51 protein-coding genes (2 of these 51 cut by a window edge) are annotated in these 57671 nt (G+C 54.9%); 33 read left to right on the top strand and 18 right to left on the bottom strand.

All coding sequences use genetic code 11. From position 1 onward, the window contains the following. The 3 genes from IFJ82_RS11225 to IFJ82_RS11215 form a co-directional block, all read left to right on the top strand. A protein-coding gene (locus IFJ82_RS11225) for an MFS transporter (RefSeq protein ID WP_192264622.1) crosses the window boundary here: on the top strand, positions 1–903 show its 3' portion. Its footprint begins 42 nt before the window's first position; the window shows 903 of its 945 coding nt (coding positions 43–945); its start codon lies off the left edge, out of view; its stop codon occupies positions 901–903. 69 nt (positions 904–972) lie between these two features. Beyond that, entirely contained in the window at positions 973–1128 is a 156-nt protein-coding gene (locus IFJ82_RS11220) for a hypothetical protein (protein WP_155116143.1), read from the top strand. Positions 1129–1187: 59 nt separating this feature from the next. After that, complete coding sequence (locus IFJ82_RS11215; protein WP_192264620.1) at positions 1188–1535, top strand: zinc-binding alcohol dehydrogenase family protein; 348 nt, start codon at positions 1188–1190, stop codon at positions 1533–1535. A 35-nt stretch (positions 1536–1570) separates the two neighbouring features. Here IFJ82_RS11215 and IFJ82_RS11210 read toward each other — a convergent pair whose 3' ends face one another. Both IFJ82_RS11210 and IFJ82_RS11205 read right to left on the bottom strand, forming a co-directional pair. Next, complete coding sequence (locus IFJ82_RS11210) at positions 1571–2560, bottom strand: aldo/keto reductase (RefSeq protein ID WP_192264618.1); 990 nt, start codon at positions 2558–2560, stop codon at positions 1571–1573. Between the two features lie 43 nt (positions 2561–2603). Continuing rightward, complete coding sequence (locus IFJ82_RS11205) at positions 2604–3587, bottom strand: aldo/keto reductase (RefSeq protein WP_192264616.1); 984 nt, start codon at positions 3585–3587, stop codon at positions 2604–2606. Positions 3588–4065: 478 nt separating this feature from the next. On the opposite strand from IFJ82_RS11205, the gene IFJ82_RS11200 reads away from it, so the two are divergent. After that, entirely contained in the window at positions 4066–5115 is a 1050-nt protein-coding gene (locus IFJ82_RS11200) for an NAD(P)-dependent alcohol dehydrogenase (protein ID WP_192264614.1), read from the top strand. Positions 5116–5231: 116 nt separating this feature from the next. Next, the gene (locus IFJ82_RS11195) at positions 5232–6473 is read left to right on the top strand and encodes a multidrug effflux MFS transporter (RefSeq protein WP_192264612.1); all 1242 of its coding nucleotides are present in this window, start codon (positions 5232–5234) and stop codon (positions 6471–6473) included. Between the two features lie 78 nt (positions 6474–6551). On the opposite strand, the gene IFJ82_RS11190 is transcribed toward IFJ82_RS11195, so the two are convergent. Next, on the bottom strand, positions 6552–6836 hold the full coding sequence (locus IFJ82_RS11190; RefSeq protein WP_081254434.1) for an EthD family reductase: 285 nt from the start codon (positions 6834–6836) through the stop codon (positions 6552–6554). A gap of 181 nt (positions 6837–7017) precedes the next feature. After that, entirely contained in the window at positions 7018–7407 is a 390-nt protein-coding gene (locus IFJ82_RS11185; protein WP_192264610.1) for a (R)-mandelonitrile lyase, read from the bottom strand. A gap of 129 nt (positions 7408–7536) precedes the next feature. Here IFJ82_RS11185 and IFJ82_RS11180 point away from each other — a divergent pair, with 129 nt between their 5' ends. Continuing rightward, positions 7537–8430, top strand: coding sequence for a LysR family transcriptional regulator (locus tag IFJ82_RS11180; RefSeq protein ID WP_062809342.1), 894 nt, complete (start codon positions 7537–7539; stop codon positions 8428–8430). A 9-nt stretch (positions 8431–8439) separates the two neighbouring features. On the opposite strand, the gene IFJ82_RS11175 is transcribed toward IFJ82_RS11180, so the two are convergent. The 4 genes from IFJ82_RS11175 to IFJ82_RS11160 form a co-directional block, all read right to left on the bottom strand. Then, positions 8440–8625 (bottom strand): hypothetical protein, encoded by a 186-nt coding sequence (locus IFJ82_RS11175; protein WP_192264609.1) that lies wholly within the window; start codon positions 8623–8625, stop codon positions 8440–8442. A gap of 235 nt (positions 8626–8860) precedes the next feature. Beyond that, positions 8861–10075, bottom strand: a complete 1215-nt coding sequence (locus tag IFJ82_RS11170) for an aspartate aminotransferase family protein (RefSeq protein ID WP_192264607.1) — start codon at positions 10073–10075, stop codon at positions 8861–8863. Positions 10076–10204: 129 nt separating this feature from the next. Then, positions 10205–11659, bottom strand: coding sequence for a sodium:solute symporter family protein (locus IFJ82_RS11165; protein ID WP_192264605.1), 1455 nt, complete (start codon positions 11657–11659; stop codon positions 10205–10207). A 34-nt stretch (positions 11660–11693) separates the two neighbouring features. Next, on the bottom strand, positions 11694–12791 hold the full coding sequence (locus IFJ82_RS11160) for a LysR family transcriptional regulator (protein WP_196760700.1): 1098 nt from the start codon (positions 12789–12791) through the stop codon (positions 11694–11696). 499 nt (positions 12792–13290) lie between these two features. Between IFJ82_RS11160 and IFJ82_RS11155 the strand changes: the two genes are divergently transcribed. From IFJ82_RS11155 to IFJ82_RS11110, 10 genes are all read left to right on the top strand, one after another. Continuing rightward, complete coding sequence (locus IFJ82_RS11155; RefSeq protein ID WP_247067176.1) at positions 13291–14049, top strand: class II aldolase/adducin family protein; 759 nt, start codon at positions 13291–13293, stop codon at positions 14047–14049. Positions 14050–14088: 39 nt separating this feature from the next. Next, positions 14089–15474, top strand: a complete 1386-nt coding sequence (locus IFJ82_RS11150) for an aspartate aminotransferase family protein (protein WP_040511780.1) — start codon at positions 14089–14091, stop codon at positions 15472–15474. 89 nt (positions 15475–15563) lie between these two features. Beyond that, positions 15564–16511, top strand: coding sequence for a 2-hydroxyacid dehydrogenase (locus IFJ82_RS11145; protein WP_003619081.1), 948 nt, complete (start codon positions 15564–15566; stop codon positions 16509–16511). Between the two features lie 292 nt (positions 16512–16803). Further along, on the top strand, positions 16804–19269 hold the full coding sequence (locus IFJ82_RS11140) for a TonB-dependent receptor (RefSeq protein WP_003619083.1): 2466 nt from the start codon (positions 16804–16806) through the stop codon (positions 19267–19269). Between the two features lie 118 nt (positions 19270–19387). Further along, positions 19388–19591 carry a DUF3311 domain-containing protein gene (locus tag IFJ82_RS11135; protein WP_003619084.1) on the top strand — a complete coding sequence of 68 codons (204 nt, stop codon included), beginning with the start codon at positions 19388–19390 and terminating at the stop codon, positions 19589–19591. Positions 19592–19651: 60 nt separating this feature from the next. Further along, positions 19652–21064, top strand: coding sequence for an amidase family protein (locus IFJ82_RS11130; RefSeq protein WP_192264603.1), 1413 nt, complete (start codon positions 19652–19654; stop codon positions 21062–21064). 249 nt (positions 21065–21313) lie between these two features. Then, positions 21314–22735, top strand: coding sequence for an amidase family protein (locus IFJ82_RS11125; RefSeq protein WP_192264601.1), 1422 nt, complete (start codon positions 21314–21316; stop codon positions 22733–22735). A gap of 98 nt (positions 22736–22833) precedes the next feature. Continuing rightward, positions 22834–24276, top strand: coding sequence for an NAD-dependent succinate-semialdehyde dehydrogenase (locus IFJ82_RS11120; protein WP_192266506.1), 1443 nt, complete (start codon positions 22834–22836; stop codon positions 24274–24276). After that, positions 24273–25361, top strand: a complete 1089-nt coding sequence (locus IFJ82_RS11115; protein ID WP_225578648.1) for a phosphotransferase — start codon at positions 24273–24275, stop codon at positions 25359–25361. The genes IFJ82_RS11120 and IFJ82_RS11115 overlap by 4 nt, the downstream gene beginning before the upstream one ends. A gap of 82 nt (positions 25362–25443) precedes the next feature. Beyond that, positions 25444–26697, top strand: a complete 1254-nt coding sequence (locus tag IFJ82_RS11110) for a M20 family metallo-hydrolase (protein WP_192264599.1) — start codon at positions 25444–25446, stop codon at positions 26695–26697. Between the two features lie 210 nt (positions 26698–26907). On the opposite strand, the gene IFJ82_RS11105 is transcribed toward IFJ82_RS11110, so the two are convergent. After that, positions 26908–29259, bottom strand: a complete 2352-nt coding sequence (locus IFJ82_RS11105) for a TonB-dependent receptor (RefSeq protein WP_192264597.1) — start codon at positions 29257–29259, stop codon at positions 26908–26910. A 602-nt stretch (positions 29260–29861) separates the two neighbouring features. Between IFJ82_RS11105 and IFJ82_RS11100 the strand changes: the two genes are divergently transcribed. From IFJ82_RS11100 to IFJ82_RS11065, 8 genes are all read left to right on the top strand, one after another. Further along, positions 29862–30989, top strand: coding sequence for an FAD-dependent oxidoreductase (locus IFJ82_RS11100; protein ID WP_075623902.1), 1128 nt, complete (start codon positions 29862–29864; stop codon positions 30987–30989). A 96-nt stretch (positions 30990–31085) separates the two neighbouring features. Continuing rightward, positions 31086–32117, top strand: a complete 1032-nt coding sequence (locus tag IFJ82_RS11095) for a M29 family metallopeptidase (RefSeq protein WP_192264595.1) — start codon at positions 31086–31088, stop codon at positions 32115–32117. Positions 32118–32168: 51 nt separating this feature from the next. Continuing rightward, positions 32169–32831: an isochorismatase family protein gene (locus tag IFJ82_RS11090; RefSeq protein ID WP_003619102.1), complete on the top strand. Its 663-nt coding sequence runs from the start codon at positions 32169–32171 to the stop codon at positions 32829–32831. Then, positions 32825–33586: a maleate cis-trans isomerase family protein gene (locus tag IFJ82_RS11085; RefSeq protein ID WP_062809332.1), complete on the top strand. Its 762-nt coding sequence runs from the start codon at positions 32825–32827 to the stop codon at positions 33584–33586. Before IFJ82_RS11090 ends, IFJ82_RS11085 begins: the two co-directional genes overlap by 7 nt. A gap of 23 nt (positions 33587–33609) precedes the next feature. Further along, entirely contained in the window at positions 33610–34410 is an 801-nt protein-coding gene (locus IFJ82_RS11080; protein ID WP_192264593.1) for an alpha/beta fold hydrolase, read from the top strand. 183 nt (positions 34411–34593) lie between these two features. Then, positions 34594–35853: an MFS transporter gene (locus IFJ82_RS11075; RefSeq protein ID WP_075595834.1), complete on the top strand. Its 1260-nt coding sequence runs from the start codon at positions 34594–34596 to the stop codon at positions 35851–35853. Positions 35854–35905: 52 nt separating this feature from the next. After that, positions 35906–36349 carry a MarR family winged helix-turn-helix transcriptional regulator gene (locus tag IFJ82_RS11070; protein WP_040510643.1) on the top strand — a complete coding sequence of 148 codons (444 nt, stop codon included), beginning with the start codon at positions 35906–35908 and terminating at the stop codon, positions 36347–36349. Positions 36350–36415: 66 nt separating this feature from the next. After that, on the top strand, positions 36416–37834 hold the full coding sequence (locus IFJ82_RS11065) for an NCS1 family nucleobase:cation symporter-1 (RefSeq protein ID WP_075595833.1): 1419 nt from the start codon (positions 36416–36418) through the stop codon (positions 37832–37834). A gap of 363 nt (positions 37835–38197) precedes the next feature. Here the strand turns inward: IFJ82_RS11065 and IFJ82_RS11060 are convergent, their stop codons facing one another. From IFJ82_RS11060 to IFJ82_RS11050, 3 genes are all read right to left on the bottom strand, one after another. Further along, entirely contained in the window at positions 38198–38782 is a 585-nt protein-coding gene (locus IFJ82_RS11060; RefSeq protein ID WP_192264591.1) for a c-type cytochrome, read from the bottom strand. After that, positions 38769–39992, bottom strand: coding sequence for a sulfite dehydrogenase (gene soxC / locus IFJ82_RS11055; protein WP_075595831.1), 1224 nt, complete (start codon positions 39990–39992; stop codon positions 38769–38771). Before soxC ends, IFJ82_RS11060 begins: the two co-directional genes overlap by 14 nt. Before the next feature lie 85 nt (positions 39993–40077). Further along, positions 40078–42729 (bottom strand): TonB-dependent receptor, encoded by a 2652-nt coding sequence (locus IFJ82_RS11050; protein ID WP_225578646.1) that lies wholly within the window; start codon positions 42727–42729, stop codon positions 40078–40080. Positions 42730–43082: 353 nt separating this feature from the next. Here IFJ82_RS11050 and IFJ82_RS11045 point away from each other — a divergent pair, with 353 nt between their 5' ends. Then, complete coding sequence (locus tag IFJ82_RS11045) at positions 43083–43955, top strand: NADPH-dependent oxidoreductase (RefSeq protein WP_192264589.1); 873 nt, start codon at positions 43083–43085, stop codon at positions 43953–43955. 82 nt (positions 43956–44037) lie between these two features. Here IFJ82_RS11045 and IFJ82_RS11040 read toward each other — a convergent pair whose 3' ends face one another. Beyond that, positions 44038–45111: an LLM class flavin-dependent oxidoreductase gene (locus IFJ82_RS11040; protein ID WP_192264587.1), complete on the bottom strand. Its 1074-nt coding sequence runs from the start codon at positions 45109–45111 to the stop codon at positions 44038–44040. Positions 45112–45441: 330 nt separating this feature from the next. Here IFJ82_RS11040 and IFJ82_RS11035 point away from each other — a divergent pair, with 330 nt between their 5' ends. The 7 genes from IFJ82_RS11035 to IFJ82_RS11005 all read left to right on the top strand — a co-directional run bounded on the left by IFJ82_RS11035 (position 45442) and on the right by IFJ82_RS11005 (position 51845). Continuing rightward, the gene (locus IFJ82_RS11035; RefSeq protein ID WP_225578645.1) at positions 45442–46566 is read left to right on the top strand and encodes an ABC transporter substrate-binding protein; all 1125 of its coding nucleotides are present in this window, start codon (positions 45442–45444) and stop codon (positions 46564–46566) included. Positions 46567–46667: 101 nt separating this feature from the next. Further along, on the top strand, positions 46668–47456 hold the full coding sequence (locus IFJ82_RS11030; RefSeq protein WP_225578644.1) for an ABC transporter permease: 789 nt from the start codon (positions 46668–46670) through the stop codon (positions 47454–47456). Continuing rightward, positions 47453–48154 (top strand): ABC transporter ATP-binding protein, encoded by a 702-nt coding sequence (locus IFJ82_RS11025; RefSeq protein WP_192264585.1) that lies wholly within the window; start codon positions 47453–47455, stop codon positions 48152–48154. The genes IFJ82_RS11030 and IFJ82_RS11025 overlap by 4 nt, the downstream gene beginning before the upstream one ends. Before the next feature lie 84 nt (positions 48155–48238). Continuing rightward, a complete protein-coding gene (locus tag IFJ82_RS11020; RefSeq protein ID WP_003619131.1) occupies positions 48239–48625 on the top strand; it encodes a rhodanese-like domain-containing protein in 387 nt (128 codons plus the stop codon). Positions 48626–48994: 369 nt separating this feature from the next. Further along, positions 48995–49999: a TauD/TfdA dioxygenase family protein gene (locus IFJ82_RS11015; protein WP_192264583.1), complete on the top strand. Its 1005-nt coding sequence runs from the start codon at positions 48995–48997 to the stop codon at positions 49997–49999. A gap of 113 nt (positions 50000–50112) precedes the next feature. Continuing rightward, entirely contained in the window at positions 50113–50562 is a 450-nt protein-coding gene (locus IFJ82_RS11010) for an RrF2 family transcriptional regulator (RefSeq protein WP_192264580.1), read from the top strand. A gap of 272 nt (positions 50563–50834) precedes the next feature. Next, entirely contained in the window at positions 50835–51845 is a 1011-nt protein-coding gene (locus IFJ82_RS11005) for an aldo/keto reductase (protein WP_192264579.1), read from the top strand. Between the two features lie 220 nt (positions 51846–52065). Here IFJ82_RS11005 and IFJ82_RS11000 read toward each other — a convergent pair whose 3' ends face one another. Both IFJ82_RS11000 and IFJ82_RS10995 read right to left on the bottom strand, forming a co-directional pair. Next, positions 52066–53463 carry a DHA2 family efflux MFS transporter permease subunit gene (locus IFJ82_RS11000; protein WP_192264578.1) on the bottom strand — a complete coding sequence of 466 codons (1398 nt, stop codon included), beginning with the start codon at positions 53461–53463 and terminating at the stop codon, positions 52066–52068. A gap of 44 nt (positions 53464–53507) precedes the next feature. Further along, the gene (locus IFJ82_RS10995) at positions 53508–54077 is read right to left on the bottom strand and encodes a hydrolase (RefSeq protein WP_192264576.1); all 570 of its coding nucleotides are present in this window, start codon (positions 54075–54077) and stop codon (positions 53508–53510) included. Between the two features lie 105 nt (positions 54078–54182). Here IFJ82_RS10995 and IFJ82_RS10990 point away from each other — a divergent pair, with 105 nt between their 5' ends. Continuing rightward, the gene (locus tag IFJ82_RS10990) at positions 54183–54806 is read left to right on the top strand and encodes a TetR/AcrR family transcriptional regulator (protein WP_192264574.1); all 624 of its coding nucleotides are present in this window, start codon (positions 54183–54185) and stop codon (positions 54804–54806) included. Positions 54807–55121: 315 nt separating this feature from the next. Here IFJ82_RS10990 and IFJ82_RS10985 read toward each other — a convergent pair whose 3' ends face one another. The 3 genes from IFJ82_RS10985 to IFJ82_RS10975 form a co-directional block, all read right to left on the bottom strand. Further along, positions 55122–55625 (bottom strand): heme-degrading domain-containing protein, encoded by a 504-nt coding sequence (locus tag IFJ82_RS10985; protein WP_192264572.1) that lies wholly within the window; start codon positions 55623–55625, stop codon positions 55122–55124. Further along, positions 55616–56686 carry an oxidoreductase gene (locus IFJ82_RS10980; protein WP_192264571.1) on the bottom strand — a complete coding sequence of 357 codons (1071 nt, stop codon included), beginning with the start codon at positions 56684–56686 and terminating at the stop codon, positions 55616–55618. The genes IFJ82_RS10985 and IFJ82_RS10980 overlap by 10 nt, the downstream gene beginning before the upstream one ends. Before the next feature lie 417 nt (positions 56687–57103). Continuing rightward, on the bottom strand, positions 57104–57671 hold the 3' end of the coding sequence (locus IFJ82_RS10975; RefSeq protein WP_192266500.1) for an aminotransferase-like domain-containing protein. It continues 794 nt past the right edge of the window; 568 of the gene's 1362 nt are visible here — the last part of the coding sequence; the start codon falls outside the window, past its right edge; its stop codon occupies positions 57104–57106.

Genomic DNA, 57671 nt, shown 5'->3' with positions numbered 1-57671 from the left:
AGACTGGCCGTCCTGTCTCTGGCGTTGGGATCATTTGCGTCCGTCACCACCGAATTTCTTCCCGTAGGTATCCTGCCTGATATTTCGAGAACATTTTCTGTAACTCCTGGAACGGCAGGGCTTACCATGACCGTTCCGGGCATGATGGCAGCGCTTTCTGCTCCTGGGGTTATGCTTTTTTCAGGGCGTACGGATCGTCGCAGGATTATTTTATGGCTCTCCCTTATTCTGCTGGCAGGTTGCCTTATTGCCACCCTGGCACCGACATTTGCAGTGATGCTGCTCAGTCGGGCACTGGTCGGTATCAGTCTTGGCGCATTCTGGGCGATGGGCCTTTCTGTTGCAGTAGAACTCGTTGCCAAGCAAAAAGCGCATAAGGCAGCCGCGGCTGTTTTCGCAGGGGTCACAGCAGCCATGATCCTGGGGGTTCCAATGGGATCTCTTGTGGCAGAATACTCTTCCTGGCGCGGTGCATTCGTGGCTGCCGCAATCATTGCCATTGCCGCTTTACTTATGCAGTGGAGAATGCTTCCAACTATTCCAGCGGAAAGCCATGTGCGGTTTACTGACTTCAAAGCATTCGTCAGGCTACCCGAAGCACGGAAAAGTATCGTTATGATTGCCGCTGTTTTTGCGGCACATTTCGCATCTTATACTTACCTGACCCCTCTCATCCACGAAGCAGGCATTCCTTCGGCGGCTGTGACGGTCTTGTTATTGGCTTATGGTGCTATCGGGTTTGCTTCTAACCTCGTGGCCAGCCGCTTTCTGGAAAATAATCTCAAAGCAACGCTTTTTGTCTCGAAAATATCGCTGGCAATACCTTTTCTGCTCCTGCCGGTGCTGCTGATCTTTCCGAAGTTTGAAACGGTGCTCATTCTTCTCTGGGCAATCGCCTGGTGAGCTCTGCCACTGTGCCTGAATACCTGGCACCGCAGTATCGAGACCGAGCATTCGGAAGCTGCAGCCGCCATGTTTACCTTTACCGCACAGGTTGCCATTGCGGTTGGTTCAAGTCTTGGAGGTACGATAGTCGATCATTTCGGGCTGAAAGCCAATTTCTGGATGAGCGCTCTGATTGTCATTCTGAGCGCTTTCTATCTGGTTACCCACAGAAAAGCAGAGTGATTTTGTGAGTGCCTTTCGCTGAGACAAAATACGAGACTAAGAGAAAAAACTCAAAAATTATGAAAATGATCGTCGCAGATCACCTGTTATTATCAAACGTTTTTCTGCATGAGCGAAACATCATGAAGTCTTTGGTTTGCGCGTATTTTGGGGCAATTCCTTCAATGATTATTGAGGAACGTCCTAAGTCTTTGCCTCGGTCAGGTTATACTTTGATCAAAATGCATGCCGCGACGGTCAATCAACTTTCCGGGCAAATTCGTCGAGGTCTTTTCAACAAGGCCAAGGCGTCTTTCGTTCTGAGCACTGACGGCGCAGGTACGACATGTCGTCCTGCGCTTCCCGTCGCACCGACGGCGAGAACATTCAGCTTGGTTGCTGTCATGAACTCGCTCGTTATTGTGTGAAACGTCGGCGCTCAAAACGCCGCCAGCAATATTTGTCAGCGACCGACCATGGCCTGAAGCTGTGCCGGGTAACGATCGCCTTCGATCTGGATTGCTGCGGCTGCATTCTCGATCCGTGTTACGTCGTCCGCCGTCAGGGCAATATTGGCAGCACCGAGATTTTCCTTAAGGCGGTTCAGCCTTGTGGTACCCGGGATCGGCACGATCCAGGGCTTTTTCGCCAACAGCCATGCCAACGCGATCTGGGCCGGCGTCGCGTCTTTCTCGATGCCGATCTGCTTCAACAGATCGACAAGTGCCTGATTGTGCGCCATCGCTTCTGGCGTGAAGCGCGGGAGCATGGCGCGAAAATCGCCCTGACCGAGCTTCGTATCCTTGCTCATCGCGCCAGTGAGAAAGCCCTTACCGAGCGGACTATAGGGAACAAGGCCAATGCCAAGCTCCTCGCACAACTCCAAAATACCGTTTGTTTCGACGCCTCGCGTCCACAGCGAATATTCATTTTGTAGGGCGGCAATCGGCTGAACCGCATGGGCACGCCGAGCAGTTGCGGCACTTGGTTCAGACATGCCGAAATGTTTGACTTTCCCGGCGGCAATCAATTCCTTGACTGCTCCCGCCACATCCTCGATCGGCACATCAGGATCGACACGGTGCTGATAGAACAGGTCAATCTGCTCAATTCCGAGCCGCTTCAATGACGCGTCGGCGACCTGTTTAATATGCTCGGGACGGCTGTTCAAACCTGCCATTTTGCCGTCAACGATGTTAAAGCCGAACTTGGTCGCGATCACGACCCGTTCACGGACCGGACGCAAGGCATCGCCGACCATTTTTTCATTCGTGAAGGGGCCATAAACCTCGGCTGTATCAAAAAAAGTTACTCCAAGGTCGACCGCTTGACGAATTAGGATGATGCCATCGTCCTTGCTCAGCTTATGGCCATAACTGAAATCCAGTCCCATGCAGCCATACCCAAGAGCGGAGACTTCAAGACCTGTTTGTCCGAGAATACGTTTTTGCATGGTGAGACTCCCTGTTGTTCGTCTTTATGTAGTTGTCGAGTATTTAGAGAAAGTAGGTCGGTAGTCTGGGCGTGTAGGGTGCTTCCAGTTCTGCGACCTCTTCATTGGTCAGCTTGAGCCCAAGTGCTGCGACCGCATCTTCAAGGTGTTTTGGCTTTGTCGCGCCGATGATCGGTGACGTGACGCGTGGGTTGTGGAACACCCAGGCCATCGCAACGGTTGCCATCGACACTCCATGAACGCCAGCGATCTTCTGGAGGATATCAATGATGGCCTTGTCACTTTCAAGAAAAAGCGGGCGTCCGGCAAAATCCGTGACCGGATTGTCCTTGGCCCGCGTCGTGCTTTTCTCGCCCCAGGGTCTGGTGAGCAGACCGGCTGCAAGCGGGCTCCAGGGCATTGAGCCCACGCCCTGATCCGCAATAAGAGGGAACATCTCGCGTTCTTCCTCTCTCTGGACCAGATTATACTGGTGCTGCATCGAGATGAAGCGCGTCCAGCCATTGAGGCTGGCAGTATATTGCATTTTTGAAAACTGCCATGCCCACATGGATGAAGCACCGATGTAGCGAACTTTTCCCGCCTTCACGATGTCATGAAGCGCTTCCATCGTCTCTTCGACCGGAGTGTTCGGGTCAAAGCGATGAATCTGATAGAGATCGATGTAGTCGGTGCCGAGGCGCTTTAATGAGGCGTCGATCTGTTCCATCACTGCCTTGCGCGACAGACCTGCGCCGCCAGGGCCATCGCCCATCGGGCCGAAGAGCTTGGTCGCCAGCACAATGTCGTCGCGCCGTGCCAGTCTGGCGAGCATCCGGCCGGTAATTTCTTCGGACGTTCCCTTGCCATAGACGTTTGCCGTGTCCCAGAAGGTGATTCCGAGATCCAGCGCCAGCCGGAAGATTGGTTCCGCGTCTGTCTCACTGAGTGACCATCCGCCAGAAAAACCACCACTCCCGAAGCTCATGCATCCCAGAGTAAGGGGACTGACTTTCAGGCCGGATTTACCAAGACGCACATAATCCATCTTCATTCCCCATTTCTGATGCCACGGGCCATCGAGTAACGCGTTGCCAGTTCAAGCAATGTCAGGTTGATGGAAATGATACATGTTCAGGCGTGATGCGATTAGTCACCGGATTCTGCATGATATCATATCAGGATTTCATGAATAATGTTTTTCTAGAGCAGATCCTGTCTGAATGCGTGCATTCAAACAGGTGACGATGCTCGTAAAAACAATAAACCGGGGCATCTTCATCGAACCGGTTTTCGGTGGAAATGCTCTGGGAGCGCAGGCACCGCAATTCATGAATTGGCGATATAACGGCAATCTGATTATGCCGTCTTGTTTGGACGGCCCGTCTCTGACTAATCAATGGTGATACGACCGGTATCATGTGAGGCAATATCCCGACGTGAAATAAAGCCGGTTATTCAGGTTTCTGGCCGATCTGACAGTGCGTCTGGTTGGATGGTCACATAAATAACGCGCGAGGATTCCGATGAGCACTTCCGTCAAGGCCGTTGGCACACAAGCTGCTGATCAACCGCTTGCAATCATGCCGATCACGCGCCGGGATCTGCTTCCGGACGATGTCAGGATAGAGATACTCTATTGTGGGATCTGTCATTCTGATCTCCACCAGATCAGGAACGATTTCGGGATGGCACACTATCCCCTGGTGCCAGGACATGAAATCGTCGGACGCGTTACGGCCACAGGCAGTGCGGTCACACGCTTCAAGGTCGGTGACATGGCAGCGGTTGGCTGCATCGTGGATTCATGTGGTACCTGCTCTCCCTGCCGACACGATCTGGAACAATGCTGTGAAGCGGGCGTGACATTCTCTTTCAACTCCCCCGACGAACACCTTGGCGGGATGACATATGGGGGGTTTTCGCAAAGCTATGTGTCTAAGGAGCACTATACTTTGCGTATGCCCGATACGCTGGACCCCGCTGCCGCAGCCCCGCTGCTCTGTGCGGGGATTACAGTATATTCCCCGCTGAAACACTGGAACGCGGGAGCCGGCAAGGTCGTTGGCATCATAGGGATTGGCGGCTTGGGCCATGTTGCCATCAGGATCGCCAGGGCAATGGGGGCGCATGTCGTGGTGTTCACGACATCACCAGAAAAGATGGAGGACGCGAGAAGGCTGGGGGCTCATGATGCAGTTCTATCGACCGATCCCGAGCAGATGAAACGTTTCGCGTCCAGGGTTGATATGCTGCTCGACACGGTCTCCGCGAAGCACGACGTTAACATGTATCTGCAGCTACTCGCGATCGATGGGAGCCTGGTGCTTGTAGGCCTTCCTCCCGAACCGCTGGAAGTTGGTGCGTTCAATGTCGTTGTGGGACGCCGCAGTTTTTCCGGCTCCAATATCGGTGGCATTGCGGAGACGCAGGAAATGCTGGAATTCTGCGCGGAACATCAGATTACGGCCGATATTGAACTCATCCGCGCAGATGAGATCAATGCAGCGCTTGAACGGCTGGAACGTAATGATGTGCGCTATCGCTTCGTCGTTGACATGTCGACCCTGAATTGATCGATAAAAACACCTTTACTTTCAGTAAAAATAGAACTGGTGGAGAGAGGAGGCTTCACCAGTTCTCCCGCGTCATTCATGAATAAACGGAACGTATCCTGATCTTGAACAAAATTATGCCCTTAAAGACCAGCGCCGCTGCACCAGAATGCAGGTCCAGTCGTGAGGCTCGCTGGTGGACGCTGGGGGTGCTGAGCCTCTTGATGGGCTTTGCATCGATCTCGACGGATATTTACCTGCCGGCCATGCCGGCCATGGGTCAGGCTCTGCTGGCCTCTCCCGGAGCAGTTGAGTGGACCGTGTCCGGCTATCTGGTCGGGTTCAGCCTTGGACAGCTTTTCTGGGGGCCTGTGAGTGACCGTTACGGGCGGCGCATGCCGGTTGCAACCGGGATCATGATCTTCATCATCGGTTCTGTCCTGTGTGCTTGTGCCGGAAGTATCGGCAGCCTGATCGTATGGCGGGTTGTTCAGGCTCTCGGGGCCTCTGCAGGGGTGGTGCTGTCTCGTGCGATGGTACGGGACCTGTATGAAGGTCATCACGCAGTCCGCATGTTATCAACGCTGATTACCGTTATGGCCATTGCTCCGCTACTTGGACCGATCGTGGGGGCGCAGATCCTGTCGATCGGTGGCTGGCGGGCGGTCTTTGGCGTGCTGGCTGTTGTCGGGATTGCAACGCTTGCAGCGATTTTCACTCTGCCCGAGACACTGCTGTCCACCAGACGCCACCACGAACCACTCTCGCGCGCATTCCTGCGCTATGGCGAACTTCTGACGACCCCACGTCTTCTGGCTTATACGGGCGCGGGAGCATTTTTTTATGGCGGCATGTTCGCCTATGTCGCGGGAACGCCGTTCGCCTATATTTCTTTCTATCATGTGCTGCCGCGTTATTATGGTCTGCTGTTCGGTGCCGGTATCCTTGGAATCATGGCGACGAACATGCTCAATGCCCGACTGGCGCACAGGATCGGCAGCGACCGCATGCTCCGGTTTGGCACGTTTCAGGCTGCGGCAGCCGGCATACTGGTGGCGCTCGCCGCGTGGGGCGGCTACGGAGGGTTATGGGGACTGGTTGTTCCGCTTTTCATCTTTGCCTCGGCGACCGGTTTTATTGTTGCCAATTCGATTTCTGGCGCTCTTAACGTTTCTCCTGAGCGATCGGGATCGGTATCAGCGTTTGTGGGAGCAGCGCAGTATGGGAGCGGCATCCTCGGCTCCGGTCTGATCGGTGTATTCGCTGATGGCACACCATGGCCTATGGGCTGGGTGGTTGCATTAACAGGAGTTGGTAGTTTTCTGTGCGCGCTTGCATTGTTACTTCATTATGGTGGAAGCCGCGGACAAAAGGACTGACTGTAAATGTTCAGGACGGATAGAATGGAAAAATTTACCTGAAATTCTTTCTGCATATCCGTCCTGATGTCATAAAGATCAGAACGCGGTACCACGTAGAATGACCGGCACGATTGTCGTGAAATTCTTTACGTCGTCCATGACCGCTGGTGTATGCGGAGAGGCAAGAGCGGCCTGGAGCGCGCTTTCTCCTTCAAAGACACATTCGCAGATCGCATGATTGCCATTTGGCGTCGGACTTGGAAAAAATGCCGTCGCCGAGATCAGGCCCAATGGCTTCCATACGCTGTTTACCAGCGGAATATGATGGGTCGTGTAATAGTCACGATCAAACGAGGCATCAGCGCTCGCAGGGTAGGTCACGAAGAGTGTTATCATGTCCACTTCTCTCTTTTTCACTCACGGGATTAGGTATGTTGGTCCCGTTAACGCATCAATGTGACATAAAACTCTACGCTCACAAGAGGCCCGCTGCGCAACTGTCCTCTTCCTCATTATAATTTTTTAGATTGCATTACAGGTCGAGTTTTATGCCTTCAGGACTTCAGCGACGATACTGTTCGTTGCTGACATGCTCCATCCAGTCCGAAGATTTACCGTCTTTCGATTCAGTGATGGCGATATGGGTCATCGCGCATTCCGGCGATGCACCATGCCAATGCTTCTCTTCTGGTTCAAACCAGACGATATCACCGGGGCGTACATCTTCGATCGGTCCGCCCTCACGCTGAACCCAGCCGAAACCTTCAGTGATGAGGAGAGTCTGGCCGAGCGGATGTGCGTGCCAGGCCGTGCGTGCGACCGGCTCAAAAGTGACGGTTGCGCAGGAAAGTGCACCACTGCCGGTAAAGGGCGCATCGACCCGGACTGTGCCAGTAAACCATTCGGCTGATCCTTTAACGGAGGGTTTGAAACCAGGACGACGGATATCCATAAATATCCTCCTTCAAAGAGGGCCTGACGGGCAAAACACACCCCAACAGGTTTGTCAGACATCAAAGCATGAGGCCATTTCCATGATTAGATGCTAGGGTCAGCTTGATCTTATGCTTGGAGTTCATAAATGCGTCGCGAGGAACTGGTCGATCTCAATGCGTTCATGACGGTTGCGGAAGAACAGAGCTTTACACGGGCGGCTGCGAAACTTGGTACGTCCCAATCCACGCTGAGCCATACGATCCGCCGACTGGAAACTCGTCTGAATGTCAGGCTTCTCACCCGCACGACGCGTCGGGTCTCTCCTACGGAAGCCGGCGAGCGCCTGCTCACAGCGCTGGTCCCCGCTCTCGATACGATCAGCAGTGAAATCGCCTCCCTCAGCGAACTTTCTGAAAAACCGTCGGGGACAGTCCGGATCACGACCTCGGAACATGCGGCCAATACGTTGCTGTGGCCAGCACTCAGCAAGCTTCTGCCCAAGTATCCCGATCTGCATGTTGAACTGGCGGTCGATTCCAGTCTGACCGATATTGTTGCCGAGCGCTTCGATGCCGGCGTGCGTCTTGAGGAAACAATCGCCCGCGACATGATTGCCGTTCCCATCGGACCGCCGTTGCGTATGGCCGTCGTCGGGGCACCGTCCTATTTCGAACGGCATCCTGTCCCAAGAAAGCCACAGGACTTATCCCATCATACCTGTATCAATCTGCGTCTTCCGACCTCTGGCGGTGTTTATGCGTGGGAGCTGGAAAAGGGGAAACGTGCGCTGCGCGTGCGTGTGGATGGGCAACTGACGTTCAATAATGTGCCAATGATCCGACAGGCCGCGCTGGGTGGATTTGGACTGGCCTGCATCATGGAGGACCAGAGCGCGCCTTATCTGGCAGACGGGCGTCTGGTCCGTGTGCTGGAGGACTGGTGCCCCCCATTCCCCGGCTATCATCTGTATTACCCCAGCAGACGACAGTCTTCCGCCGCCTTCCGGCTGGTTGTTGAGGCCTTACGCTATCGCGGATAAAGCCGACATTTACTCAGGACAGCCCTTTTCCACATCATACTGTAACCACAAAACACCGTTCTCACGGTTTTCAACGTGTTTCAGGCGCAAGGCCTGTCCGTTCGCAGGTTCTTCATATTTGGCGCCAATCCAGTCAAAGCTGCTGGTGACACCGCAGAGTCCGTCAATGCCCGGATAAATCATGAGACTGGTCATCGTTGATGACGCCTGCCTTCAGGAAAGCCCCATTGATTTGATCGCCTCCTTCAAGCAGGAGCTTATTACGTCCAAATATCTTCCCCAGAACCTCGACAGCTTTCCGGGTGTCATGTCCGTCTGTACCGGCGAAGTAGGAAGATCCCCCACGTTTCTGAAGCATGCGCAGATAGTTGTCTGTCACTGCCTCGCCAGGCACGGCGACAATGGCATCCCCATCGATGAGAGATTGGTATCAGCCATCCGCCAGAGCCACTTCCAGGGCCGCTGCTGCCGTGTCGTTCAGGATATCCGCCTGTTCACGGGAGAATATGAGGGGCGGGCGGATTTTCAGGACATTCCCGGCCGGGCCGGAAGAGCTGATGAGCACGCCGCGGGCGCGCATTTCATTGACCACCCGCGAGGCGATGGCCTCATTCGCCAGTTCGGCGCCAATGAAAAGTCCTGCTCCGCGAACATCATGAATGCCTGGGTGCCGGGCCAGTTGTGTCCGCAGGTAGGCACCCACGGTGCTGGCGTTTTCCATGAGGTTCTCGTCCTGGATCACGCCCAGTGTTGCCATGGCGGCGGCCATGGCGACCGGGTTGCCGCCAAACGTATTGAAATAACGGATGCTGGAGCCAAAATTCTGGATCACGTCCGGCTGGCATACAAGCCCTGCAACCGGATATCCGTTGCCCATGGGCTTGCCCATCGAGACCATGTCCGGCGTGATGCTATGGCGTTCAAAACCCCACATATGGCTGCCAGTGCGCCCGAAACCGGGTTGCACTTCATCGGCCAGGAACAGCCCGCCCGCTTCATGGATTGCCTCAACCGCCGGAGCGAGGAACCCGGCGGGATCAGAAAATATTCCATCCGAGGAGAAGATCGTATCCACCACCAGCAGGGCAGGCCGGATACCATGGCGTTGCAGGTCCGCGATGGCGGATCTGACACCTGCGGCAAAATCTGTGCCTGCCACAGGGGCGGGCACCGTGCGTACATGCGTCCCGAGATTGACGCTTTTGCCCAGAGAGGGAGAAATCTCGGCTGTTGTGGAGGTCACGCCATGGTAGGCATTTTCGGTTATGATCAGCCCGTCGCCGCCGGTGACATGGCGGGCAATCCGGATGGCCAGGTCGTTGGCCTCGCTGCCCGAGCACGTAAATGTTGCCTGCGCGGGGAAGGGAAAGGTCGCGAGCAGGGCATCCGCATAATCCACGATGGTATCATGCAGGTAACGTGTATGCGTGTTCAGCCGTTCCGTCTGGGCCACGATGGCGGCCACAATGCGCGGGTGGCAGTGCCCGGCGGGGACAACATTGTTATAGGCATCCAGAAAGCGGCGGCCATGCACGTCAGTCAGCCATGCCCCCCGGCCTGATGCAAGGTGCAGCGGTTCATCATAGAACAGCCGGTAAGACGGACTGAGCAACTGATGGCGGCGTTCAAGAAGGGGCTGCGTCATGGGGTATCCAGTCTGGGATGGAAAATTGAAACAGGCAGGCGGGGGCATGTGGGTAGCAGCGGCCTGTGGATGGCGGAAAGGGCCGGAAGGCACGAACCGTGAGGCAGGCCATGTCCCCACGGAACGGGATCATGAACCCGAAGATGTGGATAAGGGGCGGTCTGTCCAGTTTTCCTTGATCACAATGTATTCCTGCTCCGCATGATGCTGCACCTTCTGCGGCCGCTGGCAGTTGCCGGCCAGAAACACGATGGCCGTGTTGGCAACAAGGCCGATCAGGCCGGGATTGATGCCGAGCGTATCTATCCCGCTCAGGTACAGCCCGCACCCCACGGCATCCCCCAGTATGATCCCGGCGCACAACGCCCGGGGTCTGGCGCGGATTGACAGGATTGCCAGAAGGAAGCAGGGCAGCAACTGTGTTACACCAAAATACGTCATGTTATACAGGTGGGAAACCAGTGTTGGCACCATGGTCGCCAGAATCATGGAGATAATAATATAAAGCATGATGACCATCTGCGATGTGGTTTTCTGGTGTTTTTCCGGCAGGCCCGGCACAAGGTTGCGCGCCACCAGCGACCCGATGACAAGGCACGTGCCAGAAAGCACCACCAGCGCGGACAGGGCAGCCCCGCCGGCCACAATCCCGATCATGGCGGGCGGCAGGAGGGTTTTTACCGTCTCGATAAAGGCATCATTGGGGGACGTGAGTGCCAGGTGATGATATTTTGCATAAAAGGCGATCAGCATCATGAACGGAAAGATCACCATGTAAAGCGGCATGAAGATCTGTGCCCGCATGACGGTCCGTGCGCTGCGTGCCGTCATGAGGTAAGCGCAGCTCAGTGGAAAGATGGGCAGGCCAATGGCCTGGAAAAACATCGTGGACATGGCAAAGCTTTCCTGCCGACCGCTGATCCCCGTATTGTGCAGCTCATCCGTGCCGATCTGGAACAGGGTGGCCGGATTGTCTGTCTTGAGCAGCGCCATGACGATCGTGCCGATAATGAACAGCACGAGCAGATCCTTCATGACCGAGACATAAGCGGAGGCCCGGATGCCGGAAATGGCGATATACAGGAAAACGATCCCGCCCGCGGTCAGCATGAGCAGCCAGCGCGAGGAGACGATGTTCAGCCCTGACAGCACAAGGGTCAGGCCGGAAAACTGGATGGTCGCCCACGGGATCATGAACAATATGATGTTGAAGGCAACGGTAATTTCAAGCGCGCGGCTGTTGAACACCTTGCGGAAAATGTCTGGCACCGTCGCGGCGTTGGTATTGCGCGCGAGCTGCCAGATGCGTGGGGTCAGGAAATAGCCGACAGGATAGGCCAGGAGCACATAGGACAGGAACCATGACGCGAACGGGTAGCCGGAATGATAGATGCCCCCGGGGAAGGCGGTCATCATGCCGATACTGTAGGTCTCGCCAATGCCGAGGAAGAAGATGAATATCGAACCAAAGGACCGTGAGGCCGTCAGGTAGTCCTTGATGTTCTGCGCACCGGCACGCCGCTTTGAAATGATCGCCACGATGATCGACGCGGTGAGGATAAGAATGAAGAAGATGATTGCCATTAATATGCTCCCGGCGTGCCAGACAGAAGGTCTTTTATTTCAACATATTCTGTAAAGGGTAGCTTTTGGTCTGCCCTGTTTTGGTCTGCCCTGTATTGGCGGCAGTGGTAATTTCAGGTCTGCCTTCAGGTGCTGATGGGGATGCCTGTAGATGGTTCTGGAACTGCTCGAGAAAGATACGTTCACTATTGCTGTAACGACCGTCACGGTTCCACAGCAGGAATATCCCCGATGTAGTGATGCCCGAGGCCGGTGGCAGGCGCCACAGCCTGCCTGCATCTACCCATGGCTGTGCGATATGTTCAGGCAGGCACCCGATTCCGTAATTCGCAACAATCATGCGAGTGATTTCCTGGATGGAGTACGATGTGCCCGAGATCCACCCGCTGAAATCCATCTCGTTGCGAAAGATGGTGATGTTGGAGAGAAGCCCGTCAATCCTGTCCGCTTCAGAGCGGACAAAATTCTCCTGCGCCAGTTCCCGCAGGGAAATGTCACTCTTGCCAAAAAAGCGGTGGGGCCGACCGCAGTACAGGCCATAGGACTGCTCCATGATCAGTGAGCGCCCGATGCGGGGCAGGGGGCGCGGGCAGAGCCCTATGCCAATATTGGCCGTTTTCTTCTGGAGGGAGCTTAGGATGTCCTCGCTGCGTATGCAGATGATTTCAAGCGATATGCGCGGAAAGCGTTCATGAAAGTTGGCCAGGAACGTGTCATACGTGACGGATTCAATACTGCTGAGCGTAAGCAGGCGGATATGGCCGCCTACTTCTTCCGTCCCGGATTCGATCTCGTTGCTGATCGCCTTGATCGAGCCATAGATATCGGATGCCAGACGCAGCACTTTCTCGCCATGGCTGGAAAGTGTAAAGCGGCTTCCGTTACGGACAATAAGGGCATAACCGATCTGCTTTTCCAGCCGCCGCAGGGCCTGGCTGACGGCTGACTGCGTCAGGCGCAGGCTGCTGGCCGCGCGTGTTATGTTACCTTCATGCGCGATGGCGATGAACGTGCGCAGCAGGTTCCAGTCCAGCCGGTCGATCAGTTGTTCACTTTTCCTGGGGATGTCATGGCCCGTTTCGGCCTTTCGGTTCACAGGGTCGGGCATGGACGGAAAAGAGAGCATGGTCATGGGGATACAGCCTGATTTCAGTTTTCAGGGTACGGGGTTTCATAAACCTAACCTGCCGCATTGCATGAGGCTCGTTTGCGATTTCATGGCGCTGGGCGCCGGATATTGCACCAGACCTGCAGCGGTATTGCTGACAGGGCACAGAGCATCAAAACGTTACATATACATAATGATTTACCCGAAAGCATGATGTCAATTAATCATTTGGCCTGCCCATCATTATTTCTGTTTCTGGCCATCACATGCGGATGAGAATGCGATGCGGCAGAGTCTGGACAGATGAAGGATGATTTGCAAGGGTATTAAAGTATATATTCTCTATAAATAACGAATATATTTCACAAGGCATGCAGTTAATGGGCATTATTATCAATTTTAATGTCTATTTATCGTTTTCATATCGAAAGGTTCGTGTAATCATCTATGCCATAGTAGGAAAAATGATACGGCTGCGTCCGTTCGCCCTGTGTGCATCTTTATGTTTTCCGGAGGCTTGCCTGTGACCCTTCCATCCGAATCCTTCTCCGCAAATGAGTGGAAAGCACGTTGTGAACTTGCTGCGCTTTACAGGCTGATTGCCTATTTCCGCATGACGGACCTGATCGACACCCATATATCCATGGCCATTCCGGGTGATCCGGGGCATTTCCTCATCAACCGCTACGGCAAGGTTTTCGAGCAGATGTGCGCCAGCGATCTGGTGCGGATTGATAAATTCGGCCATGTGAAGGACCTGCAGCTTGAGCAGTCCAATGTGAATGCGGCGGGCTTTGTCATCCATTCTGCCATTCATCAGGCCCGGCCTGACCTGAAATGCATCATCCATACCCATACGCCCCACGGGGCAGGGGTCTCGGCGCAGGAGGAAGGGTTGCTGCCCATCAGCCAGCATGCCCTGAAATTTTATGGCTGCCTGTCCTATCACGGGTATGAGGGGATTGCGCTGCGGGCCGAGGAAAAGGAGCGCCTGATTGCCGACCTTGGCACCAATAATGCCATGATCCTGCGCAACCACGGCTTGCTGGTGGGGGGGCGGCATGTGGCGCATGCCTTCCACGAAATCTATTTCCTTGAACGTGCATGCCAGATACAGATCCATGCCCTTGCCGGAGGCAGGCAGCTCTCCTACCCGCCGGAGGAAGTCCGGCTGCGCACGGCGGAGCAGTTCCAGCGTGATGAAGCTGAAGAAATCATCCAGCGTGCCTGGACAGCGGCCCTTAGCCTGATTGCGGATGAAAAAGATTCATACTGTTCATAATGCGACAAGTGGTCAGAAGGTTTGGGAATGATGGAAAAAATGTCTGACGAAGCCGATACCCTGGAAATGACCGATGCCCGTTACCTGATGCATCCCTTTACGGATGCACGGGCCAACCTGCAGGGGGGCGGGATGGTGATTGATCGGGGCGAAGGCGTCTTTGTTTATGATAATGCGGGCAAAAAATATCTTGAGGCGGTCGCCGGGCTGTGGAGTGTCGGCCTTGGGTTCAGTGAACGCAGGCTGATCGATGCGGCTGTCCGCCAGATGGAGAAGCTGCCTTACTATCATACCTTCACCGGAAAATCGCATGCGCCGCAGATAGAACTGGCCGCCCGCCTCGTACAGATGGCGCCTGTGCCGATGAGCAAGGCGTTCTTTACCAATTCCGGGTCGGAAGCCAATGATACGGCGATCAAGATGATCTGGTACCGCTCCAATGCGCTCGGAGAGACAAAGCGCAAGAAGATCATCAGCCGCAGGCGGGGCTACCATGGCATCACGATTGCCTCTGCCAGCCTCACCGGCATTCCTGTCGATCACCAGTCCTTTGACCTGCCGCTGCCCGGCTTCCTGCATGTGACCGCGCCGCATTATTACCGCGAAGGCCAGGAGGGCGAGAGCGAGGAGGCCTTCTCGACACGGCTAGTGAACGAAATCGAGGCGCTTATCCTGGCCGAAGGGCCACAGACCATTGCCGCCTTCTTCGCCGAACCCGTGATGGGGGCAGGCGGGGTGATCGTTCCCCCGCAGGGCTACTGGGAAAAACTGCAGCCCGTGCTGAAAAAATACGGCATCATCCTTGTCGCGGATGAGGTCATCTGCGGGTTCGGCCGGACCGGACGTATGTTTGGTAGCCAGACCTTTGATATCAGGCCCGACATGATGATCCTGTCCAAGCAGCTTTCATCATCCTATCTGCCTATTTCCGCCATTCTCATGAATGACATGGTGTTTGAACCGATCTCTGATGAGTCGCACGCCATTGGCGCCTTTGCCCATGGCTTTACCAATGGCGGCAACCCGACGGCCGCTGCCGTGGCGATCGAGGTGCTGAACATCATGGAAGAGCGCGACCTTATGACGCATGTCAGTGATGTCAGCGTGCATTTTCAGGCGCGGCTGCGCGCGCTGGGCGCATCCTCGGCACTGGTGGGGGAGGCGCGTGGCGTCGGGCTGATCGGGGCGCTGGAACTGGTGACGGACAAGGCCACGCGTTCCTCGTCGCTACAGGCTGGGCAACTGGCAAAATATGCGTTCAGGCTGCTCCAGAATAAGGGGGTCATTGCCCGTGCCATGGGCGATACGCTGGCATTTTCGCCGCCATTGATCATTACGCGCGATCAGGTCGACATGATCTTTGATGGCGTGACGGAGGTTCTTGCGCAGATGGAACATGAGATCGGCTCCGGCCAGTTCCACTGAGTGATAATTGGAGAAGGCTTATATTATTCAGGTAAAACTGAATAATATAAGCCATTAATAAAGAAATATGTTTGTAATGGAGTCAGGGAATGGTTTCCATCGCCGTTTATGTTGAAGACGATGCTGACTATCCCAGGCAGGTAAAGGAAGCATTTGCCGAACGGGCGCCAGATATCCATGTAGTGGACTGGGCGACCGCCATGGGGGCGCCCGACAGTATCGACTATGCGCTGGTATGGATGCCTCCCATAGGCGATCTTGCGCGCCTGCCTGCGCTCAGGGCAGTTTTCAGCCTGTCTGCGGGGGTTGATCATATCGTGGCGCGCGACCCCGACTGGCCCGCCTGTCTGCCCCTTATCCGCATGGCGGGGGAGGAAACCGGTCGCCTGATGGCGGATTACCTGCTGTGGGCCTGTATCAGCACGATCCGTGGCGCGCGGGGGTGGGCGTTGCAGCAGAACGAGCGGGTGTGGAAACGCATGGTCGTCACGCGTTCGACTGCGGACTGTGTGGTGGGCATCATGGGGCTTGGGCAGCTTGGCCGTTATGCGGCGCGGCATCTCAACCGGTGTGGCTTTGCCGTGCAGGGATGGTCACGTTCGCCCAAGGTGATCGAAGGGGTCAGGACTTTTGACGGGGCGGCCGGGCTGGAGCCTTTTCTGGCCGGGACCGATATCCTCATCTGCCTGCTGCCCAATACCCCCCAGACCCGCAACATCATCAATGCCCGGGTGCTGCGTGCGCTCCGGCCCGGAGGGGCGTTCATCAATGTCGGTCGCGGGGAGCATGTTGTTGAGAGCGATCTTTTATCTGCACTGGATGACGGCGTGCTGTCAGCCGCTGTTCTGGATGTTTTCCAGCACGAACCGTTACCGGTGACCTCGCCCTTGTGGGCGCACCCATCCGTAATCGTCACCCCGCATATCGCATCCCAGGCATCGGTCGTTGCCCGGGTCGATTACCTGATTGGTTGCATAAGGAGCATGCAGCGCGGGGAACGCCCGGAGCAGATTTTTGATATCAGCCGGGGTTACTGAAAGCGCAGGCTTTCCACCATCTGGCATAAATAAATTTATGCCCTGCATTATCATAAATTATACCAATACTTAAATTAATGCATACATCACGCATATTGATGCAAAAACAACAATATAATTTGGAATATTAAAATAATTGGCATTTATCTCTTGAAAAATGTTACGAGATGATAATTAAATGTCGTTACGGTATTCCTATTGAAAATGCAGGTGCCCACTGGTTCCTGCTCGGTCTTCATCTTTTCATTTATGCCATCAGTTTTTCCCGAACGGGACGACAGGGAGAATATGAATGCGATTTTGTTCCTTCGGTGCTCTTGTGTTGTCTACAACCGTCCTGTCGGGCCTGATTGTGACAGAGCACAGCAATGCAAAAGCGGCCACCCCTGCGGCCACGGTCCGCAATCGGCCCGCCAGAGTGCATGCCGGCCCGCGACCGCAGCAGGATGCCCAGCCTGCGGGTATTGCCGCCCGGGGTGATGGGGAAACCATTCACGTCAGAACCGGCATCCGCACGCCAAATGGCGTGACCGGTACAACCCCCGGTGGTGGCCTCATGCCGGTACAGACCGTGCCAAAGGCGCGCAGTGAGGTGACCCGCGATTTTATCGCCAAGCAGAGCTCCAATACAACGCCACAGGCTCTCGTGGCCATGATGCCGGGTGTGGCTTACGCCCGTACCGACCCCTACGGCCTGACATCCCGCGCCCTTGTGGTGCGTGGCATGAACCAGAGTGAAATCGGTTATCTGGTTGACGGCGTGCCATTGGTGGATGGCGTGTATTACCAGCCGGATTCAATCGGCAGTTCACCAGATGCCGAAAACATGTCTTCGGTTTCCCTTACGCAGGGGTCGCCTGATATCACGAGCCCGTCCTATAACGCGGTTGGCTCGTCTATTGATGTCACCGTGCGCGATCCTTCCCGCCGTCGCGGCGGCATGATTGAAAGTAGCTATGGCAGCTATCACATGAAAAAGGAATTCGTCCGTTTTGATACCGGCGAAATCGGGCATACAGGCATCCGTGCTTTCATGTCCTATTCCTACATGTTCAGCAATTTCTGGCAGACCCCGGGTTCCATCAACCGTCACCATGTCGATGCAAAGCTGGTAAAGGAATGGGGGCAGGGGAACCGGGTTGCCATGGAGATGATTTTTGGACAGTATTCGTCCAGCGGGATCAACTCCAACGGTGCGGCAACGCCAACCAAGGCAGTCTTTGAGGCTGAAGGCACGTCCTCCCTTTACCTTAACCCCACTTATACCCCAGGCAGTCCAAATTATTATCGCATGAACCGCCTGATGAACAAAACCATCGCGGTCATGGCGCCGATGAAGTTTAACCTTGGCCATAACCTCAACCTGCATTTGACGCCCTATTTCATCAACTGGGACAAGGACAGCGGGTTTGGTGAAAACATCAATGATTCACAGGCCTATCTCGGTACGCAGAATGTAGGCGCGCTCAACCTGCCAACGGCCGTGACCCTGGCCAATGGCACAAGGGTCGATACGACACAGGTCGTGGATGAACAGCACCAGCACACTCTGGCCCTGATGGGGCATCTGGACTGGAAGTACAAGAACAACCTGTTCCGCATCGGGTCCATGTATTCCTATCTTGATATGGTTGAACCGGCCAATTATGCCGCCGTAGGACCCAAGGGCCTGCCCGCCAATGCCTGGGGGCGATACAGTATCAAGGATGCAGCGGGTCAGTCGCTCAGCCCGTGGAACCTTGTTTTCCGCCAGCAGCAGGTCTCCATCTATTTTGACGATACGCTATCTCTGCTCAATGACCGCCTTAAACTTACGGCTGGTTTCAAGGAGGTTATGATCAATCGATGGGCCACGAACGACCTGCCCGGCATTTCCGATCGCAAGAATGGCGGCAACTATGCGGAGCCGCTGCCTCAGGTCGCCATCAGCTACAATATCACGAAGCATGACCAGATATTCGTTAACGGCACTACCAGCTTCCGCGCCCCGGACCGGACCGAAGCCTATCTGGACATGTATGATGCCAAGTCTCCCACGCCCATTGATGTGCATCCGACAAACCTGAAGCCGGAATATGCAATTGGTGAGGAAATCGGCTTCCGCCATAACGGTCTGGTGCATATTGCGGCATCACTGTTCAACTATAACCTGACCAATCATGATGTGAACTCAACCGCCTATTCAGCAGGTGGTTCGCTCGTGACCACGCCGATCAACATGGGGGGTGAAACCGTGCGCGGCGCCCAGCTGGAGGTCGGGTTGCGCCCGTGGCATCATTTCAGCCCCTATATTTCGGGGTCCTATGTTCATGCCACAACGGACAACAATTTTCAGATCCAGGGTACCTATATTGACACCCGTGGCAAACGTTCGGTCAATACACCGGAATTTACAGGGGCGATTGGTCTTTCCTATGATGACGGAACGTTTTTCGGTAATTTTGGCCTGAACTATATTGGCAAGCGTTACACTACGTTCATGAATGACCAGAGCATTCCTGGTTACCTGACATCCGACATTACGCTTGGCTACCGGCTACACAATATCCGTATCGACAAATTCATGGTCTACAAGCCGCAGCTCCAGCTCAATTTCATGAATATCGGCAACAACCTGTATTATGCCCAGGCCGCCAGCTTCACGCCCACGGCCAAGGGTGTCCGCGCGGCAAACGGGCAGTGGATCGCCGCTGGCCAGCCCGGCTACAATATTGGTGGTGGTTTTGCAATGTCCGGTGCGCTGACGGTCGGGTTCTGATACCGCGCGCATCTGGTCACAGGGCGGGATGGGGCAGGGATGGTGAGGCTACTGCCACAGCCAGTCATTTCCTGTTCCGACCGGTTCCGGCATCCCTTTACATGAAAGCGAGCTTCCGATGCCTTCAAAAAGCAGCTTTGTTATTGGACTTGTCATTCCCATGGTCATGATCGACCTGCTTTTTCCCATGATTGACAAGGTCAGGATTGAAGTGGCGGGACTACCTTTCTTCATGGTCTGGATATTCGCATGGTTCCTGCTCACATCGGGTTGCCTTGGCCTGTGCTGGGTCATGTTCGACCGCAGGCACTACCCGGAATGACGGAACATGACCCCATGTGGCGGACAATGTCCCTGCTGCACAAGGTGGGAAAAATAAGCAATGTCTGACGAGGAAATCGGCTTCATGTCCGCCGCGGAGCTGATGGTGCATTATGAGCGTGGCCGTCTTTCTCCCGTTGAGGTGGTGGCGGCAGTCCTGCGCCATATTGAAGCCACGGAACCGAAGATCAACGCCATGGTCGAGGTGACCGCCAGGCACGCCATGGACAGCGCCTGCCGGGCGGAGGCGGCCTACCGGGCGGGCGTGAACCGCAGGCTTGAAGGCGTGCCGGTGACGATCAAGGACCTTCAGGAAACCGCGAACATCCCGACCCGCTATGGTTCATGGTCGCGCAAGGATAATGTGCCCACCGTCGATGCCCCGTGCGTCACGCGCCTGCATGAGGCTGGGGCCGTCATGCTGGGAAAGACCACTGTGCCGGAATTCGGCTGGAAAGGGGTCAGCCAGAGCCCGCTTACCGGCGTGACCAGCAACCCGTGGAAGGCGGGCTATAACGCCGGTGCCTCATCAGCCGGGGCGGGGGCTGCGGCCGCAGCCGGGTATGGCCCCCTGCATCAGGGTGGTGACGGGGCCGGTTCCATCCGCATGCCCGCGCATTTCTGCGGGGTGTTTGGCATGAAACCGACCCATGGCCGGATACCGAACTGGCCCATCAGCAACAATGACCTTGCAACGCATATGGGGCCGCTCACGCGTACGGTAAAGGATGCGGCCCTGATGCTCGAGGCCATGAGTGGCCCGCATCCGTGGGATTATACCTCCCTTGAGGCCGCGCCGCTGCCCTATTCGACGATGCTGTCCGCCCCGCTCAAAGGACGCCGGATTGCCTACAGTCCCGATCTTGGCCATGCCCGTGTCGATCCTGATGTGGCTGCGGCCGTTGCGGCGGCGGTCAGTGTGTTTGAGGGCATGGGCGCCACGGTGGAGGAAGTTACTCCGGCCTGGGGGCCGAAAGGGCCGGAACTGGCGCGTTTTTTCTGGCCTGCCACCTATAGCGCAAAATGCACGCTCCTGTCGGAGTGGGAACCGCTGATGGACCCCGGCCTGGTGGCGATGATCAGGGAGACGCAGGGCCGCACGATGCAGGAATTCACACTCGCGCGTGAGAAGCGTTTTGCCTATGCGGTCGAGATCCATGAATTCTTTACCCAATGGGACTTCCTGCTCACGCCCGCGGCCAGTGTGGCGGCATTCCCCGCCACGCAGCTCCAGCCCGATACATGGCCGCGACACGACTGGGACTGGCTGGGCTGGGCGGAGTTTTCCTATCCCTTCAACTGGGCGGGCAATCCGGCGGCCAGCATTCCGTGTGGCTTTGGCGCGGACAATTTGCCCGTGGGCCTACAGGTTGTCGGCCGCCGTTTTGATGATCTGGGCGTGCTGCAGGCCTGCGCCGCATGGGAAGAGGCCAGACCATGGAGCGCGGTGCGGCCCGACCTGAAACTGTCGTGAATACATAGGGAGAAAACATGATGATATGCCCATGCCATTTCACAAATCCGCATGATCTGGCGCATCGGGATGAAACGATGTCGCAATGACCTCGCTGCGTGGTCTCGTGTGTCAGATGTTCCGTTCCCGGGGTGAAGTAATTTTTTCCATATCCGTGTTTGTCTGGCCGGTCCGTGGCGGTGCGCATGGTGATCGCCCCCGGTGTACGTGCTCCGCTTTGGGGCACATCAAAAAGCAGAGATGATTTCCATGACTGAATTATGTGAACTATCGGCTGTTGAGCTTCTGTCTCTGTATGCAGCGCGGAAACTCTCACCCGTAGAGGTGATCCGCGACGTCATTGCCCGGTCCGAGGCGGTGCAGCCGGTGCTGAATGCGTTTTGCAGCCTTGACCCCGAGCGCGCCCTCGCCACCGCCGTCGCGGCCGAGCGGAGCTGGATGGCTGGCCTGCCCACACGCGCGCTGGAAGGCGTGCCGGTTTCCGTCAAGGATACAGCCATGGTGAAAGGCTGGCGCTTTGCCCGTGGGTCGCGCCTTGCCGAACATAATCCGCCCGCAACACAGGATTCCCCCTCTGTCGGGCGTCTGCGCGGGGCGGGTGCCGTGCTGTTCGCCTCCACCACCACCTGCGAAGGGGGGTGGAAGGCGGTCACTGACAGCCCGCTGACCGGCATTACCCGCAACCCGCACAATACCGATCATACGCCCGGCGGCAGCAGTGGTGGAGCCGGAGCCTCCATCAGCGCCGGCTGTGGCCCGCTGGCGCTGGGCAGCGATGGCGGCGGCTCCATCCGTGTTCCGGCCAGTTTCAGCGGCATATTCGGATTTAAGGCAACCTTTGGCCGGGTGCCGATGTACCCCATTGGTCCGCATTATTCCGACATGGCGCATTTTGGCCCGATGACCCGCACTGTGGCGGATGCTGGCCTGATGTTCTCGGTTATTGAAGGGCGCCACCCGATGGACCCCTTTACCACCGACCCGCTCCCGGCCTCTGATTTTCCGGTTACGCCACTGCCACTGGCAGGAGTGCGGATCGGGGTGACGGAAGATTTCGGCTTCATGAAGGTCGATCCGGAAGTGGCGGCGGTCTATCGTGCCGCCATCGCGCGTATCGAGGACGCAGGGGCCGTGCTGGTGCCGCTGGCCCCCATGGAGGACTGGCGCCCGACCTATCGCACCTTGTGGCAGGTGGGGGCATGGCAGTCCCAGCGCCGCCTGAGCCCGGCCGAGCGTGACCTGCTCGACCCCGAATTCCGTGGCTGGGGCGATCATGGCGCGCATATTCCCACCGGGGATTACGTTGATGCGATGATGGCGCGGATGGCCTACCGTCAGGAATGCGCCCGCCAGCATGCAACGGTTGACTTCGTCATCTCGCCCACCGTTTCCATCCTGCCGCTCAGGGCGGGGCTTACGGTGCCTGATGACAGCTGGCCGGACTGGCTGGAATGGGCCGGGTTCTCCCTGCTGTACAACATGACGGGCCAGCCTGCCTCGTCGCTGCCGGCAGGATATTCTTCCTGTGGCCTGCCGGTGGGCATCCAGATCGGGGGGCGTATCAATGATGATATCGGCGTGCTGCGCCTGAGCATGACGCTTGAAGCCCTGCTGGCGGAGGCCCGCCCCGACCCGTCGGCTGTCTGCGACAGGGCCATGCGCAAAGGCTGATCCGCACGCGGCCGCAGTGCCACGGGTGCTGCGGTCGCGTCCCTTGTGGTGCGGTGCCCCTGCCACGCCTGTGTCGATACTTCCGCAAGAGAAACATGATGATGTCCTATCCCGATACCCTGTTGTTTATTGGTGGCCAGTGGCAGGCGGCCAGCGATGGGCGGACGCTTGACGTAATCAACCCCGCGACCGCACAGGTGATCGGCACGGTTGCCCATGCGGGGCAGCCCGAACTGGCGCAGGCGCTGGCGGCGGCACGGCGCGGCTTTGCCGTATGGAGCGCCACGCCCGCCTTCCAGCGCTACCAGATCATGCGCCGGGCCGCCGTGCTGCTGCGTGAACGTGCGGAAGAGGCGGCAGGCTACATGTCGCTCGAACAGGGCAAGCCCGTGGCGGAGGCGCGTGCCGAGATGGCCGCCGCCGCCGATATTATCGACTGGATGGCGGAAGAGGGGCGGCGCGCTTACGGGCGCCTCGTACCGGCGCGGTTCATGGGGGTCACGCAGTCCGTCATCCGCACGCCGGTTGGCCCGGTTGCCGCATTCTGCCCGTGGAATTTTCCAGTAAACCAGGTCGTGCGCAAGGTCAGCGCGGCCCTTGCCACGGGGTGTTCCATCATCGTCAAGGCCCCGGAGGAAACCCCGGCCTCGCCCGCGATGCTGATCCGCGCCTTTGCCGATGCGGGCGTGCCCGCCGGGGTGATCGGGCTGGTATACGGCACGCCCGCCGAAATTTCGGAAACGCTGATTGCCGATGACATCATCCGCAAGGTCACGTTCACGGGGTCAACGGCGGTGGGCAAGATCCTGGCCTCCCTTGCCGGCGCGCACATGAAGCGGGTGACCATGGAACTCGGCGGCCATGGCCCGGTCATTGTCACGGCGGATGCCGATATCACGCGTGCCGTCTCCCTCCTTGCCGAAGCCAAGATCCGCAATGCCGGGCAGGTCTGTGTCTCCCCCACGCGGTTCCTGATCGAAAAGGGGGTCTTTGAGGCATTCCGCTCCGCCTATGTCGCGCGCATGCAGGCGCTGGTGGTGGGCAATGGCCAGTGTCCCGGCACGCAGATGGGACCCGTGGTCAGCCAGCGGCGGCTGGAGGCAATCGAGGCCCTGGTCGATGAGGCGCGCGACAGCGGCGCAAGGGTGGAAACCGGCGGCACCCGCCTTGCAATGCCGGGTTATTTCTATGCCCCTACCGTGCTGACGGGGGTGACGGCCGATATGCGCATCATGAACGAGGAGCCCTTTGGTCCGATCTCGCTGCTCTGTCCCTTTGATACGCTGGAGGACGCCATTGCCGAGGCCAATCGCCTGCCATACGGGCTTGCGGCCTATGCCTTTACCGGTTCGGGTGCGGTTGCGGGCCGCCTGCGTGATACGGTGCGCACGGGCATGCTGACCATCAACCATATAGGCCTGTCCCTGCCGGAAATTCCCTTTGGCGGGATCGGGGATTCCGGTTATGGCTCGGAAGGCGGGTCGGAGGCACTCGACGCCTATCTTGATACCCGTATGGTGACATCAATGGATTATATGTGAACAGGGGGCATCCGATGGGCGTGCCTGTCTCTTCTACCGGCATGGGAAAAACCGGGGCCGATTTTGAAACGGCGCTGATCCTGCTTGAACAGCCATCGCGGTCCGTATCGGTGGAGGACGCAACCCGGATCGCGCATGACATGTTTGGCATGACCGGCGTGGTGTCACGTCTGCCGGGAGAGCGCGACAGAAATTTCCGCCTTCGTACCACGCAGGGCGGCGATTACGTGCTGAAAATTGCCCACTGTGCCGAACAGCCGGAAATGCTTGACCTGCAGGACAGTGTCCTGCGCTACCTCAGGGTGAAAGACCCGACGCTGGCCGTGCCGGAACTGCTGGCCCCATCCGTGCCGCAGGCCGTATGGCGCGATGGTGCGGGTGAAGGGCGGATCGTGCGGATGGTGACATTCCTGCCCGGCACGCCCTTGGGCAACCGGCCGGCCACAGTGCCGTTATGCACCTCCATCGGGGGTATGCTGGGGCGGCTGGACCAGGCCCTGGCGGGCTTTGACCACCCGGCCCAGTCCCATGCGCTTTTATGGAATTTGCGCAATGCGGCCTATATGCGCAATTTCATCCGCTATTTCCCCACCGGGGCGCAAAGGGCGCTGGCCAGCGGGGCACTGGCGGCATTCGAACAGCAGGTGCAGCCTGTCATGGCGACGCTGCCAGCGCAGGTGATCCATAACGACTTCAATGTGCATAATATCCTGTGTAGCGATCAGGTCATCGAGGGCGTGATCGACTTTGGCGATGTGATACGCGCCCCGCGCGTGCAGGACCTTGCAATTGCCGCATCGTACATGATGGGGAGTGGTACGCAGCCGCTGGAGCAGTTCATGGCCATTCTTTCCGGCTATTGCCAGACCGTTGCGCTCACACGGGCGGAACTGGCGTGCCTGCCCGCCATGATGGGCGCGCGGCTGGTCATGTCGCTGGGCATCAGTTCATGGCGGGCCAGCCGCAATCCCGCCGATACCGAATACATCACGCGTAACCAGGCCATCGCCTGGCAGGGCCTGTCCCGGCTGGAAGCCCTGCAGGACACCCTGCGCGACAGGATGCTGACCTTCGCAGCCGCTTAACCGCAAGGGATATACGGGCTGATATGATACGGCTGGCCATGAGCCGCGCATCAGCACAGGACCATGAAAAAAGGTTAGTCAGATGCACAAGAATGCAAATATCACGATTGATGGTCCCCGCCTGAACGAGGACATTGCCTTCACATCCCGTTTTGGCGCGACCCCACGGGGCGGTATCCGCCGGCTGGCCCTGTCGGCGGAGGACCGCCTTGTCCGTGACTGGCTGGCCACGCATGGTGAGGCGCTTGGGTGTTCCATTACGATAGACACAATGGGCAGCCAGTTCCTGCGGCTGGAGGGGAGTGATCCCACCCTTCCGCCACTGATGATGGGCAGCCACCTCGACACCCAGCCCACGGGCGGCCGGTATGATGGCATTTATGGCGTGCTCGGGGGGCTGGCGGTATTGCGTGCCTTCCGGGCGGCGGGATATGTGCCTCGCCATTCAATTGAACTGGCCAACTGGACCAATGAGGAAGGGGCACGTTTTGCCCCGGCCATGACGGCATCGGGCGTTTTTGCCGGTGTTTTCACGCTGGAGCAGGCTTACGCCCTGGCTGATCGTGATGGGGTCCGTCTGGGTGATGCCCTGCAGGCGATTGGCTACAGGGGCGATGAACCCTGTGGCGCGCACCCGCTTGCCGCCTATTTCGAACTGCATATCGAGCAGGGACCGGTGCTGGAAAATGAAGGCAAAACCATCGGCGTCGTGACAGGCGTGCAGGGCATGCGGTGGTTTGACGTGACCCTGACCGGTCAGGAGGCCCATGCCGGTACCACGCCCATGGAGCTGCGCCGCGATGCTCTGCTGGCAGCGGCCCGCCTGATGGTGCTGGCGGCGGATGTGGCGGCGGCGCATGGGCATGATGCCAAGACAACCATCGGCATCATCGACGCACGTCCGGGCAGTCGTAATGTGGTGCCGGGTGAAGTGCGCATGACGCTGGACCTGCGCCACCCCGAGGATGCGGTGATAGACAGGATGGAAGCCGACTTTCGTGCCCGGGCGGACGAGATTGCATGCGGAGCGGGCATCGACCTGTTGATCGAGGAAAGCTGGGCCTCGCCTTCCGTGCCGTTTGACCCCGCCTGCATCGGCATAGTGCGTGATGCGGCGGCAAAGGCGGGGCTGAGCCATCGCGACATCATTTCTGGCGCGGGACATGATGCGGCCTATATGGCCCGGATCTGTCCGACTGCGATGATCTTTATTCCCTGTCGTGATGGGTTGAGCCACAATGAGGCGGAATACGCCGAACCGGAGGATATCGTGGCAGGCGCAAACGTGCTGATGCGCGCGATTATGGCGGCGGATGAACATTTCGACCCTGCATGAGGGCTACGGCGTGTCGTCATTTAAGCCCTGAGTGTGGCACGTGCGGGGCTACTTTGTAGCTATGTGTGCTGACTGTTTTCCCGGTTTTTGGGGGAGACAGACGGATGCGGCGATACGGTTTACGCGATGACCAGTGGGAGCGGATACTCAAGCCGGTAACCAGGAAGACAACCCGTAAGTCATCTTCCCAGTCAGCTTTATGCAAACAGATCAGAAATCCGCGCTTATGGTGCCATAAAAGGACCGGGGCGCGCCAACCTGCAGGCTGTTGTAATCACCCGAAAGCGGATTGCCTCCACTACCCATGTTGGAGATATAGCGTTCATTGGTAATGTTATAGATGTTAAAGTCGAACTTGAGGTTCTTGGCAACCGACACATCATGCAGGGTGTAACTGACACCGAAATTCTCCAGCCAGTAGGATGGAACGCGGGAATCGTTGGTATAGCTGAGGTATCTTTTGCCCATGAACAGGGTATCGAAGTGAATGTTGATCCCCTTGATCGAGTATTTCAGGGAGTTCTTGTACATCAGATGAGCATAGTTGGGTTCCTGCTTGTTCTTGAGATGATACAGGACACCGCCCGAAGTCAGATTATTTTCAAATTTGGAACTGTTGTAGCTGATGCTGTTATAGATCGACAGATGGCGTACCGGAATGAAGGTCACGCTGGCATCAACACCATTCATATTGACGCTGCCGACATTTTCGAACAGCGAGTGGGCAGTAACCAACGGCCCTACGGAAATTGACTGCTGACGGTTTGAAAAGTCGGTATGATACAGATTCAGCAGGCCGATAACGCGACGGGTCTGCAGCCGGTAACCGATTTCATATACCCAGTCGGTTTCAGGGCGAAGGTTTTTCTTGAGTGCATTGAAATCGGACTGCGTTTTAGCGCCCCATGGCGAGAACATGTTATAGCCCCCTTCCGGATAGGCCTGCATGTTCTTGGAGATATCGAAATAGAATTCATTATGGGGTGCGAAACGCCAGTTGCCGCTGAACTGTGGCAGGGCGGCGGCTTCTGCCGTAAGTGAACCGGCCGGAATCTGCGTGCTGTTCGTGTAACGTATGTCGTTATGGGTCACGCGATCGCTTGCATTGACGACCATGGTGCGGAAACCTGCATGCAGGGTCAGGTTAGGTAGGATTTTATAGGTATCCTGCAGGTGAAAGACATAGGTATTCGTGTTGAATGCCTCGCCATATCCGATCATGAACGGCTCACCCTTGTGGGCGACTTCGTTATAAGGCGTACCATTGGCGGAATTGGGTTCGTTGAAGTAATCCATTTCCGGGTTGTAGGTGGAGTTCTCGTACCAGAAGCCCGCATCAAAGGTATGATGCCGAAAATGGTAGATAAGGTCGGTCTGGAACCCCAGCCTGCGTGAACTCATGGCCTGGTCCTGTGCCGCCAGCGGTGCGCCGCTGGGTGAACTGACATAGGGCGAGGTCCACCACGCATCGTAACGCTTGCCCACACCGTAGAAGGTGGTCTTGGATTCCAGGTTCGTAGTGAGCTTGCTGTCCAGGCTCATGCCGCCCACGTAATAGGAACTGGTTTCGATGCCGCGGTAATAGGCCGCATTCTTCGGATCAGACAGGCCCTGATATTTGGAGGGATAGTTACCGTTGGCGGCATTCAGTGCCGCGCCGTAGTTCGGATAGTAATAATCTGAATCGTATCCAACCTTGTTCAGCATTTCGAGTGAATTGTCCAGATAGGAAGCCGCGGCCTCGCTGGACCAGTCGAAATAGGCCTTGAAGGTTGTGTGGTCGTTGATCGGCTGTACCAACTTGGTATTCACCATCTGCTGAAACTGTGAATCCCCACCCAGCCATTTATCCTCGGCGCGACGGTCATAGGACATGTAGAACTTCGTCCCGCTTTTATTCAGCTTGCCGCTGTCAAACCGTGCGAAAGTACGGAATGCATTATAGCTGCCGAATGTCTGCGAAACCTTGCCCCCCATCTTGTCGCTTGGGTCGTCGCTGTAAAAACGTACGGTGCCCCCAAGGTTGCTGGTGGACGGGGTATCAAGCCCACCGGCGCCTTGTGACACGTCCGTATGAGAAATGTTTTCATTGCTGATGACGCGGTTGACGGGCACGCCATCATGGGATTCATATCCTTGGCCGCCCAGAGCTATACCATCGACGGTAAAACCAAGCTGGTCGCTGGTAAAACCATGCATGTAAAAGCTTTGTGACCACAGGTCGATGCCCAGCGGATCGGATGAACTGAACTGTACGCCAGGCATATTCCCCACGGCTTTGAGTGGCGTGGTGCCTGGCACAAGATATTGCAGGTCACGGCGGGAGAGCGACTGCATCTGGCGGGTCGAACCTGATCCCACAACGCTGATCTTTTCCGGTGCCGCCGTGGCATTGGCACCTGCATGAATGACCCTGTGTGTGGCAGTGTTTTTCGGGGCGGTATGTTCTTCCGCCTTCTTGTGCGGGGCGGATGCGGCATGCGCGAAGTGCTGGGTGGACAGGGCCAGCATGATGATCGGGGACAAGGGCAGGTGCAGATATTTCACATGCTTCCAGATCATGCATGTATTCCTTTCATATCAGGGAGAGGTGGGTAGGCAGGCGGCGTTTTTGCCCAAGCATATGTTTTTGAAATCTGTTCTCTGGTCGTGAAGGTCGGTGCATCCTCGGCACGGATTGAAACCCCTTCTGCTTGGCAGGATACAGCCGATTCCGGCATTAACGTTGTATACGCTACTTTATGCAGGCGCCCCTTTGGAATTGTTTTTTATTCGTTATGAATTTAAATAGGACGAATTGTGTCTTTTTAGACACAGCCTTATTCAGGCTCGATATGATTCCTGTCTCTATCAAAGGTGGATGAGGCTTTTTCCTGGATGCGGGGGAATAAGAATAATTTTGTTTATAAACAATGTTTTATTAAAATTAAGGGCGCAGTTTGTGGATCTGGGGAAACGATTTTTTTCAGCGTAACCGTGGCCGATACCGTTTTTCCAAGGAGGGAGTTTTCCTGGTTTTCGGGCGTTTTCCGGGAGAGAATCTCAATAACGTTATTCAGGGATAATAAATCTTGATCCGGGCATATGTGGTGTATACGTTATATGTCATGAATTAACGCCTGGCGGCCGTGCGTGCCCGCCAGATCAAGTTGAAAGCAGGATGAATGGAACGCTCTCTTCGTATTGGCGTTGTTGGCGCTGGACTGGGCGGTACGACCGCGGCGGGCCTGTTGCAGCGCGCGGGTTTCAGTGTGGTGCTGTATGATCAGATGCCCGCTTTTTCCCGGCTGGGCGCTGGCATACAGCTTGGTCCCAATGTCATGAAAATCATGCGCCGTCTTGGCATTGAAGAGAGTATGGCCGCAGTCGCGAACGAACCACAATACTGGTGCAGCCGTAATGCGACGGATGGCGCTTATCTGTCGCGTATTCCGCTTAATGCCGACCGTGCGCGTTATCAGGCGCCGTATATTACCATTCACCGTGGTGAAGCCCACCAGATCATGCTGGGTGCGGTGGATGCCGCCAATGTGCAGTTTGGCAAATGCCTTGCCGACCTGCATGTACATGACAGGGGGGTGCGTCTATCGTTCATGGATGGTACATCCGATGACGTGGATATCCTGATTGGTGCCGATGGCCTCAATTCATGTGTGCGGGCAAAGCTGCTTGGCCCGGAAGACCCGCTTTTTACTGGCTGGATTGGTCATCGCGGTATGATAAAGGCCAGCAAACTGGCCGGTCTGGATGTGGGTGAATGCGTGAAATGGTGGTCATCTGACCGGCATATGATGACGTACTTCCTTGATCACAAAAAGGAAGAATTCTATTTTGTCACGGGTGAACCTGCCGAAAGCTGGCCGCTTGGGGTTTCATGGGTGCCAAGCACGCATGCGGAAATGCACAAATCCTTCGCTGGTTACGATCCGCTGGTTCGGGCCTATATTGATGCGGCCGAAAACATTACCAAATGGCCGCTCTATACCCGCAGGCCGCTGCCTGTCTGGCACCGTGGTCGTGTGGTCCTGCTTGGTGACGCCTGTCACCCGATGAAGCCGCATATGGCACAGGGTGCTGCCATGGCGATCGAGGATGCGGCCATGTTGGTGCGCTGCATGTCCGAAATCGAAACGAACGATCCCAATACCTGTTTCGAGGCCTATCGTCACCATCGCATGGGGCGTGCCTCCCGCGTGCAGGAAGTATCGAACGCCAATACATGGCTACGCACGAATGAAGATCCATCATGGGTCTACGGTTATGACGTCTACGGGATCGACCTGCACGCATAAACCGTTCTCGCGTGTGGTCATGGGGAACATGGCCACACGGATGTTCCGACTGGTGTTCTGGCCCACCCGCAGGCCCTTATTTATGGAGCAGGTCCGATGCCCTCAATCAGCGATGCAGAACTCATTCAGGCATGGACGCAGGTGCTTGACCTGTCCGACATGACCACAGGACAGAGCGTTACGGTCCTGACTTCATCCGAGACCAATCGCCAGACCATGCGCTGTGCCATCATCGCGGCGGGGCTGAAGGGGCTTGTGGTCAACCGGCTTGACCTGCAGCCCACCAATGGCGGCCTGTCGCTTTCACGCGATCCGCTGGCCTATGTCGGGACCACGCCGCTTACGGGTAACCGTGCGGCCATGGCGATCCTAAAGGAAAGCGATCTGGTCCTCGATCTCATGACATTGCTCTTTTCGCCCGAACAGCATGAGATCCTGGCATCGGGCGGTCGTATCCTGCTGGCGGTGGAACCGCCCGAGGTACTGGTGCGGCTGCTGCCTACGCTGCAGGACCGTGAGCGCGTGCTGGCGGCCTCTGCCGTGCTGCGTGCGGCGCGTACCATGCATGTTGTGTCCGATGCGGGCACGGACATGCAGTGTGCATTGGGTGATTTCCCCATTCTGGAGGAATATGGTTTCTGTGACCGCCCCGGCCGGTGGGATCACTGGCCCAGCGGCTTTTTGGCCACATGGTCGAACGAAGGATCCGCCAACGGTGTGATCGTGCTGGATCGTGGCGATATCCTGTTGCCCCATAAATCCTATATACGCGATCCGATCACCTGTACCATCCGCAACGGGTACGTGACCGATATTTCCGGTGGGCTGGATGCGGACCTACTGAAATCTTACATGGATTCCTTCCGCGATCCTGAAGCCTATGCCCTGTCGCATGTCGGGTGGGGGTTGCAGGATCGCGCGCACTGGTCGGTCATGGGGTTCTATGATTCTGAAAATACGATCGGCATGGATCCGCGCGCCGTGGCTGGAAACTTTCTGTGGTCCACCGGTCCGAATAATGAGGCCGGGGGTACGCGCGATACGGCATGCCATATCGATATCCCCATGCGCAACTGCACAGTCATGCTTGATGGCAGGACCGTAGTGGAAAAGGGACGCGTAATCTAATATCATTTCTTATAAGTTATGATATGATCTGAAATACGAAAAGGATAGACAATGCCGCCTATCGAGACATCCGCCCCCGAACAGGACAGCGCGCTGTACCACCGCCAGGGTTTTGGTCGGTCGCTTGGTCTTGTTGGCAAGGTTGGCCTGCTTATTGTCGATTTTGTAAATGGCTTTGCCGATCCGCAACAGTTCGGTGGGGGCAATATTCCCCCTGCAATCGCGCGTACCACTACATTGCTTGCGACGGCGCGAAAGCTGGGCTGGCCTGTTGCACATACGCGCATCGTCTTTGCTGATGATGGCGCGGATGCCAATATCTTTTCTGAAAAAGTGCCCAGTATGCTGGGTTTGACCGAGCATAATCCCGCAAGTGCCATCGTGCCCGAACTGGCGCCCGATCCGGGGGAATATGTGGTGCGTAAGACCGTCCCTTCCGCCTTTGCCGGCACACCGTTGGCAAGCTGGTATGCAGCGCAGGGGGTGCAGACCGTGGTGGTTGCAGGTTGCGTAACCAGTGGCTGCGTGCGGGCCAGCGTGCTTGATGCCATGCAGCTTGGCTTTCGCCCGGTTGTGATTGCTGATTGCGTGGGCGATCGCGCCATCGGCCCGCATGAAGCCAACCTGTTCGACATGAGCCAGAAATGCGGCGATGTGATTACGCTTGATGCACTGCTTGAACAGCTTCCCCCTGCAACACTGGAGGCATGCTGATGCGCGGGACGTCCTACCGGATTGGTCAGATCGTACCCAGTTCGAACCTGACCATGGAAACCGAAATTCCGGCTCTGCTGGCCGCACGGCAGTTGATCCGGCCTGAACGGTTTACCTTCCATTCCGCGCGTATGCGCATGAAGACGGTGCGCAAGGAAGAACTGGCGGCCATGGATGCGCAGTCCGACCGCTGCGCGCTGGAACTGAGCGATGCACAGGTTGATGTGCTGGGCTATGCCTGCCTTGTGGCGACCATGTCCATGGGATCGGGCTATCATCGCGTTTCAGAAAAGCGGTTGCACCAATGTACGGTCGATAATGGCGGCCCTGCGCCGGTTGTAACCAGTGCGGGTGCGCTGGTCGATGGGCTGCGGGTACTGGGTGCGCGTCGCATCGTGCTGGTTGCGCCTTACATGAAACCTCTGACGCGGATGGTCATCGACTACCTGACCGACGAGGGGTACGAGATCATCGACCATATTGCCCTGGAAATACCCGATAACCTTGATGTTGCCCGCCATGATCCCGGTCTATTGCCTGGCATCGTGGCAAAGCTGAATTATGCCGATGCCGACGCCATCGTGACCTCGGCCTGCGTTCAGATGCCTTCGCTTTCTGTTGTCCCCATGATCGAGGCGCAGACCGGCAAGCCCGTGCTGAGTGCTGCCATCGCGACAACGCACGCCATGCTGACCCGGCTGGGGCTGGAACGTATCGCCCCGGGCGGTGGTGCGCTGCTGTCCGGTGCATATTGATTATTCGAAACAGGAAACCCGTTATGACCTCATCCCTTCAGTATGGTGCGCATGTCCACGCCAATGGCATCCGCCAGCATTACCTGCGTTATGGGGGCAAGGGCACGCCGCTGGTGCTGGTGCCTGGCATCACGAGTCCTGCCATCACATGGGGGTTCGTGGCCGAGGAACTGGCCCGCACACATGATGTCTATGTGCTGGACATACGTGGACGCGGCCTGTCGCAGGGGGGAGAGGACCTTGCCTATGACCTGAATGCCTATGCAGGCGATGTACGGGGCTTCATTGATGCGCTGGGCCTGAAGGACTGCGTGGTGTTAGGCCATTCCATGGGCGCACGCATTGCCATCCGCCTTGGGCGTCAGGATGCATCGGGCATTGCGGCACTTGTTCTGGTTGATCCGCCGGTCAGTGGTCCGGGCCGCAGGCCTTATCCATCCAGCCTGCCCTGGTATGTCGATTCCATCCGCCTTGCGCGTAAGGGCATGGATGCCGAGGCGATGCGCTGTTTTTGCCCAACATGGACTAAGGAACAGCTCCAACTGCGTGCAGAATGGCTGCATACCTGCGACGAACTGGCCACCCGCATTACCTATGAAGGTTTCCATACCGAGGATATCCATCAGGATCTTCCCCACCTTACGGTGCCGACCTATCTCATGATCGCGACGCGCGGCAATGTCATCCTGCCCGAGGATGAAGCAGAGATTGCGGGCCTGCTGCCTTCCATCACCATGGATCGGGTGCCTGATGCGGGCCACATGATCCCATGGGACAACCTCGCTGGTTTCATGGCGTCGTTCAAGGGCTTCAATCTGCCCTGAACCATGATCTCATTCGCCCCGTATCGGGGCGGGTGGCCGGGGAATGAGTGCCGGACATAGCGGCGATCAAAAGAACGTACTGGGCCTGAGCAGGGTATTTTGATGAATGCACCCCCTTCGACGACTGACACGCCTCGTGTGGATAACGCTCTCGCTTCCTTGTGCGGCCGCGTGGCATGGCGATTGCTGCCGTTGCTGTTCCTCGGGTTTCTGGCATCCTACCTGGACCGGGTGAACGTAGGCTTCGCCAAATTGCGGATGCTGTCCGATCTGTCCATGAGCGAGGCCAGCTACGGGATGGGGGCAGGCCTGTTCTTCCTTGGCTATATCGTCTGTGAAATGCCCAGTAATGCCCTGATGGTGCGCGTTGGTGCGCGGCGGTGGCTGGCGCGTATCCTGATTACATGGGGGCTGTGTTCCGGGGCGATGGCGTTTGTCCGTTCCCCGGCCGAATTCTATGCCCTGCGCCTGCTGCTGGGCATTGCCGAGGCCGGTTTCATGCCCGGTGTGCTGTTCTATCTCTCGCAATGGTTTCCACCCGAATACCGTGCGCGTGTTACTGCACGGTTCATGATCGGCATTCCGCTGGCCAGTGTCCTGGGCGGCCCGTTATCGGGCATGATCCTGGACATGATGGCAGGATATGGTGGGATTGCCGGCTGGCGCTGGCTGTTTTTTATGGAGGCGGTTCCCCCCGTTCTGATCGGGATCGCCGTTTTCCTTTATCTGCCCGACAGTATCGCCCAGGCACGTTTCCTGACGCCTGAGCAGAAAGTCCTGCTGTCGGTACGCTGCGTGCCCGTCGATCATACCCATTCCCTGCGTGCCATGGTGGATGCTTTGCGTAACAGACGCATATGGCTGCTGGGTCTGGCAGATGGTGCGCTGCTACTTGGGCTGTATACCATTGCCTTCTGGCTGCCATCCTTTTTACGGGAGGCCGGTGTGGTGTCTGCGCTGCAGGTGGGGCTGCTTACGGCCATCCCCAACATTGCCGCCGCCATCGCCATGATCGTCAATGGGTGGCATTCGGACCGCAAGGGGGAGCGCAAGCGCCATATTATCGTGCCCGTCCTGATCGGGGCGGCAGCCCTTGCCCTGCTGCCTCTGGCGCAGGGGAGCGTGATGGCGGCGATCATGCTGATTACGCTTGCCAACATGGGTATCCTCGGCGCGCTGCCGCCATTCTGGACCTTACCCTCGCTCCTCCTGCCAGAGGCGGCGACGGTTGCAGCCGGGCTTGCGCTTGTCGGGGCGATCAGCAATCTTGCGGGCTTCATGGCAACCGACCTGATCGGTTGGGCACGCAGCATCATGCCGGGTTCATGGGGTATCTTCGTCGTCTTTGGCGGGTGTGTCGCCGTGGGGGCCGGACTGGTCGCGACCATTCCAGCACGGTTGATCAATGTTGCCCGTACTGCCCCGACGGAACACAATAGCTGATGGCGTTGCGTCAATGGATCGCGCGCCATGCATGCAACGGGCAGGACTACATATGACCGAGACAGACGACACGACATACACCACCTATGACCTGCATGAGCAGATCGGCCATCTTCTACGCCGGGCGTACCAACGTCATACTTCCCTGTTCCAGACCGTCATTCCCGATGATCACCTGACGTCCGTCCAGTTTGCGGTCCTTGCAACCGTATTCAGGGAAAAGGAAGGCTCGCTCATTCATATCGGTCGGATTACAGCCATAGATCATGCCACCCTGCGTGGCATCTGTTCACGCCTGAAGCAGCGTGGCCTGATCAATATACGCGGGAACCCCGACGACAGACGCGAACGCCTGTTGTCGCTGAGTGAGGAGGGCATGGAAATGGTCCGTACCTATCTGCCCCAGGCCGCCCGTGTCTCCGAACTCACGCTTGAACCGCTTGATGCGTGCGAACGGATCGCGGCATTGCATGTGCTGCGCAAACTCGCGGAATAATACGATCATGATCGGGCGCCCGTATGGCCCCTAGATTACCATATATCGAGCAAGCGGGAGAGCTACATGCATGATGGGGTCGGCGCACCCGATACGCATCTGACCAATGCGGATCTTGCCCCTACCGGCACGCGGACATGGGGCTGGTTTGATTATGTCTCGTTATGGATGTCAAACATCCATAGCGTCGGGGGATATGTCACGATGGGTAGCCTGTTTGCCATGGGGTTGCCTGTGGTGGATGTGTTCATCGCGCTGATCGCCGCGATCATTATTGTTCAGGTCCTGTGTAATCTTGTCGCGCGCCCCAGCCAGATATCGGGCGCGCCCTATCCCGTCATGGCGCGTATGGCGTTTGGTGTGCATGGCGCACTTGTCCCTGCTTTCATACGCGGAATCATTTCAGTCGCCTGGTACGGCATACAGACATGGCTGGCCTCGAACGCGGTTGTTGTCCTGCTTTTACACCAGTGGCCGGGCCTGATGTTCTGGGCGCAGGCCGACAGCCACGGTTTTGCCGGACTGTCGGCATTGGGATGGGGGGCGTTTATCATCCTGTGGATTGTACAAGCATTGGTATTCTGGCGGGGGATGGATGTAATCCGCCATTTCGTCGATTGGGCCGGACCTGTCATCTATATCGTGATGATCGGGCTGGATATATGGCTGCTGTGGCATGCGGGATGGCGTAATTTTTCATTCGATATCCCCGGTGTTACCCATCATGCGATTTCGGCGCGGATCATGGGAATGATCAATGCCATTGCCCTTGTGGTGTCTTACTTTGCCCCCATTGCGCTCAATTTTGGTGATTTTTCACGATATGGCATCTCAATGCCAGCTATCAGGCGCGGTAATTTCTGGGGTTTGCCTGTCAATTTCATGGGGTTTTCACTTCTTACGCTTGTCACCATTGTGCTGACACAGCCCGTCTTTGGCCGCATCATCCTTGATCCGGTTGAAACCGTGGCCCAGATTGACAGTCCGGTTGCCGTTGTGGTGGGCGTGCTCACCTTTGTCATGGCGACGGCAGGGATCAATATTGCTGCTAATTTTGTCTCGGCTGCGTTTGACTTCTCAAATCTTGCGCCCCATCGAATTTCATGGCGCTGTGGGGGCATGATGGCGGCGGCCGGGGCTGTCGTCATGACACCGTGGAATCTTTATGCGCGCCCTGAACTTATCCACCTCACACTGGATGTGCTGGCTACTTTCATCGGGCCACTGATCGCCATTTTATTGACTGATTATTATATCGTGCGTCGCAGCGTGATGGATGTGAATGCCCTTTATCGTCGCCAGAGCAACCTGCCGTACTGGTACCATAACGGCATCAACCCGGTAGCCATTCTGGTTATGGTGGTCGCGGTTATTGCAGGCAGTGCAGTTGTCTTCATGCCTGCACTAAAGCCCATCCATAATATGTCCCTGTTTATCGGTGGGGGGATCGCTGCCATATTGTATGGGCTGCTCATGCGCCGGTAGTCAGGCTATCTTATTATAGACCGTGCTTTTGAATATAATAATTCAAGTAAAACATGTAAGAGTCCTGAAGGAAAAATCGATATGATGAGTTTTCAAGAGGGCTGAAGCGTGTTTCACATGCAGGCTGCAAGCGGGGATTGCCCAGTGCAAAAACAATCAATGCGTTATGGCTGGAGAACTAAGATAGTAATATATGCAGAAAATTGGCTATGAACTACCTCGATACTGATGAACTCACGATTATCTCCATGCTGTAAATTGCGTATTGGGAGTGATGGAGAGGGGGGCTGGTATCTGTATGCGTCTTTATTTTTAAATAAACGGAAATATTTCATATAATATGAATGCGTATAACGTAAATCATCATGGGTGTAAGCAAATTCCTAATCGTGAACGCAGTTCATCGCGTGGGGTATTTTTATTTCTATTTACTTCTTTTTTATTAATAAACCCATCCTTGTTTGGCATTTTTATGGAATGAATATTTTTTTCATTGAGGGAAAATTCCTGCGGAATAATATGATTCATATAAAACAGATAAGATACAACAGAATATAAATCATCGGTGTTTAAAGATTGAGGCGCATTCAAAGGCATTGCACGTCTGACATAATCAAGAACACTTTCTGGATATGGCCAGAAACTTCCAACTGTCCGTAGGGGCGTTGTTGTCGCAAGACTGCCTATACCACCGCTTAGCGCAGGATATATACCCATCATTCCTTCACCGGTTTCCCCATGACATGCAGCACATTTTTCAAGATATATCTTTTTTCCCATTAATGGCGTGCCACTTCCCGAAGGAAGTGGAGAGTTTTTGGAAATATCTATGTTCCATGGTGAAATATCATTTTCAGATATTGATGTTCCTGGGCATTGGGCGGCCAGGCATGGTTCGCTAAAAATAAAAATAGAAATAAAAAATGCACAAATATTATATGAATACATTTGAGATATCGCCCGATTCAGAAACCAACCAAGATTGAATGCCATTGTTATGGTAATATAAATTATCCCCATAGCGTGCTCGCAAAACCTGACGGGTTTCCTGGACATTGCCAGCTTCATCGTAAGCCTTGCTTTGTAGGATTGTTTTTTGTCCATTCCATACCCAAGGAAGAGTAAAGCGTGTCAAGCATTTATCTAATACCAATCCATCAAGACGGGCAGGTGTCCATTGTTTTCCACCATCTGTTGAAACATGGACTTTTGTGATTTTTCCATGTCCACTCCATGCCAGACCATTGATTTCCTGCAAGCCTGGAGAGGAAAGCTTCATGCCACCAGAAGGGCGAACAATGACAGATTTGACACCCATCGTAAAACTGAACTGCCGTGCTTTTCCATCAGGTAGCAAATCAGTATATTTAGATGTCTCCTCACGCGTATAGAATGGATACTGGCCCAGCTTTAAACGCCGGAGCCATTTTATGTTCATGTTACCTTCGTATCCGGGGCAGATCAGCCGTAACGGGTATCCTTGCTCTGGACGAAGTGCTTCGCCATTTTGGGCATACGCAACAATGACGTCATCTAGACCTTTTGCCAGGGGGATACTGCGTGACATGGCTGCTCCATCAGCGCCTTCCGCAAGAATCCATCGTGCATCTGCTTTTATGCCAGTTTCAGCCAGAATGTAGGGCAAAGGAACGCCAGTCCATTCAGAACATGAGAGCAGTCCGTGAGTACTTTGCACGTCCGTTCTGGTCGCTTTTGTCCATTCGGTGCCTGTGTTGCCCGAACATTCGATAAAGCAAAGGCGCGAAACAGAGGGAAGACGGTGCAAATCATCCAGAGAAAAACGCATTGGTTGATCGACAAGACCATGGACGATCAGAGCATGCTGTGCCGGATCAATATCCGGCACCCCGGCATGATGCCGTTCAAAATGTAATCCGCCCGGTGTTATTATGCCATGTAAAGAGGCCAATGGGGTCAGGGTTGATCCTTGACCTCCACGCATCTTGGTAAATGTTCGTCTGACAACATCTTTTTCAAAAGATGACGGTTTTCCATACGGGTTTTTTAAAATTGGTGCGCCTGGCTCCCTGGTCCAGGACGGTATATCGAGGTCAGCAGCTTCCGACGTTTTATTTTTTTGAAACAGTGTTGAAAATAAAACTGTTCTGGTCAGAAGTTTTCTACGATTCAGTGTCATGTACCGTACCTTGTGTCCCGGAGGGGCGGCATCCTGTTATCATTATGTCATATAAAAAATAATGATAATAAAACTGGTGCTGGAACTAGAAACCCATATGCATCGTGGCACCAAAATAACGTGGTCCTTGTTGGGTCAGGTCCACAGATTCCGGGGAACTTGCACTGCCGGGGCTGTATCCTGTCCATGGACGGGCATCCAACAGGTTTTTGGCCCATAATGTCACACTGAAATTCTGATCTGCCGTACGTAAACCGATACCAGCATTCAGGATGGAATAAGAACGTTGGTAAAACTGATGTGCTGCAAGAGGGTCTGTCAGGCGATTTCTGCTCCACCATGCTTCATTGATATATCCAAAAGCCGTAAACGCACGTTGCAGCCATGCGGCACGGTGTTGACGGGATGTCAGAAAATTACTGAAAATCGCACCTACGGGGTGCTCGTAATTTGCACCGATATTAAAGGTAAAGCTTGGTATGCCAGGCAGGCTTTGACCGGATTCATCAACCGTTGATGATCCTCCTGAATAAGCATAGCTTGTTGGTGCAGGGGCACCGTTATATTTTACATATCGAACCTGTTGCCATGCCCCACTGGCATGAATATTAAGGCCAGGAATAAAATCAGGTGTCAGGCTTTCAGACAATTCAACACCATATAGTCTGGCATGGGGGGCATTCCCCATATAACTGACATTAGCGAGATCACCATTAGAGAGATAGTAATTGTAAACGCGATTTGTTTGGTAATTATATAAATCATTCCAGTAAAAATTCGCGTTGGAAACAAGCTGCCCATTAAACGACATCGTTTTTACGCCACCTTCATAATCCCATGATGTCGTGGGTTTTGAAAAATATGGTGACCATCCATAAAATGTATACTGTTTCGTTGTGGAGTTATATTCATTTATCGGAACAGAATTTCCGTTTGCGGAAACGGTTTTGTCACCATGACCAATAAGGATATAGAACATAGTGTTCTTGTTCAATTGATATTTGGGATTGATGATTGCTGTTACGCCATCATGGTCATTACGCTGTAACCCGGTGCGTGCGTCACCACCGGCCCCCGCGGCCATAAGCGCCTGACGCTGCTGATCATAGGAATATGCCGTACCAGGGACATATCCAACCTCGAATTTATTATTGAATTTCTGGATATCGTAACTGTTCCGCAGGCCAAGTGTCAGAGAGAATTTATTATTAACATGTATGACTGTCTGCGCGAAAATCGCCGCCTGGATATTGGTATTATAGTTTTTTTCCCATTGCGTCAGCCCGGTCACAGCAGCGGGGCGGGAATACCAGGCTGCCGCATCGGTACCAAACGCGGTATGATGCATCCTGTTCCACGCCGAATTATCAACGCCATACAGTCCGACAGTCCATGCAATTTTATCTTCCTGAGGAGAAGCCAAGCGAATTTCCTGTGATCCCTGGACACCATAATCATCCATTTCACCGCCAGTACCAATCCATACATTCTGGTTATCTGTCGTTCCGCTATTTACCCCAGAAAAAAGCCCCACGGCACTGATTGAAGTTAGCGTATTTCTTCCAATATGATAATTAAGTTCATTTGATGCTGTATATACATTGCTTCGCTCCTTCCCTGGATCAGCAAGGGCCGGACGATAAGGATTATATGTCAGTACGGATTTATTTAAACGCGATGCTAATGTCGCGGCATAGCTTCCGGCATATCGCCCATTCCCGTAAACCAGCACCGAATCCCCGATTGGGGCACTTGCACCACCGGTGCCTGCTGATTCACCATACTGACTATATTCACTGGAGCCATTATAAGAAAAAATAAAGCGATCGGTATAATTTTCCTCCGTCGCCAAGAGCTGCGCGCGAACACCGCCACGATTTATGTTCTGGTAACGTTTTCCGTTCAGGATATCATGAATCCAGCCATTGGCATTATCATAGTATCCAGTAATACGATATGCCAAATGGCCACGTACAATGGAACCTGTACTATCAAGCTTTTCAATGGTATGGCCGTAATTTCCAACCGTCTGTTCATATTGTGTACTACGTTTGAAGGAAGGTAATGCCGTCATGATGGAAATGACGCCAACATCAGAATTATGCCCACCTGCTGTTCCACCCGGACCATAACCGATTTCAAATGAGCTGATATTACTCCAGTCTCCGGCCTGATAATCGGGTTGTAACCAGGTTACGTTATCAACAGAAAATGCTGTTTCTGAGAGATATCCAATCCCGGCAGAGCCGGATAATGGTTGTCCCAGGCCACGGATCGACATGCGCGAATAATGTGGTGTTGTTGTATTGGGGCGGAATCCTGGAACCTTGTATGAATAATCATTCAAAGTTGTAAATTGCTGTTCTTGGGCCTCTTTTCCTGTTACAACATCACCAAAGCGCGATGTCTTCATCATGACTTCATGCATTTTGCGATCTCCTGCACTCATTGCAGAAGTCACATGAATATTTTCCGTTGCGCTTCCCATATTGCCATTATCATCATCCATGTCGTGATTATGATGGCCAGATTTGGCATTATGTCCTGTCATATGGGCATGTGAATCATCATGATGCTTTTTCGATGATGCATGATGCATACCAGATGACATCTGCATATCTTTTGCAGATGCCTTGCCTGTATACCCAAGACTACTTCCCAATGGCAGTGTTACCAGCACAGCAGGTAACGATCGCTTTAATAGCGCGTGCTTACTCCAATCAAGTTTGATCAACATACTAAAACTGCTCCAGAGTGTCGCCTAACCGATGGCGCGTTTTCAATGAATTAGAAGGCGCCAGATGTGTGAGAAACGGTGTTCTGGTCAGCAACAGGGACAGGAATGCATTTTTCATTACTTTCGATGTATGTCCGTGATGCTTCCCGGTTTGATCTGGGCAGCATTGCGGACAATTTCACTTATAAACTACGTTATTAATCATATCTGCAATGAATTTTGTATATCAACAAATCATATTAAACAAGTGTGAAATGTATAGTATGTGAAAAGTGCCGTATATCACGAATAAAATTAGTAATATACGGTGCCATTCGTACCCGTGCCTTGATTTTCAATGGAAGGAATTTGTGATGACGACCCATACGCCCCATGACTCCGGGATCGAGACACAAGCTGCTGGCGACGTTCGGCTTACTACGTTGCTATTGGCACGTTATGGCGCTACGGCGCCGAATCTGGACGTATGGAATGAAACACTTAAAACAGTGCTGGGGCATCGTTCTGTCCGTCATTATCGCCCAGATCCTTTACCGGAAGGTACAATAGAGTTGCTGGTAGCCGCAGGACAATCCGCTGCAAGTTCTTCCAATCTTCAGGCATGGAGTGTCATAGCTGTCGAGGATTCCAACCGTAAGGCACGTTTGGCCGCATTGGCGGGGGAGCAGGCACAGATTACCCAGGCCCCGCTGTTTCTGGTTTGGCTGGTGGATCTTCATCGGCTGCAAACGATTGGCCGTCTTGAAGATTCGCCATCCGAAGGATTGCAATATCTGGAAAGTTTTCTGCTTGGGGCCGTGGATGCAACGCTTGCTGCGCAGAATGCCGTCATTGCGCTGGAGTCCATTGGTCTGGGGGCGGTGTATATCGGTGCAATCCGCAATAATCCGGAAAAGGTAGCAGAGGAACTTGCCTTGCCCCCGCATGTCTTTCCCCTGTTCGGACTGACTGTTGGTTATCCAGACCCGACGATACGCACTGCAGTAAAACCGCGTCTGTCACAAGAAGCCGTTCTGTTTCGCGAAACTTATGCACTGTCTGAAATTACAGAAACTACCGCTTTCAACGATTACAATCTGCGCTTGAAACATTTCCAGACGAAACAGCATATGCCGCAGCGGAACTGGACAGAAACTGTGGCGCGGCGTCTGCATGATGCGGCGTCCTTACATGGTCGCGATCGTCTGGCAGCAGCACTGCGCGATATGGGGTTTGGGTTGAAATGAGAGGCTTTCCCACATCTTCCGGGATTCGAACGGATAGGTTCGGATCCACGGAAGGATGTTGCCATGATTGCAAGAAATCGGATCATTCCCGCAGCAGGGGAAGGAGTTCACGTCCCTGGCGGCCAATTTCCGTAAGATACGGGCTGTCTGACAGGATGAAGTGTGAAATGCCCAATGCAGCATATTTTTTTAATGAGCGGGCAACGTCTGCCGCTGAACCGACCAGCCATGTCGTGCCGGCACCACCGCCGCCATACCGGCCTGGCGTGGTATAAAGATTGTCGTCCAGAACATCTCCCCGGGCCTGCAGATCAAGCAACCGCTGCTGTCCGACGGCTGGTGCGCCACGATGGTCCTGCCAGCCCTGTCCTTGAATGCGGGCCATTTCCTGGACTTTCGCTTCGGCGTCCCTCCATGCTTCTTCGGTCGTGTCGCGGATCAGGGTAGTAATGCGTAATCCGAATTCCAAAGGGGGAAGATTGCGATCAAGAGATGTGGCAAGTGATTTCAGGCGTGCAATGCGCGCTGCTATATCCTCCAATGGTTCGCCCCAGAATAATTGTACGTCCGCCTCGGTCGCGGACACTTTTTCTGCTGCTGCCGAAGCTCCACCGAAATAGAGTTTGGGATGACGACGTCCGTTGCGTTCAATAATTCTGGGGTTCACTGTGGAATTAACAAGGTGAAAATGCTGCCCTTCGAACGTGACATTTTCTTCGGTCCACAGACGACGGAGGACATGCATGAATTCGCGGGTGCGGTCATAGCGTTTGTCCGGTGTCTCTTCGTTGTTGCCATAGGCGGCCAGGTTGTCCTTGCCCGAAACGATATTGATCCGTAAGCGCCCGGCTGTCAGATGATCCAGTGTCGCTGCGGCAGAAGCAAGATGTGCTGGCTGCCAGTAGCCTGGGCGGATGGCGACCAATGGTTCGAATGTGGATGTGCGGGCGGCCAGGGCTGTTGCCAGTGTAAATGTATCTGGCCGTCCCCATCCCGTACCGATCAGGGCGCCTGTCCATCCATGGGCCTCAATCGCATGGGCATGCTTGGTCAAGGTATCAAGGCTGTTGTGATTGTCCTGTGTCGGGTCCCCACGATGGCCCGGCGCGATCTGGTTGGGAATGTACCACAGAAATTCTGTGTTATTGCGTGACATGTCCTTGTTCTCCGATGTTTCGAAGGCGGTTACGGTGCGCGCGACCGGGAAGAAATCCTATTATATCTATTGAAATAATAGGATTTAAGGCGCGCCAACCTCATGCCGAACGTAAAGGGATGGTGGTGTGATACGATTCAGGCGTTGGTGCATCAAGCATTCGGATATGTCCTTCGCGGATAAAAATTCTGCAGGGAATAATACTATATTTAATCGCATATTAAGATCCTTCCCCAAGGCATAAATACACCAACAAATTTGAATTGCACAAATTATAACGAACGTGCAAAGTTATATTTATTAATAACTATTATCTTGGTGTGATTGCCGATGACAAAGGGAGACCGCATAGGGGCAGCCGTCGTGGCCATCCTGTTGTTTCTTGCCCTGATCCCACTGGTGCTGCATGGTGTCAGGAGCAATCCTGCCGTTCGTGGCGGGCTGGCGTTATCCGAAGCTCTTCCTCAACAGGTGCCCCCAGGTGTAACGCTTGCGATCGGTGATCCCATGACCCAGCAGGTCCTGGCTTATACCGGATGGGAACGCGAACTGCCGTTCACTGTCCGTTGGGCCAATATTACGGGGGGACCTGCAACGACCGAGGCCTTTCATGCGCGTGCCATTGATGTTGGCAGCGGTGCCAATATCCCACCCATCAGGGCAATCTGGGTCGGTATACCGGTTAAGATCATTGCTGTGCGTCTGCGCCAGCAACCGCTTTTACATCCGATTTACGTCTTGGGCGTCGCGCCAAAAGCGGATGTGAAGACGCTGGCGGACCTGCGGGGCAAAAGGATCGCATTCAGCCCAGGGCAGGCCCAGGGAGTGGTTGTGCTGCGTGCCCTGCATGCCGCCGGTTTGACGCCGGCTGACGTGACGTTGGTGGATCTGCCGACGACGCGGATAAATAATTACAACGGCGCCCTGGGGGCGGGAATTGTTGATGTGGCGCCGATTGCCAGCGGGGCGCTGGCGGCACGTTATCTGGCTGAATGGGGTAGTTCGGGTGGAACGGTCATTGATCATGGAGCCTTTCGTGACGATCCTGATGTCCTTTATGTGCGCACTGAGACTTTGCAAAATCCGGCAAAGGCTGCGGCGTTGCAGGCATATGTCCGCATGTGGGCCAGGGTTGCCGCCTGGAGGGATGCGCATCCTGATGAATGGGCAAGGCTGTATTATGTGAAATTCCTTGGATTATCGCCCGATGCCGCCTGGGCTGAGGTGGAGCGTGCTGGACATGCCGATATCCCGCATGACTGGTCGTGGATGGTGGGCTACCAGCAGGAAACGATTGATCTGCTGGCAAAAGAGACCGGCCGCCATTCTTTCGATGCGGAGCATCTGTTCGATCGTCGTTTTGAATCTGTGGCGACCGACGGGTTTGCAAATTATACGGCACCCGCCATGCAGGAAAAAAGCCGTTTGAATCACCAAGAAAATGGAGCCTTGTAATGAATGTAAAATCAACGCTGCCTCCTTTTCTGACGATGTTCTTTGACTGGTCACAGCCTGATCCCCTACAGGACAAGGCAGCGCAGGACGATAGCAGACATATGAGGATGACCACGCAGCGGCTGTCACCGCCACCAGCCCTGCGTTATGGCTGGCTGGCCGGACCGGTTTTCCTGCTTGCCTATTGGGCGGCGGCATCGGCTTCCGGCCTGATTGACACGCGGATACTGCCTGCACCGTGGGTTGTCGTCAGTACAGGGGTGGATCTGGTGCGTGATGGACGTCTGTTGGGTAATCTTCTGATCTCTCTCGTGCGTGCTGTAGAAGGTTTTGTAATTGGGGGGCTTGCCGGAATAGCTCTTGCCTTGCTCTCTGGGCTCAGCAGGGCTGGTGATTATTTTGTCGATGGTATTGCACAGGTCAAACGTGCGGTGCCCGCGGTGGCGTTGATTCCGTTTTTCATTCTCTGGTTCGGTGTGGACGAAGGCATGAAAATCATGGTCATAGCCGTCGGCGCCTTTACACCGGTCTATCTTCATACCCATACGGCACTGCGTGCGATCGATATTCGTTATGTTGAACTGGCAGAAACGCTGCGTATTGGATACTGGAAGTTTGTTTGGCATATCGTTCTGCCTGGCGCCTTACCGGGAATGATGCTGGGGTTGAGGTTTGGTGTCATGGCGGCACTGCTTGGCCTGGTCGTGGTCGAAGAAGTGAATGCCACCAGCGGTATCGGCTATATGATTGATCTTGCACGCACATATGCGCAGTCGGATGTCATGCTGGTTGGTCTGGTAACGTATGTTGTCATTGGCGTTATTGCGGATCAGACATTGCTGAGGGTTGAAAGGAGGGTTCTCTCCTGGCGACGGACCCTTGCGGCATGAGCGTCGTGCGGGTTCGAAATCTCGAACGGCATTTTACGCGTAAAGGGGTGCTGAATGGTGTCGATCTCGATATCGCCAAAGGTGAGTTCGTTGCTTTGCTTGGGCGTAGTGGTTCGGGTAAGTCAACGCTTCTGCGCGCTTTGGCCGGTCTTGATCATGAAGCACGCGGTAGTGGTGTGATTGAAGTTCCAGAAGATCTGGCCGTCGTTTTTCAGGATGCGCGGTTACTGCCGTGGAAGAACATCATGGATAATGTCGTGTTCGGGCTTGACGGTTCTGATGCCGCTGCGCGTGCGCAACATGCTTTGGAAGAAGTTGAGCTCAGTGGGCGGAGCACATCATGGCCACATGAATTATCAGGTGGGGAGCAGCAGCGCGTTGCTCTTGCGCGTGCTCTGGTCAGGAAGCCTCGTCTTCTTTTGGCGGATGAGCCGTTCGGTGCCCTTGATGCGTTGACAAAAATCAGGATGCACACGCTGTTGCGCCGCCTGTCGGTCATTCATAGGCCAGCCGTTCTGCTTGTGACCCATGATGTCGAGGAGGCCATTGCTTTGGCGGACAGGGTTATTGTTCTTGATCATGGAAAGGTGATGCATGAGGAAAGAATTGTTCTGCCTGACGATGAGGATGCGCGCGCGATCAGAAGTTTAGAGCTTAGAAAAAAGCTGTTATGTTATCTTGGTGTAGAGCCGCAGTAATAATGCACGTCTTTTACGGTCGTGAAGTGTACAGTCATTCATAATATTACATGTGAAATGGGACAAAGAAGGGAGAAATGTGCGATGTCTCGTTATGACGACATCCGGAAACTGGCGGCTGAGGCACGGTTACGCATCGTGGAGATCAGCCCGGAGGAAGCGCGTGTCAGGATTGCGCAGGGCGTTCTTGTCATTGATGTGCGTGATGAAGAGGAAATCCGGCGTAATCGTCCATTGCCCGGCGCGTTGCAGTTCAGTCGGGGACGGTTGGAATTCCTGATTGGCGATGCCGTCAGCGATCGTCATTCGCCATTGATCCTGTATTGCGCAGGCGGGAACCGTGGTGCGTTGGCCGCGGATAGTCTGCGACGTCTTGGTTACAGCCAGGTCTATAATCTTCGTGGAGGGCTGCATGCCTGGCGTGTCGAAGCTGGGCAAACTTGGATAGAGCCTCTTTTGTCGGAATATTAAAATGATCGGAGCGATGGAAGTATCTGCCGACTTGTAAGAAAGGAAAACTTCCTGTTTCTGGAAACCTGTGTTGAAACCTATGAAAAACGAATAAGGGAAAATGTTGTTGACTAACCATACTTAATTGATGTGTTTTATATGGTATGGATGAAAGGCAGGCGTTCCGTAGGCCAGATTCGCTTCAACGACCCAGACTTCCTGCAGGACACCGGGCACCATGTCGCCCATTACAGGGATCTTGCGAAAACGGCAGACTATGAAAATTTTTGGCTGATATAGCCGAAAAACCAGTTTTCTACCAATCGGATATAGTGATTACGCAACATCTTCTCCCCGATTACTGTGCTCGTATGATACGGAGTTTACATCATGTCTCAAACCATTCTTACCGAAGTCCGTGAAGCTTCAAAATCATCTGCTGTGGGTGGCGGGGAGGAGTTTACCGTTATTCCGACCGGTCCTGTTATCGGTGCAGAGGTTCTGGGAATAGACCTGAAAAATCCGCTTGATACTGCCACCATCGCAGGATTGCGGCAGGCGTTGCTGCAGCACAAGGTCCTGTTTTTTCGCAACCAGCCAATCACCGATGCTGAGCAGGTCCGTTTTTCGCGTTATTTCGGTCAGGTGACGCCCGCGCATCCTATCAAGAATGGCCTTGTCGAGCAGCCAGAGGTCATGGAGAACATAAAATCTCTCAAGGCTTTGCGCCAGAACATCCTGAGTGATGTGGAGCAACAGCAGCTTCGTGCAAATGGTCGGCATTTCCGTAGCCGTGGCTGGCATACCGACATCACATTCGTTGCCAACCCGACATCTATTTCTTTCCTTCGTGGGATCGAAATTCCTGAATTTGGGGGGGATACGGCCTGGGTTGACCTGGAGGCTTTATATAATAGTCTGTCCGATACGCTTCGTGGTTTCCTTGATGGTCTGAGCGCGGTGCATGGTCGGGATGATGCCCGGATTGGCTTTCCGTTGCCACCACGTCGGGATGGACGGTACAATGGTGCTTTCCTTGCTGAACATCCTCTTGTGCGTATCCATCCCGAAACGGGACGCAGGTCGCTTTTCCTCAGTCCGGGGTTCATTCGTTATATCCCCGCATTGCGCCAGGGGGAAAGTGATACGCTGTTGTCCTTTCTGATTGAGGAACTTGCAGGCCGGATTGATTTGCAGGCGCGATTCCATTGGACGCCGCATTCGCTTGCCGTATGGGATAATCGTGCAACGGCGCATTGGGGACCGGTCGATGATCCCTATTTTTCAAATGAACGTATCGTTCACCGCACCACTGTCGATCCTGATGTCGCGCACGGTCCCGGCGGGTTTCAGTCGCGTCAGATCCTTGGGGAACCGTTTTATGCGCACCACTGAATGTAAAGAGGGACACATTCTGTTCCGTGATGCCGCTTCTCAGTCCGCATGTATGACCATATAATACCAACCAGATCAGGATTGTGGATAATCTTTAGGGAAAGGCATCGAAAATGCTCTCGCAGCGTGCACGTTATGCGCTTAAGGCGCTCTTGAATCTTGCGAGGGCTGATCGACCGTCACAGCAAGTAGGAAATATTTCGGATCAGGAGAATATCCCAAGAAAATTCCTGGAAACCATCATGAGTGACCTGCGTCGCGCCGGACTTGTGACCAGCCAGCGTGGCAGTGGTGGCGGTTACAGGCTGGCGCGTCCGGCTGATCGGATTATGTTTGCGGATATCATTCGCGTTACGGATGGTCCAATTTCGATGCTGCCATGTGTCAGCCGCAATTTCTATGAACAATGCGAGGATTGCAGTAACGAGGAAATTTGTGCCTTGCGCAAAATCTTTGCCGAGGTCCGCACCGCTGTTGCGGATATTCTGGATCATCGTTCCCTGGCCGATGCCCTGTTATTGGAACGCTCTGAAAAAACTGTTCCATCCAAGGCTTCTGTGTAGAATATTAAAATGATAAATTTCAAAGTTAATATTAAATAAAGAATCGTCGATAAATCACGGAATCATAAAAATTTTATAACATTATTTTATAATATCACGAACAGGGATTTTATTTATATATTATAAATGTATTTTAAAATTATTTTCTGAAAATATTCAGTTTTATATGCACCATAAGTATGTTTCTGGCAACTGATATATAAAACTCACGGGATTACGGTATAGGCGAAGCGAAAAAATGCCGACTGCCTGAAATCTAAAGGAGAATATTCGTGGATGACTATCGTTATCTGGGGCACAGCGGATTGAAAATTTCACCGCTGACATTGGGGACAATGATGTTCGGCGGTGTCACGGATGAAGCCGTGTCACGACGTATTATCGAAAGTGCGCGCGATCATGGCATCAATTCCATTGATACGGCCGATGTCTATAATGCTGGTCAGTCGGAGGTTGTCGTCGGTAAGGCGATAAAGGCGCAGAGAGATTATTGGGTCCTTGCGACAAAACTGGCGAACAGGGCGGGGGGTGGCCCTAATCAAGGAGGATTGTCGCGTAAATGGATTATCGAGCAAGTTGATCATAGTCTTCGGCGCCTTGGAACAGATTATATCGACATTCTATATTTCCACCGTGCGATCTTTGGCGTGAGGCTGGATGAACCGGTGCGTGCGGTTGGCGACCTGATTCGTCAGGGTAAGATCCGTTATTTCGGAATTTCGAATTTTCGCGGCTGGCGTATCGCGGAAGTCTGTCGCATTGCGGATATGCTGGGGGTTGAGCGTCCGATTGCCAGCCAACCGCTTTATAACATCGTGACACGACAGGCTGAGGTCGAGGAATTGCCTGCGGCGGCTCATTATGGCCTGGGTGTTATTTCCTACAGTCCTCTGGCCAGAGGTGTTCTGACGGGAAAATACCGCACTGATAGCGTTCCGCAGGGAGATAGCCGGGCAGGGCGGGCGGATAAACGTTTGCTGGAAACTGAGTGGCGGCCACAATCCCTCGAAGTGGCGGAGAAAATTCGTTTTTATCTTCAAAAAAGAGGAATTTCGATCGCAGATTTTGCCGTTGCATGGGTGCTGGGTAATCGACTTGTCACATCAACGATCGCGGGGCCACGCACGGAGGAGCAATGGGCAGGATATCTGCAGGGACGGAAGGTCAGTCTGACAAAGGAAGACGAGGAATTCATTGATACTCTGGTGGCCCCAGGTCATGCATCTACCCCCGGTTTCAGTGATCCCGGTCATCCTGTGGAGGGAAGAGTGGTCCGTGCATAAGTGCATATCAATCGGATGGAACACCCCTTTCGTGTGGGATCTATGACATGAAGCTCCTGACCTGATGACCGACATTGTGTCGGACAGCCTGACTGAACCATGATCGTCTCTGACGCCTCGCAGGGGGCAATATGTTCTGCTGTGTGCGCGGTCGGGGGCGTGATACACGTCCCCGATATATGGGGTTGATGAATGAACAGGGCCAAATTCTTGCGCTGTGTTATGAACGGGCTGCGCCTGCGCGGTGTCGGGGTAATCTCAAAGTTCCCAGAAACAGCACAACATGAAATATGCAGAGTAAACCGAATGTTTCGGAAAATATCCCTGATACCCCGGTGGTAGATATTCTCCAGTCAAGGAATGTTGCACATAATGTTGTCAGGGTTGGCCCCCCGATCCGCTGCATGATGTTCAGGGCGGTTGTTGCCATGGGAATGTCGGTGCGCCTGACGGCAGCATAACCCGCGCTCATCGTGGGGATTCCAACGGCGCCCATTCCGGCACCGCGCAGGAAAAGGGCGATCACCAGACCACCGATGCCGAGGCCGGTATGGGCAAGGACGGCCAGCAGGGCTGTGCCCGCAACAGCGCACAGGGCACCACAAGAGGTGAGGCGGCGAATGCTGAAACAATCCGTCAGGCGTCCCATCAGGGGATAGGTGCAGAACATCCCCAGGCCCAGCGGCAATATGAACAGTCCCGTACGTTCGGGCGAGACCCCGCAGGCATGGATAAGCCATACCGGCAGGAGCATCTGTCCCGCGAACGAAACACCATTCATCATGAACAATATCGCAGCCGACGTTGAAAAGGTCGCGTTGTTGAACAGGCGCAGGTCAATCAGCGCCAGATCACCTTTCCGTCGTGCAAAGCAGAAATAGGCGATGAAAAGCAGCAATGCCCCATACAGCGCGGTCTGCCCGATGCGCAGTCTTGCATGATCCATGCCGTAAAGGAACGCCGTCAGGGCAGGGGCCAGAAGCGCCAGTCCGATAACATCCAGCGGGCGGGGGCGTATCGTATCCTGATCATCAGGTAGAAACAGGAGCGCGAGGAGCAGCGCAAGCAGGCCGAATGGCAGATTGAGAAGAAATATCCATCGCCAGGATGCAACCGACAGGATCACTCCCGCCACGACCGGACCAAGGAGGGGCGCCAGCAGGATCGGCATGGTAACAGCGCTGGCGACTCTTGGCATATGTCTGCCCGCTACCCGTGCAACGGTCATTTGTGCCATGGGGGCCAGCAGGCCGCCTGCCATGCCCTGTAGCAGGCGGAAGACGATAAGGGAGGGGGCGGACCACGCCACGGCGCATAGGCCGGAAGTGATCGTAAAGGCTGCGAAACAGAGCAGATACACTGCACGACTGCCGATCCGGGTGACAAGCCATCCATTCAGCGGGAGCGTCAGTGCAAGGGCCAGCAGATATCCGCTGACCACCCATTGGATGACAGAAAACGGCGCATGCAGCGTCTCCGCAAGATCCGGCAGCGAGACATTCACGATCGTCGCATCAAGCTGTGACATGAACGAGCCGATTGCAGCAACGCTGACAATTTTCCAGATGCCGGCTGGAAGCTGGCCTGTCTCCTGCTGCTGCGCGGGGGCGGTGTCCATATCGGCGTCATGGTTCGATACAGGCATGCTGGATGAGCCCGTCTTCATGCGGCAAGGGTGATGAGATCACTTGTTGTCACCCGCCCGAGCATTGGGAAGATGTGATCACAGGCGAAACGCTGCATGGCTTCGGAAAAGGTTGCTGTCAGGTCTTCGGCAATGACAACGCCATATCCATGTTCATGGGCGGCACGGGCTGTCGATTCAACGCCCATATTCGTCGCGATCCCCCCAAGTACAACGGTTTCGATCCCACGCCGCCTGAGCTGCAGATCAAGATCCGTGCCATAAAACGCCCCCCATTGCCGCTTCGTCACCAGAAGGTCCGTGGGTTTTGCCAGCCCTTCGACAAGGTCGGTCCAGTCCGGGGCGAATCCACCTGCCGGTGGTGAGAGGGGACGATCCACCTCTGTGCGCACGGCATCTGCGAAATCCGGTGCGAAGGCGACGTTGACCAGGATTACGAGTGATCCTGCCGCGCGGAAACGGGCGGCAAGTTTTTGGGATCGTTCGACGACCACTTCGCCTGTAAAAGGGGCCACGGGACGCCTGACGATGCCTTTTTGCAGGTCGATCAGGATCAGGGCCGTCCGGGATGCCGGGAGAGAAATCATGACCAGTTGTTTCCCGTCTGTGCGCGCTTTACGCGGACTTATTGTCCGACAGTCGCAGGGTGGATAAAAGTTGAGGATTAACTCAAGTATGGACATTATTTGAGGATGGACTCAAATACGTCAAGTGAGAAACGCCAGACCCTCCAGCCAAGTCGGGCGGCCGGACGTCAACGCGTGGCGGAATTGCTGCAAGCTGCGTCCGATCTCATGGCAGAACGGGGCTATGACGCCACCACCATGGCAGAAATTGCCGCACGGGCGGGGGCGAAGGTCGGCTCGCTCTATCGCTTCTTTCCCAACAAAGAAGCGATAGCCGAAACGCTGTTACAGCAGCAGATGGCCGTTCTGCATGATGAATATGAAGCCTTGGCGGGGCGGGCATCGACGCTTTTGCCCGAAGAACTTGCAGATATCCTGATCGACCTGATGGTGACACGTTATCCCCGTGTCAAATCGCTTCCCACATTGATGCAGGCACGCACTGACAGCGTGGAAATCCGCAATGTTTCGCGCGCGCAGGCAATACAGGGGATTTCAGCAGCATTGCGGGTCTGTGCGCCAGCATTGGACGAAGTGGTGGCAAAAGATATTGCGGCAGTGGTGCTGAACAACATGAAAGTTATGCTGGGCATGACCCTCAAGGAGGCCCCGACGACACCCGGTGCCCCCGATGAACTGCGTCGCATGAATCGCCTGTATCTGTGCGCACGGCTTGATCCCTGGCGATGATGAAACGGTTTCTGGCGTGGTGGTGCTCATGATATCGCGTGTAAAGTCGGTGCATCATGACAAAAGAACAGATGGCGACGATGGCCCTTGATGGAAAAGGTTGGGGCATGTGTATGATGGAGGCCCGATGGGCAAAGAGCGGCTGCCTGACCATGCTCAGACGGTTTGAGGTCGCATGTGGGCGATCAGGCAGGCCGCAGATTATAGACCGGCCCGATCGTCCGCGCTTCCGGGGGCATCAGTCCACTGCGATCCTGCATCATGCCGGGTGTAGGTAAATGGGCGGGCAGGACCCGTGGTGCGGCAGGAGGAGGTTCAGGGGATGTTGCTTTCAAGGGTATGCTGCTTTGGGTCCAGCCCGAGTGCCACGCAGAGTGCCGTGACAACCAGATTATGGTCTTCGCGCTGATCCAGCCCTGATACAGTCACGGAACCGATAATGCCGGTTTTGTCCAGTATGATCGGGAACGCCCCACCATACGGAGCATAATCCTGAAGTGACAGGCCATAGCGTTCCGTGAGGGTTGTTCCCTTCGCCTTCAGGTCCAGCCCGATTGCATAGCTGCTTCGCCGATAGCGATCGACCATATTGCTTTTGCGGCGGATCCAGTCGGTATTGTCCGGTGCCGATCCCGGCAGGGCGGCAAAGAACAGGGGGCGATTGAAGGTACGGATATCTATGGCGATCGGTGCCCCGTTCGTCTGTCCCCATTCCCGAAGGAACTGGCCAAGCTGCCACGCATTGGCTTCATCGAATGTTGGAAAAAGAAGTTCGTGTTCCTGCTGCGCGATCATGTGCAGGTCATCTGCTATGGCCATGCGGCGATTTCCTCACTTGTCAGATCCAGCCCGACAGAGGCTTTCGCCCGGGCGGATTGGTTGGCGGCTTCGATAACGGCCATTACGGCCAGTGCCTGGAACGGGGGCACGGGATTCGCCCCGACACCTGTCAGCGCATCCGCAATATGGGCATAATAGCGTCGCTGATCCCCCATAAGTGCAGGAATTTCCTGCTCTGATCCATGTTCATCATACATCAGGAGCGGGTCTGGATCATATCCCCAGCCATCATGACCTGGTGCCATGCCTGCAAGAAGCTGGGCTTCCTGACCATCTGGCTTGCGTTTGAGAATACTGCCTTTTTCACCATGCATGACAAAACGCGGCACGCCGCCGGCAACCAGCATGCTGCAATGCAGGATGACACGATGGTGATCATATTCCAACACGACATGCGCCCAGTCGTCCGACACGGCGCCATTGCGTTGCCTCATAAGGTCGCCATGCACGGCAATGGGCAGGCCAAACAGGCATAGCGCCTGATCCACCAGATGCGGGCCAAGGTCGAACCACAGGCCGGCGCCCGGCTGATCGTCTTCACGCCAGCGTTTGCGGACCATGGGGCGAAAACGGTCAATGTGGGATTCAAAATGCGTAATCCGACCGATCAGACCGGTTGTGAGCGCGTTTTTCACACTCAGGAAATCACTATCCCAGCGCCGGTTGTGGAAGACCGACAGCAACTTGTCCTGCTGTGCCGCCAGCGCCACCAGATTACGCGCCTGTGCCAGCGTCAGTGTGAAGGGTTTGTCCACGACGACGTTCTTGCCCGCAAGCAGTGCCTGTCGTGCCAAGGGGGCATGGTGCGCGTTCGGGGTTGCGATGATGACAAGGTCAACATCCTTGCATGCGATAAGGGCCGCGGGATCAGCATCAACCGTAACGTCCGGCAGGTCGGCATGCACCTTTGCACTGTCACTGGATGCGACACGGGTGATCCGCATGCGCGGTTCCGCCATCAGCAGAGGTTTGTGAAATGTCTTGCCCGCAAATCCGTAGCCAATCAGGCCAACACGGATGGTGGAAGGAAGCTGGCTCATGATCGGATATATCCCTTTAGGCTGCGATGATGAATCCCTTGCCATGCCTGCCTTGCCCCGGTTCTGGCCGGGAAGTGCCTGGCGAAAAGCAGTAGACGAATCGTGCCGGGATTGTCATGGGGTACAGATTGTACGTGACCGAATTCGGGATGATCGGCAAGCGGCCATGCGATGGTCTTTGTCTGTCCTGCCGCCAATAATATATACAGCCCGGAGATACCGGCGCCCCATGAGCAATCTGTTCTGCGATGACCTCTCGCAATTTCCGGTAATACAGGGGTGCTGTATTACGATTGACGCCTACAAGCTCGGCAACCGCCCACGATGACGTGCTTTCATGTGACATACCAAGCCTTTATTGGCGTACCTATGCCAGCCCCTTCTGTTTTTCCTTGTATGGAATTTATGGGATAAAAATTATCGACGGCCTGTCAGTATGTTTTCAAGAGAATGAAAGATTTTTTCATCCATGCATTGCGTGACATTGAAACGCATGAATGAAGAAGCTGACTGACTGACACTAAAGACGTTCCCTGGGGCATGAATGATTTTGTCATCCAAGCTACGTAGGGCGATCTGTGTGGAATCCTGCCCATCGGGCAGTCGGCCCCATAAATAAAAACCGCCCTTTGGTACGACCCAGGGACATATCCCCAGCATTCCCAATTTATGTATTACTGTTTTGCGGGATTTCTCCAGATGTCGTTGAATTTCAAGCATGTGTTTGCGATAGCTCCCCCCTTCCAGCACATCGGAGATTACTTCGGTAATCACGGGACTGGGGCCGCCAAAACTGGTTGCCACTTGCAGGTCAATCAGGCCGTCAATCAGATCCTTGCGTGCAGAGATATAGCCACACCGGACGGATGCAGAAAGCGTTTTTGAAAAACTTCCAACCCGGATCACATGATCCAGCCCATCCATCACCGCCAGTCGGGGGGAGGGTATCGTTTCGAAATCTGCGAAGATATCATCTTCAACAATC

The sequence above is a fragment of the Novacetimonas hansenii genome (assembly GCF_014843995.1).
Classification (GTDB): Bacteria; Pseudomonadota; Alphaproteobacteria; order Acetobacterales; family Acetobacteraceae; genus Novacetimonas; species Novacetimonas hansenii.
The sequence above is the reverse complement of the archived record's forward strand: the minus strand, read 5'-3'. Positions and strand labels throughout refer to the sequence as shown.

Coding starts and splice junctions, on each gene's coding strand:
- IFJ82_RS11200 (WP_192264614.1), top strand. CDS start 4,066: ATGAGCACTTCCGTCAAGGCCGTTGGCACACAAGCTGCTGATCAACCG.
- IFJ82_RS11050 (WP_225578646.1), bottom strand. CDS start 42,729: ATGTTGATCAAACTTGATTGGAGTAAGCACGCGCTATTAAAGCGATCG.
- IFJ82_RS10990 (WP_192264574.1), top strand. CDS start 54,183: ATGGACTCAAATACGTCAAGTGAGAAACGCCAGACCCTCCAGCCAAGT.
- IFJ82_RS11030 (WP_225578644.1), top strand. CDS start 46,668: ATGAGGATGACCACGCAGCGGCTGTCACCGCCACCAGCCCTGCGTTAT.
- IFJ82_RS11175 (WP_192264609.1), bottom strand. CDS start 8,625: ATGACCAGTCTCATGATTTATCCGGGCATTGACGGACTCTGCGGTGTC.
- IFJ82_RS11150 (WP_040511780.1), top strand. CDS start 14,089: ATGTCTGACGAAGCCGATACCCTGGAAATGACCGATGCCCGTTACCTG.
- IFJ82_RS11035 (WP_225578645.1), top strand. CDS start 45,442: ATGACAAAGGGAGACCGCATAGGGGCAGCCGTCGTGGCCATCCTGTTG.
- IFJ82_RS11015 (WP_192264583.1), top strand. CDS start 48,995: ATGTCTCAAACCATTCTTACCGAAGTCCGTGAAGCTTCAAAATCATCT.
- IFJ82_RS11110 (WP_192264599.1), top strand. CDS start 25,444: ATGCACAAGAATGCAAATATCACGATTGATGGTCCCCGCCTGAACGAG.
- IFJ82_RS11125 (WP_192264601.1), top strand. CDS start 21,314: ATGACTGAATTATGTGAACTATCGGCTGTTGAGCTTCTGTCTCTGTAT.
- IFJ82_RS11210 (WP_192264618.1), bottom strand. CDS start 2,560: ATGCAAAAACGTATTCTCGGACAAACAGGTCTTGAAGTCTCCGCTCTT.
- soxC (WP_075595831.1), bottom strand. CDS start 39,992: ATGACACTGAATCGTAGAAAACTTCTGACCAGAACAGTTTTATTTTCA.
- IFJ82_RS11185 (WP_192264610.1), bottom strand. CDS start 7,407: ATGGATATCCGTCGTCCTGGTTTCAAACCCTCCGTTAAAGGATCAGCC.
- IFJ82_RS11165 (WP_192264605.1), bottom strand. CDS start 11,659: ATGGCAATCATCTTCTTCATTCTTATCCTCACCGCGTCGATCATCGTG.
- IFJ82_RS11205 (WP_192264616.1), bottom strand. CDS start 3,587: ATGGATTATGTGCGTCTTGGTAAATCCGGCCTGAAAGTCAGTCCCCTT.
- IFJ82_RS11025 (WP_192264585.1), top strand. CDS start 47,453: ATGAGCGTCGTGCGGGTTCGAAATCTCGAACGGCATTTTACGCGTAAA.
- IFJ82_RS11080 (WP_192264593.1), top strand. CDS start 33,610: ATGACCTCATCCCTTCAGTATGGTGCGCATGTCCACGCCAATGGCATC.
- IFJ82_RS11105 (WP_192264597.1), bottom strand. CDS start 29,259: ATGATCTGGAAGCATGTGAAATATCTGCACCTGCCCTTGTCCCCGATC.
- IFJ82_RS11130 (WP_192264603.1), top strand. CDS start 19,652: ATGTCTGACGAGGAAATCGGCTTCATGTCCGCCGCGGAGCTGATGGTG.
- IFJ82_RS10985 (WP_192264572.1), bottom strand. CDS start 55,625: ATGGCCATAGCAGATGACCTGCACATGATCGCGCAGCAGGAACACGAA.
- IFJ82_RS10980 (WP_192264571.1), bottom strand. CDS start 56,686: ATGAGCCAGCTTCCTTCCACCATCCGTGTTGGCCTGATTGGCTACGGA.
- IFJ82_RS11100 (WP_075623902.1), top strand. CDS start 29,862: ATGGAACGCTCTCTTCGTATTGGCGTTGTTGGCGCTGGACTGGGCGGT.
- IFJ82_RS11145 (WP_003619081.1), top strand. CDS start 15,564: ATGGTTTCCATCGCCGTTTATGTTGAAGACGATGCTGACTATCCCAGG.
- IFJ82_RS11070 (WP_040510643.1), top strand. CDS start 35,906: ATGACCGAGACAGACGACACGACATACACCACCTATGACCTGCATGAG.
- IFJ82_RS11000 (WP_192264578.1), bottom strand. CDS start 53,463: ATGGACACCGCCCCCGCGCAGCAGCAGGAGACAGGCCAGCTTCCAGCC.
- IFJ82_RS11215 (WP_192264620.1), top strand. CDS start 1,188: ATGAAAATGATCGTCGCAGATCACCTGTTATTATCAAACGTTTTTCTG.
- IFJ82_RS11160 (WP_196760700.1), bottom strand. CDS start 12,791: ATGACCATGCTCTCTTTTCCGTCCATGCCCGACCCTGTGAACCGAAAG.
- IFJ82_RS11020 (WP_003619131.1), top strand. CDS start 48,239: ATGTCTCGTTATGACGACATCCGGAAACTGGCGGCTGAGGCACGGTTA.
- IFJ82_RS11045 (WP_192264589.1), top strand. CDS start 43,083: ATGACGACCCATACGCCCCATGACTCCGGGATCGAGACACAAGCTGCT.
- IFJ82_RS11195 (WP_192264612.1), top strand. CDS start 5,232: ATGCCCTTAAAGACCAGCGCCGCTGCACCAGAATGCAGGTCCAGTCGT.
- IFJ82_RS11135 (WP_003619084.1), top strand. CDS start 19,388: ATGCCTTCAAAAAGCAGCTTTGTTATTGGACTTGTCATTCCCATGGTC.
- IFJ82_RS11060 (WP_192264591.1), bottom strand. CDS start 38,782: ATGTATTCATATAATATTTGTGCATTTTTTATTTCTATTTTTATTTTT.
- IFJ82_RS11170 (WP_192264607.1), bottom strand. CDS start 10,075: ATGACGCAGCCCCTTCTTGAACGCCGCCATCAGTTGCTCAGTCCGTCT.
- IFJ82_RS11220 (WP_155116143.1), top strand. CDS start 973: ATGTTTACCTTTACCGCACAGGTTGCCATTGCGGTTGGTTCAAGTCTT.
- IFJ82_RS11180 (WP_062809342.1), top strand. CDS start 7,537: ATGCGTCGCGAGGAACTGGTCGATCTCAATGCGTTCATGACGGTTGCG.
- IFJ82_RS11120 (WP_192266506.1), top strand. CDS start 22,834: ATGATGTCCTATCCCGATACCCTGTTGTTTATTGGTGGCCAGTGGCAG.
- IFJ82_RS11040 (WP_192264587.1), bottom strand. CDS start 45,111: ATGTCACGCAATAACACAGAATTTCTGTGGTACATTCCCAACCAGATC.
- IFJ82_RS10995 (WP_192264576.1), bottom strand. CDS start 54,077: ATGATTTCTCTCCCGGCATCCCGGACGGCCCTGATCCTGATCGACCTG.
- IFJ82_RS11065 (WP_075595833.1), top strand. CDS start 36,416: ATGCATGATGGGGTCGGCGCACCCGATACGCATCTGACCAATGCGGAT.
- IFJ82_RS11010 (WP_192264580.1), top strand. CDS start 50,113: ATGCTCTCGCAGCGTGCACGTTATGCGCTTAAGGCGCTCTTGAATCTT.
- IFJ82_RS11085 (WP_062809332.1), top strand. CDS start 32,825: ATGCTGATGCGCGGGACGTCCTACCGGATTGGTCAGATCGTACCCAGT.
- IFJ82_RS11140 (WP_003619083.1), top strand. CDS start 16,804: ATGCGATTTTGTTCCTTCGGTGCTCTTGTGTTGTCTACAACCGTCCTG.
- IFJ82_RS11095 (WP_192264595.1), top strand. CDS start 31,086: ATGCCCTCAATCAGCGATGCAGAACTCATTCAGGCATGGACGCAGGTG.
- IFJ82_RS11090 (WP_003619102.1), top strand. CDS start 32,169: ATGCCGCCTATCGAGACATCCGCCCCCGAACAGGACAGCGCGCTGTAC.